The organism is Microbacterium sp. LWH12-1.2, from assembly GCF_040675825.1.
Lineage (GTDB): Bacteria > Actinomycetota > Actinomycetes > Actinomycetales > Microbacteriaceae > Microbacterium.
In genome coordinates this window covers 286,444-343,953 of sequence record NZ_JBEGIJ010000001.1, presented here as the reverse complement: position 1 = coordinate 343,953, position 57,510 = coordinate 286,444, and the positions used below count along the sequence as shown (strand labels likewise).

The 57,510-nt window shown below is 68.1% G+C and carries 51 protein-coding genes and 1 riboswitch (2 of these 52 cut by a window edge); of the genes, 34 read left to right on the top strand and 17 right to left on the bottom strand.

Annotation, left to right across the window (positions count from 1 at the left end; translation table 11 throughout):
- Together MRBLWH12_RS01535 and gdhA are read left to right on the top strand one after the other, a co-directional pair.
- Positions 1-502: the 3' end of a phosphoenolpyruvate carboxylase gene (locus MRBLWH12_RS01535; RefSeq protein ID WP_363545358.1), read on the top strand. 2,195 nt of this gene lie to the left of the window's left edge; 502 of the gene's 2,697 nt are visible here — the last part of the coding sequence; its start codon lies beyond the left edge, outside the window; it ends in the stop codon at positions 500-502.
- Between the two features lie 59 nt (positions 503-561).
- Entirely contained in the window at positions 562-1,932 is a 1,371-nt protein-coding gene (gene gdhA, locus MRBLWH12_RS01530) for an NADP-specific glutamate dehydrogenase (protein ID WP_363545355.1), read from the top strand.
- Positions 1,933-2,031: 99 nt separating this feature from the next.
- Here the strand turns inward: gdhA and MRBLWH12_RS01525 are convergent, their stop codons facing one another.
- The 3 genes from MRBLWH12_RS01525 to mfd form a co-directional block, all read right to left on the bottom strand.
- Positions 2,032-2,634 (bottom strand): gamma carbonic anhydrase family protein, encoded by a 603-nt coding sequence (locus MRBLWH12_RS01525; protein ID WP_341975469.1) that lies wholly within the window; start codon positions 2,632-2,634, stop codon positions 2,032-2,034.
- Positions 2,635-2,688: 54 nt separating this feature from the next.
- Positions 2,689-4,083, bottom strand: coding sequence for a GntP family permease (locus tag MRBLWH12_RS01520; protein WP_363545352.1), 1,395 nt, complete (start codon positions 4,081-4,083; stop codon positions 2,689-2,691).
- 82 nt (positions 4,084-4,165) lie between these two features.
- The gene (gene mfd / locus MRBLWH12_RS01515) at positions 4,166-7,741 is read right to left on the bottom strand and encodes a transcription-repair coupling factor (RefSeq protein ID WP_363545349.1); all 3,576 of its coding nucleotides are present in this window, start codon (positions 7,739-7,741) and stop codon (positions 4,166-4,168) included.
- A gap of 123 nt (positions 7,742-7,864) precedes the next feature.
- Here mfd and MRBLWH12_RS01510 point away from each other — a divergent pair, with 123 nt between their 5' ends.
- From MRBLWH12_RS01510 to MRBLWH12_RS01475, 8 genes are all read left to right on the top strand, one after another.
- The gene (locus MRBLWH12_RS01510) at positions 7,865-8,311 is read left to right on the top strand and encodes a hypothetical protein (protein WP_363545346.1); all 447 of its coding nucleotides are present in this window, start codon (positions 7,865-7,867) and stop codon (positions 8,309-8,311) included.
- Positions 8,308-8,604, top strand: coding sequence for a transcriptional regulator (locus MRBLWH12_RS01505; protein WP_363545343.1), 297 nt, complete (start codon positions 8,308-8,310; stop codon positions 8,602-8,604). Before MRBLWH12_RS01510 ends, MRBLWH12_RS01505 begins: the two co-directional genes overlap by 4 nt.
- A 129-nt stretch (positions 8,605-8,733) precedes the next feature.
- A complete protein-coding gene (locus MRBLWH12_RS01500) occupies positions 8,734-9,597 on the top strand; it encodes an Fpg/Nei family DNA glycosylase (protein ID WP_363545340.1) in 864 nt (287 codons plus the stop codon).
- Between the two features lie 55 nt (positions 9,598-9,652).
- Positions 9,653-9,797: riboswitch (FMN riboswitch) on the top strand.
- Between the two features lie 50 nt (positions 9,798-9,847).
- Positions 9,848-10,900 carry a bifunctional diaminohydroxyphosphoribosylaminopyrimidine deaminase/5-amino-6-(5-phosphoribosylamino)uracil reductase RibD gene (gene ribD / locus MRBLWH12_RS01495; protein ID WP_363545337.1) on the top strand — a complete coding sequence of 351 codons (1,053 nt, stop codon included), beginning with the start codon at positions 9,848-9,850 and terminating at the stop codon, positions 10,898-10,900.
- The gene (locus MRBLWH12_RS01490; RefSeq protein ID WP_363545335.1) at positions 10,900-11,529 is read left to right on the top strand and encodes a riboflavin synthase; all 630 of its coding nucleotides are present in this window, start codon (positions 10,900-10,902) and stop codon (positions 11,527-11,529) included. The genes ribD and MRBLWH12_RS01490 overlap by 1 nt, the downstream gene beginning before the upstream one ends.
- A complete protein-coding gene (gene ribA, locus MRBLWH12_RS01485) occupies positions 11,526-12,794 on the top strand; it encodes a GTP cyclohydrolase II (protein WP_363545332.1) in 1,269 nt (422 codons plus the stop codon). The genes MRBLWH12_RS01490 and ribA overlap by 4 nt, the downstream gene beginning before the upstream one ends.
- Positions 12,791-13,264, top strand: coding sequence for a 6,7-dimethyl-8-ribityllumazine synthase (gene ribH / locus MRBLWH12_RS01480; protein ID WP_363545330.1), 474 nt, complete (start codon positions 12,791-12,793; stop codon positions 13,262-13,264). The genes ribA and ribH overlap by 4 nt, the downstream gene beginning before the upstream one ends.
- Before the next feature lie 55 nt (positions 13,265-13,319).
- Positions 13,320-13,673 (top strand): Fe-S protein, encoded by a 354-nt coding sequence (locus tag MRBLWH12_RS01475; RefSeq protein WP_341975478.1) that lies wholly within the window; start codon positions 13,320-13,322, stop codon positions 13,671-13,673.
- Between the two features lie 3 nt (positions 13,674-13,676).
- On the opposite strand, the gene MRBLWH12_RS01470 is transcribed toward MRBLWH12_RS01475, so the two are convergent.
- The gene (locus tag MRBLWH12_RS01470) at positions 13,677-14,663 is read right to left on the bottom strand and encodes a LacI family DNA-binding transcriptional regulator (protein ID WP_341978491.1); all 987 of its coding nucleotides are present in this window, start codon (positions 14,661-14,663) and stop codon (positions 13,677-13,679) included.
- Between the two features lie 158 nt (positions 14,664-14,821).
- On the opposite strand from MRBLWH12_RS01470, the gene MRBLWH12_RS01465 reads away from it, so the two are divergent.
- From MRBLWH12_RS01465 to MRBLWH12_RS01435, 7 genes are all read left to right on the top strand, one after another.
- Entirely contained in the window at positions 14,822-15,739 is a 918-nt protein-coding gene (locus MRBLWH12_RS01465) for a carbohydrate ABC transporter permease (protein ID WP_363545327.1), read from the top strand.
- 46 nt (positions 15,740-15,785) lie between these two features.
- Positions 15,786-16,631 (top strand): carbohydrate ABC transporter permease, encoded by an 846-nt coding sequence (locus MRBLWH12_RS01460; protein ID WP_341978494.1) that lies wholly within the window; start codon positions 15,786-15,788, stop codon positions 16,629-16,631.
- Between the two features lie 66 nt (positions 16,632-16,697).
- On the top strand, positions 16,698-18,056 hold the full coding sequence (locus MRBLWH12_RS01455; RefSeq protein WP_341975480.1) for an ABC transporter substrate-binding protein: 1,359 nt from the start codon (positions 16,698-16,700) through the stop codon (positions 18,054-18,056).
- Between the two features lie 63 nt (positions 18,057-18,119).
- Positions 18,120-19,856: a glycoside hydrolase family 35 protein gene (locus MRBLWH12_RS01450; RefSeq protein WP_363545324.1), complete on the top strand. Its 1,737-nt coding sequence runs from the start codon at positions 18,120-18,122 to the stop codon at positions 19,854-19,856.
- A gap of 84 nt (positions 19,857-19,940) precedes the next feature.
- Complete coding sequence (locus MRBLWH12_RS01445) at positions 19,941-21,401, top strand: MFS transporter (protein ID WP_363545321.1); 1,461 nt, start codon at positions 19,941-19,943, stop codon at positions 21,399-21,401.
- 142 nt (positions 21,402-21,543) lie between these two features.
- Positions 21,544-21,750, top strand: a complete 207-nt coding sequence (locus MRBLWH12_RS01440; protein WP_341975483.1) for an AsnC family protein — start codon at positions 21,544-21,546, stop codon at positions 21,748-21,750.
- A 74-nt stretch (positions 21,751-21,824) separates the two neighbouring features.
- On the top strand, positions 21,825-23,711 hold the full coding sequence (locus MRBLWH12_RS01435; protein ID WP_363545318.1) for an ABC transporter ATP-binding protein: 1,887 nt from the start codon (positions 21,825-21,827) through the stop codon (positions 23,709-23,711).
- A gap of 123 nt (positions 23,712-23,834) precedes the next feature.
- On the opposite strand, the gene MRBLWH12_RS01430 is transcribed toward MRBLWH12_RS01435, so the two are convergent.
- Positions 23,835-25,697 (bottom strand): phosphoenolpyruvate carboxykinase (GTP), encoded by a 1,863-nt coding sequence (locus tag MRBLWH12_RS01430; RefSeq protein WP_363545315.1) that lies wholly within the window; start codon positions 25,695-25,697, stop codon positions 23,835-23,837.
- Between the two features lie 108 nt (positions 25,698-25,805).
- On the opposite strand from MRBLWH12_RS01430, the gene MRBLWH12_RS01425 reads away from it, so the two are divergent.
- Entirely contained in the window at positions 25,806-27,248 is a 1,443-nt protein-coding gene (locus MRBLWH12_RS01425) for a helix-turn-helix domain-containing protein (protein WP_363545312.1), read from the top strand.
- A 10-nt stretch (positions 27,249-27,258) separates the two neighbouring features.
- Here MRBLWH12_RS01425 and MRBLWH12_RS01420 read toward each other — a convergent pair whose 3' ends face one another.
- Positions 27,259-28,326 carry a winged helix DNA-binding domain-containing protein gene (locus MRBLWH12_RS01420; protein ID WP_363545310.1) on the bottom strand — a complete coding sequence of 356 codons (1,068 nt, stop codon included), beginning with the start codon at positions 28,324-28,326 and terminating at the stop codon, positions 27,259-27,261.
- A 38-nt stretch (positions 28,327-28,364) separates the two neighbouring features.
- Positions 28,365-29,813 carry a glyceraldehyde-3-phosphate dehydrogenase gene (locus tag MRBLWH12_RS01415; protein ID WP_363545307.1) on the bottom strand — a complete coding sequence of 483 codons (1,449 nt, stop codon included), beginning with the start codon at positions 29,811-29,813 and terminating at the stop codon, positions 28,365-28,367.
- Between the two features lie 166 nt (positions 29,814-29,979).
- Here MRBLWH12_RS01415 and MRBLWH12_RS01410 point away from each other — a divergent pair, with 166 nt between their 5' ends.
- Together MRBLWH12_RS01410 and MRBLWH12_RS01405 are read left to right on the top strand one after the other, a co-directional pair.
- Complete coding sequence (locus tag MRBLWH12_RS01410; protein WP_341975489.1) at positions 29,980-30,351, top strand: DMT family transporter; 372 nt, start codon at positions 29,980-29,982, stop codon at positions 30,349-30,351.
- Positions 30,348-30,671, top strand: coding sequence for a DMT family transporter (locus MRBLWH12_RS01405; RefSeq protein WP_363545303.1), 324 nt, complete (start codon positions 30,348-30,350; stop codon positions 30,669-30,671). Before MRBLWH12_RS01410 ends, MRBLWH12_RS01405 begins: the two co-directional genes overlap by 4 nt.
- Positions 30,672-30,687: 16 nt before the next feature.
- Here MRBLWH12_RS01405 and MRBLWH12_RS01400 read toward each other — a convergent pair whose 3' ends face one another.
- Together MRBLWH12_RS01400 and MRBLWH12_RS01395 are read right to left on the bottom strand one after the other, a co-directional pair.
- Positions 30,688-31,353: an SDR family oxidoreductase gene (locus tag MRBLWH12_RS01400; RefSeq protein WP_363545300.1), complete on the bottom strand. Its 666-nt coding sequence runs from the start codon at positions 31,351-31,353 to the stop codon at positions 30,688-30,690.
- Between the two features lie 26 nt (positions 31,354-31,379).
- Complete coding sequence (locus tag MRBLWH12_RS01395) at positions 31,380-31,889, bottom strand: hypothetical protein (RefSeq protein ID WP_363545297.1); 510 nt, start codon at positions 31,887-31,889, stop codon at positions 31,380-31,382.
- Between the two features lie 67 nt (positions 31,890-31,956).
- Between MRBLWH12_RS01395 and MRBLWH12_RS01390 the strand changes: the two genes are divergently transcribed.
- A complete protein-coding gene (locus MRBLWH12_RS01390) occupies positions 31,957-32,541 on the top strand; it encodes a TetR/AcrR family transcriptional regulator (RefSeq protein WP_363545295.1) in 585 nt (194 codons plus the stop codon).
- Positions 32,542-32,658: 117 nt separating this feature from the next.
- Positions 32,659-34,641, top strand: coding sequence for a primary-amine oxidase (locus MRBLWH12_RS01385; RefSeq protein WP_363545292.1), 1,983 nt, complete (start codon positions 32,659-32,661; stop codon positions 34,639-34,641).
- A 22-nt stretch (positions 34,642-34,663) separates the two neighbouring features.
- Here MRBLWH12_RS01385 and murQ read toward each other — a convergent pair whose 3' ends face one another.
- Positions 34,664-35,599 carry an N-acetylmuramic acid 6-phosphate etherase gene (gene murQ, locus MRBLWH12_RS01380; RefSeq protein WP_363545289.1) on the bottom strand — a complete coding sequence of 312 codons (936 nt, stop codon included), beginning with the start codon at positions 35,597-35,599 and terminating at the stop codon, positions 34,664-34,666.
- On the bottom strand, positions 35,589-36,488 hold the full coding sequence (locus MRBLWH12_RS01375; RefSeq protein WP_363545286.1) for an N-acetylglucosamine kinase: 900 nt from the start codon (positions 36,486-36,488) through the stop codon (positions 35,589-35,591). The genes murQ and MRBLWH12_RS01375 overlap by 11 nt, the downstream gene beginning before the upstream one ends.
- A 100-nt stretch (positions 36,489-36,588) precedes the next feature.
- Here MRBLWH12_RS01375 and MRBLWH12_RS01370 point away from each other — a divergent pair, with 100 nt between their 5' ends.
- Positions 36,589-37,989: an MFS transporter gene (locus MRBLWH12_RS01370; protein ID WP_363545283.1), complete on the top strand. Its 1,401-nt coding sequence runs from the start codon at positions 36,589-36,591 to the stop codon at positions 37,987-37,989.
- 3 nt (positions 37,990-37,992) lie between these two features.
- Here the strand turns inward: MRBLWH12_RS01370 and MRBLWH12_RS01365 are convergent, their stop codons facing one another.
- Positions 37,993-39,192 (bottom strand): DUF998 domain-containing protein, encoded by a 1,200-nt coding sequence (locus MRBLWH12_RS01365; RefSeq protein ID WP_363545280.1) that lies wholly within the window; start codon positions 39,190-39,192, stop codon positions 37,993-37,995.
- A 106-nt stretch (positions 39,193-39,298) separates the two neighbouring features.
- Here MRBLWH12_RS01365 and MRBLWH12_RS01360 point away from each other — a divergent pair, with 106 nt between their 5' ends.
- From MRBLWH12_RS01360 to MRBLWH12_RS01330, 7 genes are all read left to right on the top strand, one after another.
- On the top strand, positions 39,299-40,255 hold the full coding sequence (locus tag MRBLWH12_RS01360) for a helix-turn-helix domain-containing protein (RefSeq protein WP_341975499.1): 957 nt from the start codon (positions 39,299-39,301) through the stop codon (positions 40,253-40,255).
- A 161-nt stretch (positions 40,256-40,416) separates the two neighbouring features.
- On the top strand, positions 40,417-41,205 hold the full coding sequence (locus MRBLWH12_RS01355) for a MoaF C-terminal domain-containing protein (protein ID WP_363545277.1): 789 nt from the start codon (positions 40,417-40,419) through the stop codon (positions 41,203-41,205).
- 53 nt (positions 41,206-41,258) lie between these two features.
- A complete protein-coding gene (locus MRBLWH12_RS01350; RefSeq protein WP_363545274.1) occupies positions 41,259-42,425 on the top strand; it encodes an ABC transporter substrate-binding protein in 1,167 nt (388 codons plus the stop codon).
- 80 nt (positions 42,426-42,505) lie between these two features.
- On the top strand, positions 42,506-43,366 hold the full coding sequence (locus MRBLWH12_RS01345) for a branched-chain amino acid ABC transporter permease (RefSeq protein WP_363545272.1): 861 nt from the start codon (positions 42,506-42,508) through the stop codon (positions 43,364-43,366).
- Positions 43,353-45,125 carry an ABC transporter permease subunit gene (locus MRBLWH12_RS01340; protein WP_363545269.1) on the top strand — a complete coding sequence of 591 codons (1,773 nt, stop codon included), beginning with the start codon at positions 43,353-43,355 and terminating at the stop codon, positions 45,123-45,125. The genes MRBLWH12_RS01345 and MRBLWH12_RS01340 overlap by 14 nt, the downstream gene beginning before the upstream one ends.
- Complete coding sequence (locus tag MRBLWH12_RS01335; RefSeq protein ID WP_341975504.1) at positions 45,122-45,814, top strand: ABC transporter ATP-binding protein; 693 nt, start codon at positions 45,122-45,124, stop codon at positions 45,812-45,814. The genes MRBLWH12_RS01340 and MRBLWH12_RS01335 overlap by 4 nt, the downstream gene beginning before the upstream one ends.
- A 154-nt stretch (positions 45,815-45,968) precedes the next feature.
- A complete protein-coding gene (locus tag MRBLWH12_RS01330; RefSeq protein ID WP_363545266.1) occupies positions 45,969-46,619 on the top strand; it encodes an HAD-IA family hydrolase in 651 nt (216 codons plus the stop codon).
- A 141-nt stretch (positions 46,620-46,760) separates the two neighbouring features.
- Here MRBLWH12_RS01330 and MRBLWH12_RS01325 read toward each other — a convergent pair whose 3' ends face one another.
- Positions 46,761-47,576: an SDR family NAD(P)-dependent oxidoreductase gene (locus MRBLWH12_RS01325; protein ID WP_363545264.1), complete on the bottom strand. Its 816-nt coding sequence runs from the start codon at positions 47,574-47,576 to the stop codon at positions 46,761-46,763.
- Between the two features lie 29 nt (positions 47,577-47,605).
- Positions 47,606-48,472 (bottom strand): SDR family NAD(P)-dependent oxidoreductase, encoded by an 867-nt coding sequence (locus MRBLWH12_RS01320; protein WP_363545261.1) that lies wholly within the window; start codon positions 48,470-48,472, stop codon positions 47,606-47,608.
- A 128-nt stretch (positions 48,473-48,600) separates the two neighbouring features.
- On the opposite strand from MRBLWH12_RS01320, the gene MRBLWH12_RS01315 reads away from it, so the two are divergent.
- The 4 genes from MRBLWH12_RS01315 (at position 48,601) to MRBLWH12_RS01300 (ending at position 53,860) form a co-directional block, all read left to right on the top strand.
- Positions 48,601-50,049: an APC family permease gene (locus tag MRBLWH12_RS01315; protein ID WP_341975508.1), complete on the top strand. Its 1,449-nt coding sequence runs from the start codon at positions 48,601-48,603 to the stop codon at positions 50,047-50,049.
- Between the two features lie 44 nt (positions 50,050-50,093).
- Positions 50,094-50,933 carry a molybdenum cofactor biosynthesis F family protein gene (locus tag MRBLWH12_RS01310; RefSeq protein WP_363545258.1) on the top strand — a complete coding sequence of 280 codons (840 nt, stop codon included), beginning with the start codon at positions 50,094-50,096 and terminating at the stop codon, positions 50,931-50,933.
- Positions 50,934-50,935: 2 nt separating this feature from the next.
- On the top strand, positions 50,936-52,582 hold the full coding sequence (locus MRBLWH12_RS01305; RefSeq protein WP_363545256.1) for an amidohydrolase: 1,647 nt from the start codon (positions 50,936-50,938) through the stop codon (positions 52,580-52,582).
- A gap of 297 nt (positions 52,583-52,879) precedes the next feature.
- Positions 52,880-53,860, top strand: a complete 981-nt coding sequence (locus MRBLWH12_RS01300; protein ID WP_363545254.1) for a type IV toxin-antitoxin system AbiEi family antitoxin domain-containing protein — start codon at positions 52,880-52,882, stop codon at positions 53,858-53,860.
- Between the two features lie 209 nt (positions 53,861-54,069).
- On the opposite strand, the gene MRBLWH12_RS01295 is transcribed toward MRBLWH12_RS01300, so the two are convergent.
- From MRBLWH12_RS01295 to MRBLWH12_RS01285, 3 genes are all read right to left on the bottom strand, one after another.
- Positions 54,070-55,539: a GMC family oxidoreductase gene (locus MRBLWH12_RS01295; protein WP_363545252.1), complete on the bottom strand. Its 1,470-nt coding sequence runs from the start codon at positions 55,537-55,539 to the stop codon at positions 54,070-54,072.
- Between the two features lie 3 nt (positions 55,540-55,542).
- Entirely contained in the window at positions 55,543-56,985 is a 1,443-nt protein-coding gene (locus tag MRBLWH12_RS01290) for an aldehyde dehydrogenase family protein (RefSeq protein ID WP_363545249.1), read from the bottom strand.
- Between the two features lie 134 nt (positions 56,986-57,119).
- Positions 57,120-57,510: the 3' portion of a TetR/AcrR family transcriptional regulator gene (locus MRBLWH12_RS01285; protein WP_363545246.1), read on the bottom strand. Its footprint extends 197 nt past the window's final position; only the last 391 of its 588 coding nucleotides appear in the window; its start codon lies beyond the right edge, outside the window — the gene reads right to left on this strand; it ends in the stop codon at positions 57,120-57,122.

The following is a 57,510-nucleotide window of genomic DNA, read 5'->3' as shown; positions in this document are numbered from 1 at the left end:
CATCCCGTGGGTGTTCGCGTGGACGCAAGCCCGCATCAACCTCGCCGGCTGGTTCGGACTCGGTACCGCGCTCGAGGCCATCGGCGACGAGGCGCTGCTCGCCGAGGCGTACCGGGAGTGGCCGCTGCTGCGCACCATGGTCGACAACGTCGCCATGAGCCTGGCGAAGACCGACGAGCGCATCGCCCGCCAGTACCTCGCGCTCGGCGACCGCGACGACCTCGCCGCCCTCGTGCTGGACGAGCTCGCCCTCACCCGCGAATGGGTCATCCGGCTCACCGGCGGGGACCGTCTGCTGGAGAACAAGCCGATCCTGCAGCGCGCTGTGCAGCTGCGCAGTCCCTACGTCGACGCGTTGTCGCTGCTGCAGCTGCGTGCCCTTCGGGCGCTCCGCTCCTCGGCGGCCACAGCCCCGGAGGGCTCGGGAGCGGATGCCGAGCAGCAGCGGCTCCTGCTGCTGTCCGTCAGCGGAGTCGCGGCCGGCCTGCAGAACACCGGGTGACCGGCGCCATGCCGCGCCTCGGATAAATCCGTCATCCCCACCTTGAGAAGGCTTTCCGCGTGACCGAAACCACCCCCGCCGTTTTCCATCCGCTCGCCGCACCGGTGCAGCCCGTGTTCGAAACGGTGCTCTCCCGGAGCCCGCACGAGCCCGAATTCCATCAGGCCGTGCACGAAGTGCTGCAGTCGATCGCGCCCGTTCTCGAACACCACCCGGAGTACATCGACGGTGGGATCCTCGAGCGTCTGGTCGAACCGGAGCGTCAGATCATGTTCCGGGTGCCGTGGGTCGACGACGCCGGTCGCCTCCACGTGAACCGTGGCTACCGCATCCAGTTCTCGTCCGTGCTCGGCCCGTACAAGGGCGGCCTGCGCTTTCATCCCTCGGTGAACCTGTCGATCATCAAGTTCCTCGGGTTCGAGCAGATCTTCAAGAACGCGCTCACCGGTCAGGGCATCGGCGGCGGCAAGGGCGGCTCGGACTTCGACCCGCACGGCCGGTCGGATGCCGAGGTCATGCGCTTCTGCCAGTCGTTCATGAACGAGCTCTACCGGCACCTCGGTGAGCACACCGATGTGCCCGCAGGAGACATCGGCGTCGGCGGGCGCGAGATCGGATACCTGTTCGGTCAGTACCGCAAAGTCACCAACCGCCACGAGTCGGGAATGTTCACCGGCAAGGGCAAGGGCTGGGGTGGCGCCGAAGTACGCACCGAGGCCACCGGCTACGGCGCCGCGTTCTTCGCCCAGGAGATGCTCGCCGTGCACGGCGAATCCTTCGAGGGCAAGCGAGTGGGCGTCTCCGGCTCGGGCAACGTCGCGATCTACGCGATCGAGAAGGCCACGCAGCTCGGCGCGACCGCGGTCACGGCATCCGACTCCTCCGGTTACGTCGTCGACGATGCCGGAATCGACCTGGCACTGCTCCGCCAGCTCAAGGAGGTCGAGCGCGCCAGGATCGTGGAGTACGCGAACCGTCGACCGAGCGCCCGTTTCGTCGAGGGCGGCAGCGTCTGGGAGGTGCCCGTCGACATCGCGATCCCTTCTGCCACGCAGAACGAGGTAAGCGCGGCGGATGCCGAGGCCCTGATCGCGAACGGAGTGCGCGCCGTCTCCGAGGGTGCCAACATGCCGTGCGTACCCGACGCGGTCGACCGCTTCCAGAAGGCGGGGGTGCTGTTCGCGCCCGGCAAGGCGGCGAACGCCGGCGGGGTCGCGACCTCGGCTCTGGAGATGAGTCAGAACGCATCCCGCCAGCGCTGGAGCTTCGCTGACAGCGAGAACCGGCTGCGCGAGATCATGGGCGACATCCACGGCGCCGCGTTCGAGGCGGCCGAGCGATTCGGCGCGCCGGGCGACTACGTCGCCGGAGCCAACATCGCCGGCTTCGAGCGCGTTGCGAACGCGATGCTCGCGCAGGGCGTCATCTGAGACGCGCGCCGATCGCACGAACGCGCTTCGATCGCAGCGATCGCCGGATTTTCTGCGATCGAAGCGCTCTTCTGCGATCCGGGCGAAGAGCGGATGCCGCTACTCGGTGATCTCGCGATCGTCGGCATGGCGGGCGAGTGAGCGTCCGTACCGCTCCGTGAGCTGCACCATGACGTCGGGGGTGTCCCGGTCGACCCCGAACACGTAACCGGGGAAGTCGAGCTCGCGCTGTGCGGCGGCGATCTCCTCGTGCCGGTCCGGAGACAGCACCTGGACCGGATCCCCGACCGCCACCCAGCCGATCGGTACCACCGCGTCCTCCGGAAGCACCGTGCGCAGGTGCACGACCGCGTTGATCCGCACTTCCGCGCGGTCCCCGATGTGCGCGCCGTTGAACACCCTGGTACCGGTGGCGAGGAACACCTCGTCACCGATGACTGCTCCGGAGACGGATGCCCCGGGTCCGATGAGCACGTGATCGCCGACGTGCACGGGATTCGCCGAGCTCGCGCGCACGATCGCGTTCTCCATCACGATGACGTTCTCGCCGAGGGTGATCGGTCCGCCCTCCGCGGTGATCACGGCGCCGTGCAGCACCTGGCAGTCGGCGCCGATCGTCACGTCGCCGGAGATCACGGCGGTGGGAGCGATGACGGCGGTGTCATGGATCCGGGGCTGGGCCCCGAGGTGCTCGTACAACATGACGTCAGACTAGTCGCCCTGGTGCCGCTGCGCGCACTGCGAACCGGACGCGCCTCAGAACGCACCGGCGATCGCGAACACCCCGAGAGCGAGCACGAAGCCGATCACTGATTCGAGTGTCTGCTGCACGGTCCACGTCTTCAGCGTCGTCTTCACATCGATATCGAGCAGGCGGCTCACCAGCCAGAAACCGGAGTCGTTGACATGGCTGGCGAACACCGATCCGGCAGCGGTCGCGACCGTGATCGCCGCGATCTCCAAAGCATTGAAGCCGCCGTCGGCGACGGCCGGGGCGATCAGCCCTGCCGCTGTCACCAGCGCCACCGTGGCTGAGCCCTGCGCGACGCGGAGCACAACGGCGATGATGTACGCCGCCGCGATCACCGGGAGGCCGAGGCCGCCCAGAGCGTCCGCAAGCGCGTCGCCGATGCCCGAGGCCCGCAGCACAGCCCCGAACATGCCGCCGGCACCGGTGATCAGGATCACGGACGACACCGGGCCGAGCGCGGAATCGACGACCTTCTCAAGCAAAACGCCCTTGTCGCCGCGGGCGTACCCGAGGACGATCAGTGCGACGATCACCGTGATCGTCAACGCGATGGGCGAGCTGCCGATGATCGTCGCGATCTGGTAGATCAAGTCCTGATCGCTCACGACCCCGATCGAGCGGAGCGAGTTCATCCCGGTGTTGAAGAAGATCAGCACCATCGGCAGCAGCAGCAGCCAGATGATCGTGCCGGGCTTCGGCGGGTTCTTCGGGTCGATCTCCTCTGCCGCACCGAACAGGTCGGGAACCGGCAGCTTGTAGCGGGCGGCGACGAACTTGCCCCAGAGATAACCGGAGAGATACCAGGTCGGCAGCGCGACGAGGAGACCGACGAGCAGCACGGTGCCGAGGTTGGCGCCGTACAGCTCGGTCGCGGTGACCGGGCCAGGGTGCGGCGGCAGGAAGACGTGCATCACCGAGAAGGCGGCGATGGCCGGGAACGCGAAAAGCAGCAGGTTGCGGTCGGAGACCCGGCGTGCGATGGCGAAGATGATCGGCAGCATCATGATCACGCCGGCGTCGAAGAACATCGGGAATCCGAGGAGCAGCGAGGTGATGCCGAGAGCGAGTGGCGCCCGCTTCTCGCCGAAGATGCCGACGAACTTCTCGGCCAGCGCTGTTGCACCGCCGGAATGCTCGATCAGTCGTCCGAGCATCGCGCCCAGGGCGACCAGCAGCGCGACCGTGCCGAGGGTGCCTCCGAGCCCGTCGGTCATGGTCTTCACCACGACACTCAGCGGGATGCCGGCCACAATCGCCGTGAGCAGGGAGACGACGATCAGCGTGAGGAACGCGTGCAGTCGGAAGACGATGATCAGCAGCAGGATCAGGGCGATGGCTCCCGCGGCGATCCCGAGCAAAGGCCCGATCCCCAGCGTCTGTGTCCATTCCTCGGTAATCATGAAATCTCCGAACTCCATTGGGCGGCACATTCAGTGCCCTCAGGGTGTCAGTGCCGTCGCTTCTCGCGCAATCGACACGCCATCACTCGGCTTTGACCGGCTCCGGGAAGATCGCCGTGAACAGCTGGGCGACCCAGGCCAGCAACTCGGCATCCTCCAGTGGTTCGACCCCGACGCCGATCGACGAAGCGACCGTCGGCATCGGCACGACCAGCGCCTCTCCCCCGGCGACGAGCTTCGCCTTCGGATAGAGGCGCTGCAGGCGCACCTTCATGGAGTCCTCGAGGCGGGCGGGTGCGATCCGCAGATTCGACCCCATCACCACGACATCCGTCAGGCCCACCCGCGCGGCGCGTCGACGCAGACGCGCGACCGCGAGCAGCCCCGCGACCTCGGCCGGCGGCGTGCCGTAGCGATCGGTGAGCTCTTCGATGACGAGGTCGATCGCGTCGTCCTTCGCCGTCGCTGTGGAGGCGGCAGAGAGCTTCTGGTATGCCTCCAGGCGCAGCCGTTCGCTGTCGATGTAGTCCTCGGGAATCCGGGCATCCAGCGGCAGCTCGAGCCTCAGCTCCGCTCCGGTCTCGACCTCTTCCCCGCGGAAGGTCGCGACTGCTTCGCCGATCATCCGCAGGTACAGATCGAAGCCGACGCCCGCGATGTGCCCGGCCTGCTGAGCGCCGAGGAGGTTGCCCGCACCGCGCAGCTCGAGATCCTTCAGCGCCACCTGCATCCCCGAGCCGAGGTCGTTGTTCACCGCGATCGTCTGCAGCCGGTCGGCCGCGGTCTCGGAGAGCGGCTTCATCTCGTCATAGAGGAAGTAGGCGTAGGCCCGCTCGCGCCCTCGGCCGACGCGTCCGCGCAGCTGATGCAGCTGCGAGAGTCCGTACTTGTCGGCCCGATCGATGATGATCGTGTTCGCGTTCGAGATGTCGAGGCCGGTCTCGACGATCGTCGTGCACACGAGCACATCGAACTTCCGCTCCCAGAAATCGTCGACGACCTGCTCCAGCTGATGCTCCCCCAGTTGCCCGTGAGCGACCGCGATCCGCGCCTCGGGTACGAGTTCGGCGAGCTGCGCCGCGACCCGCTGAATCGACTGGACGCGGTTGTGCACGAAGAAGATCTGGCCCTCGCGGAGGATCTCGCGGCGGATGGCCGCCGTGATCTGCTTGTCGCTGCGTGGTCCGACGAACGAGAGGATCGGATGCCGATCCTCCGGCGGAGTCTGCAGGGTCGACATCTCGCGGATGCCCGTCACCGCCATCTCGAGCGTCCTCGGGATCGGCGTCGCACTCATGGCGAGGATGTCGACGTTGGTCTTCATCTTCTTCAGCGCGTCCTTGTGCTCGACACCGAAGCGCTGCTCCTCGTCGATGATCATCAGACCCAGATCCTTGAAGATGATCTGGTCCGTGAGGATGCGATGGGTGCCGATCACCATGTCGACCGATCCCTCGAGCAACCCCTGGAGAGTGAGCCGGGCCTCTTTGTCGGTCTGGAATCGCGACAGCGGACGCACTTTCACCGGGAACCCGGCGAAGCGCTCGGTGAACGTCTCCAGATGCTGCTTGACCAGCAGGGTCGTCGGCACGAGCATGGCGACCTGCTTGCCGTCCTGGATCGCCTTGAACGCGGCGCGCACCGCGACTTCGGTCTTTCCGAAGCCGACATCGCCGGAGAGCAGTCGATCCATCGGAATCGGCCGTTCCATGTCGGCTTTGATCTCGTCGATGGTCTGCAGCTGGTCCGGCGTCTCGGCGAACGGGAAAGCCTCCTCGAGTTCGCGCTGCCACGGGGTGTCCGGTCCGAACGCGTAGCCCTTCGCGCTCATCCGCGCCGAGTACAGCTTGACGAGCTCGACGGCGACGTCGCGGACCGCCTTGCGGGCCTTGCCCTTCGCCTGTGCCCAGTCACTGCCGCCCATCTTCGAGAGCGTCGGCGCTTCGCCACCGACGTACTTCGAGAGCAGATCGAGCTGGTCGGTGGGCACGAACAGCTTGTCGCCGGGGTAGCCGCGCTTGGAGGGCGCATATTCCAGCACGAGATAGTCGCGGATCGACTTGGTCGCGTTGCGGCCGCCGGTCGACACTTCGCGCTTCGTCATCTCGACGAAGCGTCCGATGCCGTGGGTGCCGTGCACGACGAAATCGCCGGTCTTCAGCTGCAGCGGGTCGACGACGTTCTTGCGGCGGGATGCGAGCTTCTTGACGACCCGCTGGTCGCCGCCGATCGTGCGCCCGTAGAACTCGTTGTCGGTGAGGACGGCGAGTTTCGCCTGCGGAATCTGGAATCCGGCCTCGACCGATCCCGTGACGAGCGTCGCGATCCCCGTATCCGGGAGGTCGCCCAGGTCTTCCACCACGCGCGCGGCGATGCCCCGATCCGCGAGCACGTCGCGGGCGCGATCGACGAGGCCGTGACCTGCGGCGATGACGACCACGCGCCAGCCGTCTCCGACCAGCGCCTGCACGAAATCGATCGCGCCGTCGACGTTGCCGTGGAAGGAGGGGATGACGGAGGCGTCGAGGTTCGCCGCCTCCTCGTCGCCCTCGCCCAGGCCGATGCCGAACGGGCTGAGCCGCCACCACACGCCGCCGCGCTCGCGCACGACCTCGCGCAACTGCGCGACGGTGAGGAAGTCACCGGCCCCCAGATCGATCGGAGCGGACGCTCCGGATGTCGCCGCGCTCCAGGCGGCATCGAGGAACTCGCGGTTGGTATCGCCCAGGGTGATCGCCCGCGCGGTGGAGCGTTCCGGGTCGACGATCGCCGTGGCGCTTCCGGCCGGCAGGTACTCGGCGAGCGATTTCAAGGGACCTGCGACGGCAGGCAGGAGCGATTCCATGCCCTCGACCGGGATGCCCTCGGCCATCTTCTCGAGCATGCCCGCGATCGCCGGGAAGCCGCCGATGAGCGCACGTGCTCGGTCGCGGACATCAGCGGTGAGCAGCAGTTCGCGGCTGGGCGGCAGATCGACCCCGGCGACGTCACCGGGGAGGGACCGCTGATCGGCGATCGAGAACGCCCGGATCTGATCGATCTCGTCGCCGAAGAACTCGACGCGGAAAGGATGCTCCGACGTGGGAGGGAACACATCGAGGATGCCGCCGCGGACGGCGAACTCGCCGCGTCGAGACACCATGTCGACGCGCGAGTACGCACGTTCGACGAGCTGCTCGGCAACGACGTCGAGATCGTTGCGGCGGGTCCCGACGCGGAGTTCGAGCGGGGCGATCTCACCGAGATTTCCCGCGATCGGCTGCAGAGCCGCCCGCACCGAGGCGACGACGATGAGCGGACGCTCGCCGGACCAATCGGCGATGCGACGAAGGGTCTGCAGGCGCTGCCCCACCGTGTCGGGGCTGGGGCTCAGACGCTCATGCGGCAGGGTCTCCCATGCGGGGAAGGTGAGCACATCGGCATCCGGCATATAGGCGCCGAGCGCCAGGGAAAGGCTCTCCACGCGCCGGCCGGTCGGCGCGACGACGAGCAGCGCCGCCGGATGCCCGGCATCTCGCCGCCGTTCGAGGAGGCCGGCGAGCGTCGGCGCGTCCAGGCCATCGACGAGGCCGAGGTCCGCATCGGTCTGCGCCCAGGTGAGGGCGTCACGATAAAGGGTCGCCTCTTCCAAGGCGCGCAGAATCCCCGGAACAGTCACCGCACAAGCCTAGCCGCGGCCGACGACACTGGGCCGCGATGTCGCACGCGGTACGACCGGAAGATGGCGCGCTCGTTCCCCGCACGCTTGTTTTCCATGATGGAAAGTGTGAAACTTTCCATCATGGAAACAGAAGGTCATCCCTCCGCAGGCGATCTCGGCTCGATAGCCGAGGCGCGCGCGTCGATCGTTCGGCGCATCCGCACTCCACGCTGGTACTTCTGGTTGGTCGGCGCACTCGTCGCCCTCCTCGTTCTCATCGTCGGCCTCGGAACGGGCACGTGGTGGTTCCTGCCCGCGATTCTCGGCGTGCTCGGGGCCGACCTGGCCGTGATCGGCGCGCACCGCCGAGTGACGGGCACCTCTGTGCCTGGCCGGGCATGGCCTGCGTGGCTCTGGGCGTGGGCAGCGGTACTCGCCGCCTTGCCGGTGCTCGCGGCCGCGGCACTGCACCTCGCGGAACGCCCCTCCTGGACCATCCTCCTCACCGCCCTCGCCGGAGGCATCGCCGCCGGCCTCGGCTCTGCCATCCTCAATCGCCGGTGGGAAGCGTCTCGGGTCACACCGTGACGGAGCCGCAGTTCGATGAGATCGTGCACGCGCCGCAGCGCCTGCGCATCCTCGCGATGCTCGATGCGGTCCCTGGCGAGGTCGAGTTCGCGGCGCTTCGGGATGCGCTCGGCGTCGCCGACTCTGTCGTGAGCAAGCATCTGAAGGTTCTCGCCGAGGCGGATTATGTGTCGATCCACAAGGCCGCCACGTTCGGCAGGCAACGCACATGGGTCAGACTGACCGCGCGGGGAGGTGGCGCCTACGCGGCGCACGTCGCCGCACTCCGCGCGATCGTGTCGCCGGAAAGCTGAGCGCGCAGGCGCGCCAGGACCCGGAGATCCCCGGTGGGCGAGCGACCGTGCCCAGTCCTTATGGGCGCGAGAATGCCGAGGGCGCACAGACCAGGTGACAGTGTCGGATGCCGATGACAAGATGAATCCATGCCGGAGATGCCGGAAGTCCAGGGCCTGACCGATTTCCTCGGCGAGCGCGCCGTCGGGCGCACGATCTCTCGCGCGACCGTCTCCGCGATCTCCGCGCTGAAGACCTACGATCCGCCGATCACCGCGCTGCAGAATGCCGAGATCACCGCATCCACGCGCCTGGGCAAGTTCGTCGTGCTGTCCTGTGCAGGCGACCTGCACCTCGCCTTCCACCTCGCCAAGGCCGGCTGGTTGCGCTGGTACGAGACCGTGCCCACCACGCTGATCAGGCCGGGGAAGTCGCCGATCGCGTTGCGCGTCGCGCTCGACGACGGCAGCGGCTTCGACCTCACCGAAGCCGGCACGAAGAAGTCGCTCGCCGTGTACGTGGTGCGCGACCCGCAAGACGTTCCGGGGATCGCGCGACTCGGACCCGACCCCCTCGATCCGAGCTTCACCCTCGACGTCTTCGCGGGGCTGCTCGAGGGTCGCCGGACACAGATCAAAGGACTGCTGCGAGACCAGTCGGTCATCGCCGGCATCGGCAACGCCTACTCCGACGAGATCCTGCATGCGGCTCGTATGTCGCCATACGCCAACGCCGGGAAGCTGAATGCCGAAGAGATCGAACGCCTCTTCGCAGCGATGCAGGCCACTCTGCGGGATGCGGTGGCCGAAGCATCCGGAAAACCACCGGCCGACCTCAAGGACGCCAAACGTCGAGGCATGCAGGTGCACGCCCGCAGGGGCGAGACATGTCCCGTCTGCGGAGACACCGTGCGCAGTGTGTTCTTCGCCGACCGCTCACTCGAGTACTGCCCCACGTGCCAGACCGGCGGCAAGCCTCTGGCCGACCGCCGACTGTCACGACTGCTGAAATGACCGCGATACCCGGGAATGAAATCCATTCAGACGCGTTGACTACACTCAGAGCAACAACGTGCTCCGGGGTCGGTGAGAATCCGAACCGGCGGTGACAGTCCGCGAGCGTCGAGGGAAACCGAGTCGCTGACCCGGTGAAATTCCGGGACCGACGGTGATGCGAGGGAGACCTCGCTAGTCCGGATGGGAGGCAGCACGAGGCGCCAGCGCGTCTTCTGCCACCCCCGGAGCCTCATCGAAGGACAGACGGATGGCAGTGAACGAGGCAGAACGCACGGCGATGAGTCGCGCGCTCGAACTCGCCTCCCTCGGCCCCCGCGGCGCGAACCCGCAGGTCGGCGCCGTCATCCTCTCCCCCACAGGCGAAGTCCTCGCCGAGGGCTGGCACCACGGCGCGGGCACGCCGCACGCCGAGGTCGATGCCCTCTCCCATCTCGCACCTGGTGCCGCTCACGGAGCGACCGCTGTCGTCACGCTCGAACCCTGCAACCACACCGGGCGCACCGGCCCCTGCTCCGTCGCCCTCATCGAGGCGGGCATCTCCCGCGTCGTCTACGCCGCAGCCGATCCCGGCGCCGAATCCGGCGGTGGAGCGGAGAGACTTCGCGACGCCGGTGTGTCTGTGGATGCCGGCGAGCAGGCCGAGGCCGCCCGCGATCTCATCGCCGACTGGCTGACCGCTCAGCGACTCGGACGGCCGCAGATCACGGTGAAGTGGGCGCAGAGCCTCGACGGGCGCGCCGCCGCCGATGACGGCACGAGTCAATGGATCACGGGCCCTGCCGCCCGCGCCGACGTGCACCGGCGACGTTCCGAGGCCGACGCGATCGTGGTCGGCACCGGCACGGTCATCGCCGACAACCCCGCCCTCACCGCGCGCATCGGCGAGACGCTCCACCCGCACCAGCCGGTCCCCGTCGTCATCGGCTCACGCACCACTCCGGCAGACGCCGCACTGCGCCGACACCCGCACCAGCCCCTGTTCTACGACACCAGGGATCTGCACGTCGTCGTCGCAGATCTGCATGCCCGCGGCATCCAGAAAGTGTTCATCGAGGGCGGACCGACGCTCGCCAGCGCGTTCATCGCGGCCGACCTGGTCGATCAGGTTCTCGTCTACCTCGCACCGGTGCTGCTCGGCGGCCATCGCCTCGCGCTCACCGACATCGCCGTCCCGACGATCGCCGCGGCTCGTCGCCTGACGATCGACGAGTGGTTGCCGCTCGGCGCCGACGTGCTGGCGGTCGGTCACCCGACGCCATCCTCCGGCGAGGACAAGAACGAGAACGAAGGAGCCAGCTGATGTTCACCGGAATCATCGAAGAGATCGGCGAGATCACCGCCATCGCACCGGCCGGCGACGGCTGGAGACTGACCGTTCGGGCTCCGAAGGCAGCTGCGGACGCGGTGCACGGCGAGTCGATCGCCGTCTCCGGCGTGTGCCTCACCGTCGTGGGATCGACAGCAGAGACGTTCGACACCGACGTGATGAAGCAGACGCTCGACGTCGCCGCGATCGGCGGAGCAATGGTCGGGACCCGCGTCAACATCGAGAAGGCGATGCCGGTCGGCGCGCGACTCGGCGGACACATCGTTCAAGGGCACGTCGACGGAACGGGCGTCGTGCTCGAGGTGCGCCCCGGTGCCCAGTGGAGCGTGCTGCGGATCAGCCTCCCCGCCGATCTCGCGCCGCTCGTCGTCGACAAGGGGTCGATCTCCGTCGACGGCACCTCTCTGACCGTGAGCGCGGTCAGCTCGCCCACGACGCCCGAAGCCTGGTTCGAGGTCTCCCTCATCCCGGAGACCCTCGTCGCGACCACACTCGGCTCGCGCGCGGTCGGCGACCGCGTCAATCTCGAAACCGACATCCTCGCCCGGCACGTCGAGCGCCTGCTCGCCTTCCGGTCCGCACAGGAAGGAGGCTCGCGATGAGCCTTGCCACCATCCCCGAGGCGCTCGACGCGCTGCGCGCCGGACGCCCCGTCCTCGTCGCCGACGATGAGAACCGCGAGAACGAGGGCGACGTCATCCTCTCAGCCGAACTCGCCACCCCGGAGTGGGTGGCGTGGACGGTGCGCTGGTCGTCGGGCTTCATCTGCGCGCCGATGCCCGCGGATCTCGCAGACAGCCTGAACCTGCAGCCGATGGTGGAGTCCAATGAGGACTCCCGCTCCACCGCGTACACGGTGAGTGTGGATGCCGCGGAAGGCGTGACGACCGGCATCAGCGCTTCGGATCGGGCGCACACACTGAACGTGCTCGCGAATCCGGCGTCGACGCCGACCAGCATCATCCGCCCCGGTCACGTCCTGCCGCTCCGCGCCGTCGACGGCGGCGTGCGCGAGCGCAGCGGTCACACCGAGGCCGCCGTCGAACTGATGCGTCTCGCCGGACTCCGTCCGGTCGGTGCCATCGCCGAGGTCGTCGCCGAGGACGGCAGCATGATGCGCATGCCGGGACTGATCGAGCTCGGCGAACGCGACGGCATCCCGGTGATCACGATCGAGCAGCTCATCGCGTATCTGAACGAACACGACCCGCGAGACGAGGTGGCGCACAAACGCAAGAGCCGTCGCGTCAGCCTGCGCGCCGATGCCACCGTGCCGACCACTCACGGCACGTTCCGCTTCCTCGCGTACAAGGACCGCGTGACCGGCACCGACCACATCGCCGTCGTCTCGGGCGAACCGACCGAGACGGCGCTGGTGCGCGTGCACTCCGAATGCCTGACCGGAGAGGCCTTCGGCTCCCTGAAGTGCGAGTGCGGTCCTCAGCTGGATGCCGCACTCGACGAGATCGACGAGCACGGCGGCGTCGTGATCTACATGCGCGGCCACGAGGGGCGCGGCATCGGCCTCATCAACAAGCTGCGCGCCTACAGCCTGCAGGAAGAGGGGCTCGACACCGTCGACGCCAACCTCGCCCTCGGCCTCCCCGCCGATGCGCGCGAGTACGCGGCGGCGGCCGGCATCCTCAGCGATCTGGGCATCTCGAAGGTGCGTCTGCTGACGAACAACACCGACAAGGTCACGCAGCTCCGTGAGCTCGGACTCGACGTCATCGAACAGGTCCCCCTGATCGTCGGCGTCGGCCCGAACAACCACCAGTACCTGGAGACCAAGCGCGATCGCATGGGTCACATCATCGGCGAGGCGGACCTGGCAGAGGCTCTCGCGAACGGAAAGGGCAATTCATGAGCGGCGCAGGAGCACCGGCCACCGGCAACATCGACGGACGCGGGCTGAACGTCGTCATCATCGCCGGCACCTGGCATGAGGTCATCAGCGAGGCCCTCATCGCCGGCGCCGAACGTGTGCTGAACGACGCCAAGGCATCGCACCGCCTCGTGCGCGTACCCGGTTCGTTCGAGCTGGCCGTCGCCGCACAGGCCGCCTTCGCCGGCGGAGCAGACGCCGTCGTCGCCCTCGGCGTGATCATCCGCGGTGGCACCCCGCACTTCGAGTACGTGTCTGCAGCCACGACCGACGGGCTCACCCGCGTCTCGCTGGATGCCGGCAAGCCGGTCGGTTTCGGCGTGCTGACCCTCGATGACGAGCAGCAGGGTCTCGACCGCGCCGGCCTCGAGGGCTCGAAGGAGGACAAGGGCGCTGAAGCTGCGGATGCTGCGCTGCGCACCGCCCTCGTCATCCGCGAACTGCGCGGCTGAATCTGAGGCTCGCCTATCTGGCGGCGGATGAGTCCGCTGGCGTACGGTGAGGGGCATGGAGACCCTGCGCCTGATCGTCCTGCTCGTCCACCTCATCGGCTTCGCCGTCCTCTTCGGATCGTGGGCCGTGGAGGCCTTCGGCGGCAAGCGGCAGATCACGAAGATGATGGACTACGGCCTGGCGATCGCTGGACTGGCCGGTCTGGCGTTGGCGGCTCCGTGGGGCCTCGATCATGACCTGAACTACGTCAAGATCGGCGTGAAGTTCGGCATCCTGGTCGTCGTCGGGGCACTGGTCGGCATCGGCTACGGACGTCAGAAGCGCGGCAAGGCCGTGCCCGCGGCGATGTTCTGGCTCATCGGCATCCTCACGGTGACCAACGCCGCCCTCGCTCTGCTCTGGCGTTGACCCTCAGCTCTTCCGCGGCGGCGCCGTGCTCTCCCTGACGATGAGCTCGGTGCCGACAAGGGAGGTCTGAGGGCGCTCCCCGCTGTCGAGCTCGGCGAGGAGCGTATCGACGGCCAGCGCACCGACGCGCTCGGGATGCTGCTGCACCGTCGTCAGCGGAGGCCACAGCTGCGCGGCATCCGGCAGTCCGTCGAAGCCGACCACGCTGACGTCGCCGGGGATGTCGAGTCCGATCTCGCGGAACGCACGTACGACGCCGATCGCCATCTGGTCGTTCGCGGCGAAGACCGCGGTCACACCCTCGATGTCACGCAGCTGCACCCCCGCCTGATAGCCAGACGCCGCCGTCCAGTCACCGGGGAGCGCGTCGGGCACGACCCGCCCTCGTGATTCGAGCGTCGACCGCCAGGAATCCCGGCGGCGCTCGGCGGAGTACGATTTCGTCGGCCCGGTGACATGCCACACCGTCTCATGTCCGAGGTCGAGCAGATGTTCCGTCGCCAACCGGGCGCCCTGCGCCTGATCGGTGTCGACGAACGGATGACTCGTGCCGCGGTTCGAATCGACGAGCACCACCGGCAGCCCGTTGGGGATCTCGACGTCCGCCTCATCGAGCTGATGGGCCTCGATCACGATGATGATGCCGTCGACGGCGTGCTCTTCTATTCGACGGAACGCGCCGGCCACGGTCTCCTGCGCGTTCGATTCCACGGGGATCAACGTGAGCGCGTAGCCCATCTGCGCAGCCCTGACCGCGATCGCGTCGAGCGTTCGCTGGTTGCCGTACGAGTTGAACGAGAACATGATCACGCCGATCGCCCGGAAGCGCCCGGAGCGCAGCGCCCTGGCTGCACTGTTCGGGCGGTAGCCGAGTCGCTGCATCGCATCTTCGACCCGGACGCGAGTGGCCGCGCCGACGTAGCCGCGCGCGTTGACGACCCGCGAAACGGTCTGACCGGACACCCCGGCCTCGCGCGCCACGTCCTCCATGGACGGCTCTCGACGCCGCAGCTGCGGCTCGTCCGGAGTCTCCGTTGTCACCATCGACCACCCATCCTGTGTTGACGTTGACACACTAGCATTCCATCGCGTATGTTGACGTTGACACACGGCGCACCAGGCGCCCCGATTCAGAGAAGGTCTCGTCGATGACGACTGATATCACCGCAGCCCTCGGAGCGCCCAGCCTCCGACGCCGCGAGAAGCTCGAATGGAAGGGCTGGGCATTCGTCGGGCCGTTCATGGTCGTGTTCACCCTGGTGTTCCTCACCCCGCTCGCCTACGCGCTCTACCTCAGCTTCTTCCAGGAGAAGCTGATCGGCGGCACCGCATTCGTCGGCTTCGAGAACTACGTTCGTGCCCTCACCGACCCCCAGTTCTGGGAGTCGTTCGGCCGCGTCGTGCTGTTCCTGGTCGTGCAGGTGCCGATCATGCTCGCCCTCGCGCTCGGCGCCGCGCTCGCGCTCGACAGTGCGCGACTGCGCGGAGCATCCTTCTTCCGCATCCTGATCTTCCTGCCCTATGCGGTCCCCGCCGTCGTCGCAGTCCTGATGTGGGGCTACATCTACGGCGATCAGTTCGGGCTCACCGCCAACGTCAACGACTTCCTCGGATTCGAGGCGCTCACGCCGTTCGCCAAGGAATGGATGCTGCTCTCGATCGGCAACATCGTCACCTGGGAGTTCGTGGGCTACAACATGCTCATCTTCTACTCCTCGCTGAAGACGATCCCCACCGACATGTACGAGGCGGCCTCCCTCGACGGCGCCGGCGCCTGGCGCACGATCTTCTCGATCAAGATCCCGTCGGTGCGCGGAGCGCTCGTGATCGCCACGATCTTCTCGATCATCGGCAGCTTCCAGCTCTTCAACGAGCCGAACATCCTGCGCCCGCTCGCCCCGAACGTGATCACCACGTTCTTCACGCCCAACATGTACGCGTACAACCTCTCGTTCGCCGGGCAGCAGTTCAACTACGCCGCGACCATCGCCATCATCATGGGCGTCATCACGGCCGTGATCGCCTACGTCGTGCAGCTGCGCGGCTCGAAGTCGGAGGTGCGCTGAAATGGCCATCGCCCTTGCCCGCCCCCCACGCAAGCGCCACGACGCAATGAACCCGCGCTCGTCCAAGACGCTGCTTCTCGTGATGGTCATCTACGCGCTGTACACCCTCGTGCCGCTGATCTGGTTGCTGTTCAGCGCGACCAAGACCCAGGCCGGACTCTTCAGCTCGTTCGGGCTGTGGTTCGCCGACGACTTCGCGTTCTTCGACAACCTCGCCGCGACGTTCGCCTACCGCGACGGCATCTTCCTGCGCTGGCTGGGCAACACCCTCCTGTACGTCGTCGTCGGCGCCGGCGGTGCGACACTGCTCGCGACGATGGCGGGCTACGGACTCGCCAAGTACCGCTTCCCCGGCCGCCGTGCGGTCTTCGCGATCGTGCTCGGCGCGGTCGCGGTCCCCGGTACGGCGCTGGCGGTCCCGACGTTCCTGCTCTTCAGCGAGCTCGGCCTCACGAACACCCCCTGGGCTGTCATCATCCCGTCGCTGATCAGCCCGTTCGGCCTGTATCTGATCTGGGTGTTCGCCACCGAGTCGATCCCCACCGAGCTGCTCGAGGCGGCGCGCATCGACGGCGCCGGAGAGTTCCGCACCTTCTTCACGATCTCGATGAGGCTGCTCGCTCCCGGCATCGTGACGGTCGCCCTCTTCACGGTCGTCGCGACCTGGAACAACTACTTCCTGCCCCTGATCATGCTCTCCGACCCGGCCTGGTACCCCCTGACCGTCGGTCTGAATCAGTGGAGCGCCCAGGCCATCGGTGCCGGATCCCAGCCGATCTACAACCTGGTCATCATGGGATCCCTCCTCACGATCATCCCGATCGTCATCGCGTTCCTGCTGCTGCAGCGTTTCTGGCAGTCAGGACTCACCGCGGGAAGCGTCAAGCAGTAACGCCGCTCCCCTGCACCAAGAACGGCGGCCCACCGAAGGGCCGTACCCTCCCGAAAGGACACAGCAATGAAGCACCTCCCTTCCCCCGCTGCCCGACGCGCTCTTGCAGCGCTCGCAGCGGGAACCGTAGCGGCGCTGGCGCTCGCCGGTTGCAGCGCGGGCACCGATAACGGCAACGGCAGCACCGGCGGCGACGGCTCATTCGATTCCGTCGAGGCGGCGCTCGAGACCGGCGGCGAGATCACCTACTGGTCCTGGACCCCCTCTGCGGAGGCACAGGTCAAGGCGTTCCAGAAGGAGTACCCGAACGTCAAGGTGAACCTCGTCAACGCGGGTACCAACAACGAGGAGTACACCAAGCTGCAGAACGCGATCAAGGCGGGCTCCGGCGCGCCTGACGTCGTGCAGATCGAGTACTACGCCTTCCCGCAGTTCGCGCTCACCGACGCGTTCGCCGATCTGTCGCAGTACGGCTTCGCCGACTTCGAGGACGACTACACCGCCTCCACCTGGAACTCCGTCACCGACGGCGATGCGATCTACGGTCTGCCGCAGGACTCCGGCCCCATGGCACTGTTCTACAACAAGGCCGTCTTCGACGCCGCTGGCGTCGCCGTACCGACCACCTGGGACGAGTACTACGAGGCCGCCAAGACGATCCACGCAGCCAACCCGTCCGCGTACATCACCAACGACATCGGCGACGCGGGCTTCGCGACCTCGATGATCTGGCAGGCCGGCGGACAGCCGTTCCAGACGTCGGGCACCGACGTCACGCTCGACCTGGCGGACGCCGGAACCAAGAAGTGGACCGAGAACTGGAACCGCCTCGTCGAGGAAGATCTCCTGGCTCCCTACGGCAGCTGGAGCGACGAGTGGTTCCGCGCCCTCGGCGACGGCAGCCTCGCGACCCTGGTGATCGGAGCCTGGATGCCGGGCAACCTCATCTCCGGAGCCCCCGACGGCGCCGGCGACTGGCGGGTCGCCCCGATGCCCACTTACGACGGCACCGCAGCGAGCGCTGAGAACGGTGGCGGCGGCCAGGCGGTCACGTCGCAGAGCAAGAACCCGGAGCTCGCAGCCGGCTTCCTGTGGTGGCTGAACAACTCCGAGGAGAGCATCTCGATCTTCCTCGAGAGCGGCGGCTTCCCGTCGACGACGGCCGAGCTGTCCAGCGAGGAGTTCCTCAGCGACGCACCCGAGTACTTCGGCGGCCAGAAGATCAACGAAGTTCTCGCCGGGGCTGCAGACGACGTGGTCGAGGACTGGAGCTACCTGCCCTACCAGGTCTACGCGAACAGCATCTTCGGCGACACCGTCGGTCAGTCGTACCAGAACGGCACGGACCTGAACGAGGGTCTCGCCGCCTGGCAGGATGCGCTCGCCGAATACGGCAACGCGCAGGGCTTCACCGTCAACAAGTAACCTCCGAACCGGGCGGGCGGGATTCGATCCCGCCCGCCCCACCATGATCGAAAGCACTACAACGTGACCTCCTTCTCCATCGGCGAGTCCGACTTCCTCCGTGACGGCCGGCCCCACCGCGTGATCTCCGGCGCCCTCCACTACTTCCGCGTGCACCCGGATCAGTGGCAGGACCGCATCCGCAAGGCGCGGTTGATGGGTCTCAACACGATCGAGACCTACGTCGCGTGGAACGCTCACGAGCCGCGACGAGGGGAATGGGACGCGAGCGGCTGGAACGATCTCGGCCGGTTCCTCGACCTCGTGCATGCCGAGGGCATGGATGCCATCGTGCGCCCCGGTCCCTACATCTGCGCGGAATGGCACAACGGCGGGCTGCCGACCTGGCTCACCGGAGCGGGCCGCGAGCTGCGCTCCTCCGAGCCGGCATATCTCGCCGAAGTCAGCGCTTACCTGCGCCGCGTGTATGAGATCGTCGCCCCGCGCCAGATCGATCACGGCGGACCCGTGGTGCTCGTGCAGATCGAGAACGAGTACGGAGCGTACGGTTCCGACAAGGCTTACCTCGAGGCGCTCGTCGAGGTCACCCGGGACGCCGGCATCACCGTTCCGCTCACCACAGTCGACCAGCCCATCGACCAGATGCTCAACGATGGCAGCCTTCCCGGCCTTCATCGGACCGGCTCGTTCGGCTCACGCAGCAACGAGCGCCTGGCGACCCTTCGCAGGCACCAGCCGACCGGCCCGCTGATGTGCTCCGAGTTCTGGGACGGCTGGTTCGACTGGTGGGGCGGTGTGCACCACACCACCGATGTGGCCGTCGCCGCGGAAGAGCTCGATGCTCTCCTCGCCGCCGGAGCCTCGGTGAACATCTACATGGTCCACGGCGGCACGAACTTCGGCCTCACGAACGGCGCGAATCACAAAGGCCGTTACCTTCCGCTGGCCACGTCGTACGACTACGACGCTCCCCTCGACGAGGCGGGCAACCCCACCGCGAAGTTCTTCGCGTTCCGTGACGTGATCGCGAAGTACGCCCCCGTGCCGGATGACCTGCCCGAACAGCCCGCAGCGGCACCGGTGTTCACCGTGCCGCTCACCCCATCGGGCGCGTGGACCGATGCCACGGCATCCGCTGCGCCCACCGACGCCCCGGCGACCTTCGACGACCTGAATCACCTCAGCTCCCTCATCCGCTATGACATCGATCTGCCGGACTCCGCGGGTGGCGTGCTCCGGATCGACGGCGTCCGCGACATCGGCTGGGTCAGCGTCGACGGCCAGAACGTCGGAACCCTCTCGCGGATGCGTCACGACCGGGCGATCTCGATTCCTGCCGGGCACACCCTCAGCATCCTCGTCGAGGATCAGGGTCGCGTGAACTACGGCCAGCGCCTCGGCGAGGAGAAGGGCCTGATCGGCACCCCGACTCTCGACGATGTGCCGCTGCATGGCTGGCGCGCAATGCCACTCGATGTCGCGAGCATCGCTGCCGACGTCGCCGAACGCGCAGGAGAGGCTCCCGCCGTTGCCGGAGCCAACGCATGGACGAGCGAGTTCACGCTGGAATCCTCTTCGGATCTGTTCCTGGACATCTCATGCTGGGGCAAGGGCTACGCGTTCGTGAACGGCTTCTTCCTCGGCCGCTACTGGCGCAACGGACCGCAGCGCACGATGTACGTCCCGTCGCCGGCGACGAAGGCCGGCACGAACCGGCTGGTCGTTCTCGAACTCGACCAGCTGCTCGCGCCGCGCGCTGGTTTCGTCGCGGAGCTCTCTCTGGGCGACACGGAGGAATGACGCGCGCCGGGTTCGCACAGCTGACGTTCAGGAAGGCGTAAACTCCCACGTGCTCCGCACGGAGCGACGATCGGAGGAGCACTCTTGAGCACTGCAACAGCGCCCGCGAACCCGCGCTCACGGGTCATCACGGCGAGTCTGGTCGGCACGACCATCGAGTTCTACGACTTCTACGCCTACGCGACGGCAGCCGTGCTCGTGTTCCCCGTGCTGTTCTTCCCGACCGGGAACGACACCACATCCCTTCTTGCCTCGTTCGCGGTGTTCGGCGCCGCGATGGTGGCGCGCCCGATCGGCGCGATGGTCTTCGGACATTTCGGCGACAAGTTCGGTCGCAAGGCGACGCTCGTCGCCTCCCTGCTCACGATGGGCATCGCGACTTTCATCATCGGGCTGCTCCCGACGTTCCAGCAGATCGGCTGGGTCGCAGCTCTTCTGCTGCTGATTCTGCGCCTGGCGCAGGGATTCGCGCTCGGCGGCGAATGGTCGGGCGCGGCGCTGGTCGCCACCGAGAACGCACCGAACGGCAAACGCGCCTGGTACGGCACCTTCCCCCAGCTCGGCGCACCGCTGGGATTCATCATCGCCAATGGGATCTTCCTCGCCATCAACTGGCTGCTGCCGCACGGTGAGAATCCTGCGCTGAAGTCCGAAGCCTTCCTCGCCTGGGGCTGGCGGATCCCGTTCCTCTTCTCCGCCGTCATGGTCATCATCGGCCTGTGGGTGCGTCTGAAGCTCGTGGAATCCGAGACCTTCACGAAGGCGACCGAGAAGGGCGCGATCCGCAAACTCCCGCTCGCCACCGTCTTCCGGCACCACTGGTGGCACCTCATCCTCGGCACATTCATCATGCTGGCCACGTACGTGCTGTTCTACCTGATGACGAACTTCACCCTCAGCTACGGCACCAAGGCGGCTTCGCTCGACACGGCATCCGCCGCAGCTCAAGCGGCTGCCGAAGCAGCGGGCAAGGACTTCGACGCCGCCGCGTTCGCCGATCAGTTCTATCCCGGACTCGGATTCGGCTATACCGACTTCGTGCTGATGCAGATCGTGGGTGTGGTGTTCTTCGGTATCTTCACGCTCGTCAGCGGTCCGCTCGCCGATCGGATCGGCCGCCGCAAACTCCTGCTGGGCGTCACAGGTGCGATCGTGCTCTTCGGACTCACGTTCAACTTCTTCCTGCTGCCGCAGGCGACACCGGCCCTCACCGCAACGATGACGCAGATCTTCCTCATCGTCGGCTTCCTGCTGATGGGTGCGACCTTCGGGCCGATGGGGGCCATGCTGCCCGAGCTCTTCCCCACGAACGTCCGCTACACCGGCTCAGCGATCTCCTACAACGTCTCGTCGATCCTCGGTGCCGCGGTGGCGCCGATCATCGCCGTCGCCCTGTGGGCCGCAGCCGGCGGTGAGCCGTGGCTGGTCGGCTTCTACCTGTCGGCGATGGCCGTGCTGACGTTCATCGCGCTGATCTTCGCCCCGGAGACGAAGGACATCGACTACGAGGAGGACCTCGGGCTCGCTGCCGCGGTCGAGCTGTAGCTCCCCGTTCCCTTCAAGGAGCGCAAAGGGCTGCATTTCGTCGCGAAATGCAGCCCTTTGTGCTCTTCGAAGCACGTGACGTCAACCTCTGTTGACAAAAGTTCCTGAGTCAACAAGTATTGACGCAGGAGGAGGTCCACTCATGACTTTGCAGACCGCGATCGCACAGGAAGACGGGGGCGAGCCCCTGGCCGAACTGCATCGGCTCGCCGGCGCCCGGCAGGAGATCGCGCGCAGCGAGGAAGCCCAGGTGCGCCGCGCGCGCAATGCGGGGTACTCCTGGCAGGCGATCGCGAGCGCGCTCGGCGTGACGAAACAGGCTGCGCACCGCAAGTACGGCCGAAGCTGACCACTCAGCCGACCCACAGAATCCGTCTTCACAGGAAGTACGGTCGAAGTACCCCTTCTAGATCGAGGTCCCGAATGTCCCGCACGGCGACGCCACGCCGACGCGGACGAGGCGCGCAGCAGGATGGTCCGCGCGCCACGTTCCGCCAGCTTCTCCCCTTCCTCTTCGAGCACAAGCGCACCCTCGTCGTCGTCGCGGTGCTGAGTGTGGTGGGAGCCGCGACCTCACTCGCGCAACCCCTCCTCGTCGGCCAGGTCATCGAGGCGGTGCAGTCCCAGCGCGGCCTGGGGATCCTTGTCTGGGTGCTCGTCGGGCTCGTGGTCGTCTCGTCGGTCATCTCCGGCTACCAGCACTATCTCCTGCAGCGCACCGGCACGGCCGTTGTCCTGTCGAGCCGCCGAAAGCTCATCGCCCGCATCCTGCACTTGCCGATCAGCGAGTTCGATGCCCGCCGAACGGGCGACCTCGTCTCGCGCGTCGGCACCGACACGACACTGCTCTACGCCGTGCTCACGCAGGGGCTGGCGGACGCCGTCGGCAGCGCCATCCTGTTCCTCGGCGCCCTCATCGCCATGCTCATCATCGACCCGATCCTCCTCCTGCTGATCGTGGTGGTGATCGGCGTCAGCGTCGTGGTCGTCACCGTCCTCAGCGGACGCATCCGCACTGCATCGACCGCGCAGCAGGAGAAGGTGGGCGAGCTCGCCTCCGGCGTGGAGCGCGCCGTCGGATCGATCCGCACCATCCGCGCCTCCGGTGCCACCGAGCGCGAGACCACCGCCGTGTCGGACCTCGCCACTGACGCCTACGGGCTCGGCGTGAAGATCGCGAAGATCTCGTCACTCGTCGTCCCGATCGCCGGCATCGCGCTGCAGCTGTCTCTGCTCGTGGTTCTCGGCGTGGGCGGGTTCCGTGTCGCGGCCGGCGCGATCACGATCGCTTCGCTCATCACGTTCATCATGTTCCTGTTCATGCTGGTGATGCCGCTCGCCTCCACATTCGGTGCGATCACCTCGGTGAATCAGGCCCTCGGCGCCCTCGGCCGTATTCAGGAGGTTCTGGACCTGCCGACCGAGGAACAGGACGACGCGGTGGCGGCGGCATCCATCCCCCGTTCCGGGTCCGACGTGGATGCTCCCGCTGTGGAGTTCCGCGATGTGCGATTCCAGTACCCCGAGAACGTCGTCGCCGCACGTCAGGCCGCCGCCCTCGCCGCGCACACGCTTCTCGCCGATGCCCATCTGGAGCGCGCGGATGACGCGGGCGCCCCGGCTCCGGCACGGGAAGTCCTGCGCGGCGTCTCGTTCGCCGTACCACGCGGGGCGCGCGTCGCACTCGTCGGGCCGAGCGGCGCCGGCAAGAGCACGATCCTCTCCCTCCTCGAGCGGTTCTACGATCCGACCGGCGGCTCCATCCGCCTGCACGGTCACGACGCCCGCACCTATCCGCGCGAGGAGCTGCGCGCGCACTTCGGCTACGTGGAGCAGGATGCCCCGACTCTCGCGGGCACCCTGGCCGACAATCTACGGCTCGCCGCTCCTGCGGCATCCGACGCCGACTGCGAGCGCGTACTGCACGCGGTGAACCTCGGCGACGTGCTCGAGCGGAGCCCGCTCGGCCTCGAGGCGCCCGTCGGCGAGGACGGCGTGATGCTGTCCGGCGGCGAACGTCAGCGCCTCGCCATCGCGCGGGCGCTGCTCACCGAGGCACCGATCCTGCTGCTGGATGAATCGACCTCGTCACTGGACGGCGTCAACGAACGGCGGATGCGAGAGGCCATCGACGCCGTCTCCTCCGACCGCACGCTCATCGTGATCGCGCACCGCCTGTCGACCGTCGTCGACAGCGACCTCATCATCGTGCTGCAGGACGGGGCGGTGGTGGGTCAGGGGACGCACACCGAGCTCGTCGAGTCCACACCGCTCTACCGCGACCTCGCCAGGCATCAGCTGCTGGCATGAGCGACGGCGGAACGCCAGAGACCACTCAGCCATGGGCTGTCTCCGCCATTCCGCCGTCGCTGGTTCGGCACCCTGCGGGCGCCTGGGGTGCCGGATCCCCCGAACCGGCACCTTGTCTGGGTGCTACGCCTTGGCGAGGCGGTAGCGCAGCGACGCGAGCTCGGCGCGCAGCGCGGCCGGCAGCTTGTCGCCGAAGGTGTCGAAGAACTCCTCCGTCAGGTCGGCCTCGGCGAGCCAGGCCGCCGAGTCGATCGAGAACAGCTCGTCGAGATCCGCCTGCGCGATGTCGAGTCCGTCCAGGTTGAGGTCCTCCACCCGCGGCAGTCGACCGATCGGGCTGTCCACCGCCGGCACCTCGCCCGCGACGCGGCGGATGATCCAGTCGATGACGCGCGAGTTGTCGCCGAATCCGGGCCACAGGAACCGGCCGTCGGAGCCGCGGCGGAACCAGTTGACCTGGAAGATCCGCGGCGCCCGGTCGAAGCGCAGGCTGCGGCCGACCTTGAGCCAGTGCGCGAAGTAGTCGCCCATGTTGTAGCCGCAGAACGGCAGCATCGCGAAGGGATCGCGACGCAGTTCTCCGAGCGTGCCCTCGGCCGCTGCCGTGCGCTCCGACGAGATGGTCGACCCGAGGAACACCCCGTGCGTCCAGTCGGTCGCTTCGACCACGAGCGGGACGTTGGTGGCACGACGACCACCGAAGAGGATCACGTCGAGCGGCACCGCCTGCTCCCAGTCCTCGGAGATCTGCGGGCACTGCGCGGCCGAGACGGTGAACCGCGAGTTCGGGTGCGCAGCAGGGCGACCCGATTCGGGCGTCCAGGGGTTGCCCTCCCAGTCGATGAGCTCGGCCGGTGCCTCGTCGGTGAGCCCCTCCCACCAGACATCGCCGTCCGGGCGGAGCGCGACGTTCGTGAAGAGCGTGTTGCCCCACAGCGTCTCGACAGCCGTGACGTTCGTCGACTCACCCGTGCCCGGCGCAACCCCGAAGAAGCCGGCCTCCGGGTTGATGGCCCACATCCGCCCGTCCTCACCGGGGCGGATCCAGGCGATGTCGTCGCCGAGCGTCTCCACCCGCCACCCTGGAATCGTCGGGCGCAGCATCGCCAGGTTCGTCTTGCCGCATGCCGACGGGAACGCCGCGGCGACGTGGTACGCCTTGCCCTGCGGGTCGATCACCCGGATCAGCAGCATGTGCTCGGCGAGCCAACCCTCATCCCGCGCGATCACCGAGGCGATGCGCAGGGCGAAGCACTTCTTCGCGAGGATGGCGTTTCCGCCGTAGCCCGAGCCGAACGAGTAGACCTCGAGCGTGTCCGGGAAGTGCACGATGTACTTCTCGTCGTTGCACGGCCACTCGACGTCCGCCTCGCCCTCGGCGAGCGGGGCGCCGACCGTGTGCACCGTCTTCACCCACGGCGCGCCCTCGGCGATCCGGCGGGTGACGGCATCGCCGACCCGCGTCATGATGCCGATGGATGCCACGGCGTAGGCGCTGTCGGTGATCTGAACACCGATGTGCGAGAGCGGTCCGCCGACGGGGCCCATCGAGAACGGGACGACGTACATCGTGCGGCCCCGCATCGAACCCTCGAAGAGGCCGGTCATGGTCTGACGCATCTCGGCGGGATCGGCCCAGTTGTTCGTGGGACCGGCGTCCTCCTCGCGCTCGGAGGCGATGAAGGTGCGCCCCTCGGTGCGGGCGACGTCGCTCGGGTGCGAGCGGGCGAGGTAGGACCCGGGGCGCCACTCGGGGTTGAGCTTGATGAGCTTGCCCTCGCTGACGAGACCGCGCAGGAGCCAGTCGTTCTCGGCTCGCGATCCGTCGACCCAGTGCACGTTCGCGGGCTGGGTGAGCGTGCGGATCTCCTCGACCCATGCGGCCAGCTCGGCCATTGCAGGCGTGTCATAGCTCGGTGCCGTTCCGAACGTGCGCGCGGATGCGACGGCAGAGGTGCGAGGGGTGAAGACTTCGGCGATGGCCATGACTGCTCCTTTGAAGTGTGGGGCGTTGTATCTATCTTCTTCCCACAACACGACACTTTCGGCCGATCTCGTCATTAAGAAGTGCGTTTCTTTCGCTAGACTCAAGGAATGGCGACCTCCGGCATCCACCTCACAACCCTTGGCCACCGCATCCGTCATCACCGTCTGGAGAACGGCTTCACGCTCGATGAACTCGGCGCCCTCGTCGGCGTCGCGGGGTCGCAGCTCAGCCTGATCGAGAACGGCAAGCGCGAGCCCAAGCTGTCGCTGCTGCAGGCGATCGCCCACGCCACCGGCACGGAAGTCACCGATCTGATCTCCGGCGAACCGCCGAACCGGAGGGCGGCCCTCGAGATCGAGCTCGAACGCGCACAGGAGAGCCCGGTGTTCCGGCAGCTCGGCATCGCGCCGGTGCGCGTCAGCAAGGGAATGAGCGACGAGACGATCGAATCGCTTCTGGGATTGCACCGCGAGCTGCAGCGCCGTGAACGCGAGGCGATCGCGACACCGGAAGAGGCTCGCCGGGCGAACACCGAGCTGCGCCTGCGGATGCGCGAACAGAACAACTATCTCGCCGACATCGAGAAGCTCGCCGAGAAGCACCTCCGATCGGCCGGCCACGTACAAGGAGCGCTCACGCACCGCACCGTGAACATCATGGCGCAGAAGCTCGGCTTCGAGCTGATCTACGTGAACGACCTGCCGCACTCCACGCGCTCGGTCACCGATCTCGAGAACAGCCGGATCTACCTGCCGCCCGCGTCCATCCCCGGCGGCCACGGCCTGCGCTCGATGGCCCTGCAGGCGATGGCTCACCGCCTGCTCGGGCACACTCCCCCCACCGACTATGCGGACTTCCTGCAGCAGCGGCTCGAGATCAACTACTTCGCCGCCTGCTGCCTGATGCCCGAGACGGCATCGGTCGCTTTCCTGCAACAGGCGAAGAAGGACCGCAACCTCGCCGTCGAGGACTTCCGGGACGCGTTCGGCGTCACGCATGAAGCGGCCGCCATGCGGATGACGAACCTGCTCACTCAGCACCTCGGCATGCGGCTGCATTTCCTGCGCGTCGACGCGAACGGCGCCATCACGCGCGTCTACGAGAACGACGATCTCCCCCTGCCGATGGACGTCACCGGCGCCGTGGAGGGGCAGCGCGTGTGCCGCAAGTTCCAGGCGCGCGAAGCGTTCACTCAGCAGAACCGGACGACCGAGCACCACCAGTACACCGACACTCCGTCCGGGACGTTCTGGTGCGCGACGCAGACGGGCTCATCGAGTGACGGAGAGTTCTCCGTCACCGTCGGCGTGCCCTTCGACGACGCGCGATGGTGGCGAGGCCGCGAGACCTCGGATCGGGCTGTCTCGACCTGCCCCGACGAGGCCTGCTGCCGCCGCCCTCCTGCCGAGCTCGCCGATCGCTGGAGCGGTAAGGCCTGGCCGAGCGCCCGCGTGCACACGCACATGTTCTCGCCGCTCCCCCGTGGCGCGTTCCCCGGCGTCGACGACAACGAGGTGTACACGTTCCTCGGCCGGCACGCCGACGAGTAGGCGGGTGCGCTCAGCCGCTCACGAACTCGCTGTAGCGCGCCAGAGCGGCGGCGACGGCATCCGGATCCAGTTCGGCGTCGAAGGGCTCGGCCAGCGGCGCATCGCGGTGTCGCCCCACGGCGGCCGAGTGGGTCCACGCCCCGGCGATGCGTCCGCGCGAGAGCAGGCTCGCGCGCACCATGCCGTTCTTGCCCGGACCGATAAGGGCCATGGCCGCGGCGTCGGCGACGGCTCCGCGATCGGCGTAGGAGATGTAGTACTCGTCGAACATCGGCAGGGCCCGCACCGCGTCATCGTCGACTCCGCGCGCACGGCGCGGCCGCATTGCGGAGACGAAGACGCCGTCGTCCACCTCGCTCACGCGGTACCGACCGCGTTCGACGGCCTCACGAGCGGCTCCGAGCGTCAGGCCTGACCACCAGGCGAAATCCGCAGCGGTCGCCGGCCCGTGCCCGTCGACGTAGCGGACGAAGAACTCGGCCAGCGGGTCGTCGGGCATCGCCTGGGCGTGGATGTGCTCGTCGACGAGGACGAACAGCTGCTCTCGGCCGACGGCGCCGTCGCGTGCCACGACGGGCCCCTGCACCAGGACCGCGTCGACGCACAGTGCGCCGATGATGTGCACGCCGCGCTGCCCTGCGGGGTCGATACCGAGCTCGGCGATGTCGTCGAGCAGCTGCGCCCTCGTGCGGCCGCCATCGGCCAGGCGCTCCCGGAACGCTCGCCCGACACGATCGAGCAGCTCGGCGTCGATTCCGAGTTCGCGATGCCGACCCGCCACCTGCTTGCGCTGCCGCTCGCCGGTCACCGAGAGCACCCAGCGCAGATCCGCGGCCGGAATGATGTGCAGGGTGCCGCGCATCGTCCATGAGCGCACCAGGTCACCCCGAGCGAAGGCACGGTCGACCGTCGCGAGTGTCGGAGAGCCGGTCGTGCGGATGCCGAGCGCCCAGCGACCGGCGAGGAACTCCTGGCTCTGCACGGCGAGCATGTGCGCCGCAGCATCCGTCACCGTCCGCGTTGGCGCGGTGAGGCGATGGGAGCGGAGGCGTTCGGACAGCAGTGCGCTGGGCGTCATGCCCCCATATTGCCCTGCGGCGCCGACGTCGCGCCTGCTCAGCCCTGGAGTGTGACCTCTCGGCGCGCCGGGAGCACCACCGGGTGCGAACCCGCCATGACCTCGAGAACGCGGATGACCTGGCAGGAGTACCCGAACTCGTTGTCGTACCAGACGTAGAGGATGAGCGTGTCCTCATCGGCGATCGTGGCGAGACCGTCGACGATGCCGGCGCGGTGCGAGCCGACGAAATCGGTCGACACGACCTCGGGCGACTCGACGTAGTCGATCTGCTGGCGCAGCTTCGAGTGCAGCGAGACACGACGCAGGTAGTCGTTCACCTGCTCCTTGGTCGCCGGCCGCGCGATCGTGAGGTGGAGCACGGCCAGCGACACATCGGGGGTGGGCACCCGGATCGAGCTGCCGGTCAGCTTGCCCTCGAGCTGCGGGAGCGCCTTGGCGACGGCCTTGGCGGCGCCCGTCTCGGTGATCACCATGTTCAGCACCGCCGAGCGGCCCCGCCGGTCACCCTTGTGGAAGTTGTCGATGAGGTTCTGGTCGTTCGTGAACGAGTGCACGGTCTCGACGTGCCCCTTGACGACGCCGTACGCCTCGTCGATCGCGGCGAGCACCGGTGTGATGGCGTTGGTCGTGCAGGACGCGGCAGACAGGATGCGGTCGCCAGCCTCGATGGTGTCGTCGTTGATGCCGTGCACGATGTTCTTGAGCGGGCTCTTGCCCGGGGCGGTCAGCAGCACGCGGGCCACGCCGGGCGACTGCAGGTGCTGCGAGAGCCCTGCTTCATCGCGCCAGCGCCCGGTGTTGTCGACGACGATCGCATCGCGGATGCCGTAGGCGGTGTAGTCGATGCCGGCGGGGTCGTCGGAGTAGATCACCTGGATGCGGGTGCCGTTCGCGATGATCTGCTCGGCATCCTCATCGACGGTCACGGAACCGGCGAGTTTTCCGTGCACGGAGTCGCGCTGCAGAAGCGACGCGCGCTTGACCAGGTCGTTCTCGGCGCCGCGGCGCACGACGATGGCGCGCAGACGCAGGCCGCTGCCTCCACCGGTGTGCGCGATGAGGATGCGGGCGAGGAGACGCCCGATCCGCCCGAAGCCGTACAGCACGACGTCGGTGGGGGCGGCAGGGGTCGCCCCGATCGCGGGAGCGAGCACCTCACGCAGGTACTCGGCGAGCGGGCGCTCGTCGGCGGCATGACCCTCGACGAGGCGCGCGACATCGAGCGACGACGCACCGGGCGCGAGTTCGCGGAGCGCTTCGAGTACCGCGAGGCTGTCCTGCAGGGCGAGTTGCTCATGGCCGAGCTGGGCGACGCGCTGGTGCACCTCGACAAGCCCGGTGGCCGACAGCCCGAGCAGGCGATGCCCATGCAGTGACGTCACCACATCGTGTTCTCGCTTGAGGGCTCCGACGAGCGGAATCATCCGTTCCGCCAGCTCTTCTCGTGCCGTCCAGTCGTCACGGTGTGCCGCGAAATCGTTCATCTGCATCCTTGCATGAGTGAGGGGCGCGCCGATGGGTCTCCGGCGCGCAGGTGCCGGGTGAGTTCGGGGGATGCATACCAGGGTACGCGTTGTTCATGGGTGCTTCGGGAATCTCCCGTATCCTCCGCACGTTCTCCCCCGCGAGCGCACTATCGAAAGGCAGAGCATGACCGACCGTCCCCGCCCATCGGCCTGGCCGCCGTTACTCACCGCGATCGGCCTCGAGGTGGCGGCCACTCTGTCGCTCCGAGCTGCGGAAGGCTTCACGTATCCGCTGTGGCTCATCCCCGTCGTGATCGGTTACGGCGGGTCGCTCTGGCTGCTGTCGATCGTTCTCGACCGCGGGATGCCGGTCGGCGTGGCATACGGCATCTGGTCGGCGATCGGAGTCGTGCTGACTGCGGTGCTCGGAACGGTGCTGTTCGGCGAACTGCTGGGGCCGGTGCAGATCATCGGAGTCGGAGCGATCGTGATCGGCGTGCTGCTCGTGGAGCTCGGCTCCCACAAGCGCGAGCCCGCGGTCGAGGCGGCATCGTGACCTGGCTGCTGCTCGCCATCGCGATCGCCAGTGAGGTCACGGCGACGTTGAGCCTTCGTGCGTCTGAGGGCCTGCGGCGCCGACGCTGGATCCCCGTGATCGTCGTCGGCTACCTCCTCGCGTTCACGCTCCTCGGCGCCGTTCTCGCGATGGGAATGCCCGTCGGCGTGGCCTACGGTGTCTGGGCGGCGGCCGGTGTGGCCATCACGGCCATACTCGGGAGGATGCTGTTCAAGGACCACTTCTCAGCGATGATGGCCATCGGCGTCGCGCTCATCGCCGCCGGCGTCGCCCTCATCGAGTTCGGCGGCGGACACTGAGGCTGACCGCCGAACCTCAGAACTGTGCGGAGAACGCCCCGTCGGTCTTGATCAGCTGACCGGACATCCAACGCCCCTCGTCCGACACCAGGAACTCGACGGTCGCCGCGACGTCCGCTGGGCGCCCCAGTCGGCCGAGGGGTGTCATTCCCGCGAGAGAATCGCGGGTCTCATCGTCCATCCAGCCGGTGTCGATCGGCCCCGGATTGAGCACGTTCGCAGAGATGCCGCGCGGACCGAGCTCGCGTGCCGCCGAGATCACCAGTCGATCGAGTGCGCCCTTCGATGCACCGTAGGGCAGGTTGCCCGTGACGTGATCGCTGGTGAGCGCCACGATGACACCGCCGCCTTCGTCCGCCTGGCGCGCGAAGGCCGCGATGAGCAGCAGACCCGCCCTGGCGTTGATCGCGACATGCCGGTCGAAGCTCTCGGCCGTGGTGTCCAGGATGCCGGATTCGATGTCGTGCGCATGGCTGAGGATCAGGGCTGCGATCGTGCCGTGCGCGCGGTTCACCTCGGCGATCAGCGCCTCCGGCCCGTCATGCGTCGAGAGGTCGGCGGTGACGTCGGCGTCTTCGAGATCGCTGGTGATGACGGTCCAGCCGGCGGCACGGAGGCGCGGGACGATGCCGGCTGCGATGCTGTTCGCGCGCGCAGCACCGGTGATCAATGCGAGGGGCATCCGGCCACGCTACCGGAGGCTGATGCTCAGTGCGCGAGCCACATGATCGCCACACCAGCGGTCATGACCCAGGCCTCGACGACGACGAAGCGCGAGGTGCCGCCGTGTGGACGGATCCGGTCGGCCACCGTCCACGCGGCGAGCGCGACGACGCCGAAGGCTGCGAGCACCCCCACGGCATCCGTTCCACTGTGCATCCCATGACCCGCCTCCGCGATCATCTCCCCGTGCGAGATCCCGGAGAACATGCACACGGCCATCACCAGCGACCCCAGCGCGCGATGACAGCAGGTGCGCACGACCGGGCGTCCGCGCAGCCCCACTGTGCCGAGCATGGCCGAGAGCATGAGGGCGGCCCCCGCCAGCAACGCGATGCGCGAGTCGCCGGCGGACGCCGCCGAGGCGACCATCGCGATGGCCATCACGATCACAGCCTGGCGTCCTTGCCACGGCACTGCTCGGCCGGCCGCAAGACAGCACGTGACGGCCGCGATCGCGCTGGCGATCATCAGCGCCGTCATCGTCGGGTGGTCCATGCCGTGGATTATATTGATCGTGCGCTCAAAATAGCCAGACCCTCTTCCGATGCGCCAAGATGGGCAGGTGCCCCGCGTTGTCGACCATGACGAGCGCCGCCGGCAGATCGCCGAGGCGCTGCTCGTCGTCGCCGCACGCGACGGCCATGAGAGCGTCACCTCCCGCGCGGTCGCCAAGGAACTCGGCATCGCGACGGGCTCGCTCTGGCACTATTTCGACGGCTTCGACGATGTGATCCGCGCCGCCGCGGCCGAGGTCACGCGCCGCACCGACGTGCGGATCGAGGCCGCGACCGCCGACCTCCGCGGCCTTCCCCGACTGCACGCCATCATGCGCGAGGTTCTCCCCGTCGACGAGGGCACCCGCACCGAAGCACACGTCGTGGTCGGCTTCTGGGGTCGACTCGCAACGCTCGCCTCGACGCCGGATGCCGCCGCCCCGACCCTCGCGACATGGCAGGACAGCATCCGAGAAGCTCTCGGCGAAGCCGTCACCGATGGAGCGCTCCGCGCCGACACTCCCCTCGACGCCGTGATGGCCCTCCTGCGCTCGATCACCTACGGCCAGCAGGTCGTCGAGGTCACCGAGCCTCAGAATGCCGCCGCACACCTCGCCGTGCTCGACAGCATCCTCGCTCCCTGGCGCCTCTGACCCGGCCCCCCCACTGCCCCACCTCCGCCGATTCGACGCTTGTGCGCGCGCACCGCGGGGCGTAGCATCGTCGCAACCCGTTTATTGAGCATGCGCTCGAAATAGTGAGGTACGAAGATGTCCCACCAGCCCGTCCACCTCGAGAAGATCGCAACGCCGCACCCTCTCGACCCCCTCACCGGTGCGGAGATCGCCGCCACCCGTGCGGTGCTCGAGTCTTCGGGGCTCATGGGTTCCACCGTCCGGGTGCCGATGCTCCTTCCGGACGAGCCGACCAAGCGCGAGCTGGCGGCATGGAAACCCGGCCATCCCATCGATCGGCGGGTCGACGTCACCCTCCTCGACACCGCCACCGGTGTCGCCACCGAGGTCGTCGTCTCCCTCACACGCGGCGAAGTCGTCAGTGCTCAGCGCGTACCCAACGACGCCCCGCCCTACGGACAACCGCAGTACCTCTTCGAGGAGTACGAGCGCGCCGAGGCGATCGCGAAGGCTTCCCCGGAATGGCGCGCGGCGATGAGACGCCGGGGCCTCGAAGAGCACGTCGAGCTCGCCTTCTGCGGCCCGCTCGCCCCGGGATACACCGGTCGCGCCGATGAGGTCGGCCGTCGCGTCATCCGCTCGCTGACCTTCCTCAAGTACGACGAGAACGACTCACCGTGGGCGCATCCCGTCGAAGGTCTCATCGTGCACATCGACCTGACGACGAACAGCGTCATCCGGGTCGAGGACCACGGAGATGTGCCGGTGCCCGCCGGCCACGGCAACTACTACCCCGAAGTGCAGGGCGACGCCCGCACCACCTTGAAGCCGATCGAGATCACCCAGCCCGAGGGGCCGAGCTTCACCCTCTCCGGCTCGCTCGTCGAGTGGGAGAAGTGGGCGATGCGGGTCGACTTCAACGCCCGCGAAGGACTGGTGCTGCACGACATCACGTTCGACGGACGTTCGGTGCTCAGCCGCGCGAGCGTGCCGGAGATGGTCGTCCCCTACGGCGACACAGCTCCCGGACGTTTCTGGATCAGCTACTTCGACGCCGGCGAATACCTCCTCGGCAAGAACGCCAACCACCTCGAGCTCGGCTGCGACTGCCTCGGCGTCATCCGCTACCTCGACGGCTTCGTCGCCGACGATCACGGCAACCCGGTCCGCATCCCGAACGTGATCTGCATGCACGAGGAGGACTACGGCATCCTCTGGAAGCACACCGATCTCTCCGGGCGCTCCGACGTGCGCAGATCCCGCCGCTTCGTCGTCTCGTACTTCTCCACGATCGGCAACTACGACTACGGCTTCTACTGGCATTTCTACCTCGACGGTTCGATCGAGGTCGTGGCGAAGGCCACCGGCATCGTGTTCGCTGCAGCGGGCGAACCCGGCGTACGGCAGAAGCACGCGACCGAGCTCGCTCCCGGCGTGTTCGCCCCGGTGCACCAGCACCTGTTCTGCGCCCGACTCGATGTCGCCATCGACGGCGAGGACAACCGTCTCGTCGAGGTCGACGCGCAGCGGATCCCGATGGGCGCGGACAACCCCTTCGGTAACGCGTTCACGTGGTCGGAGACGACGCTGGCGACCGAGTCCGCGGCGCAGCGCCAGGCCGATGCCTCCGTCGCTCGCGCCTGGGAGGTGCAGAGCGCCTCACGCACCAACCACGTCGGCCGCCCCACCGCGTACCACCTGATCCCGGAGCCGACCGCGTTGCTGATGGCCGACCCTGCATCATCCGTCGCGGCGCGGGCAGCCTTCGCCACGAAGCACCTCTGGGCGACGCAGCACGAGGCCGGGCAGATCTGGCCGGCGGGCCGCTACCCGAACGCGCACCAGGGCGGATCAGGACTGCCTGAATACGCAGCGGGCGACCGTTCCCTCGATGGTGAGGACATCGTGCTCTGGCACACCTTCGGCCTGACGCACTTCCCGCGGCCGGAGGACTGGCCGATCATGCCCGTCGACTACGCCGGATTCTGGTTCAAACCCTACGGCTTCCTCGACCAGAATCCTGCGCTGGACGTTCCGGAGTCATCGCAGGCGCACGGGAGACCGGATGCCGCGGGCGGTGGTTGCTGCGGCAGCGGCGCGTGCACGTGCGGCCACTGAGATCGAATCAGGCCTGCCCGCGTCAGCGGAGAGCGGCGATGGCATCGCGCAGGATGCCGTCGGCGGCCTCGAGTGCCGATGCGCCCTCTTCCGCTGATGCCCCGGTGGCGAGCACCAGGAGGGCGAGCTTGACCGACCCGCCTGCCTCGCGGAGCGTGGAGGCCGCTTCGGGGGTGCCGACACCGGCGAGGGTCGACACCGTGCGGATCGACCGCGCGTGCAGCTTCTCGTTCGTGGCGAGAAGGTCGACCATCATCCCGCGGTAGGTCTTGCCGAGCTTGATCATCGACAGGGTCGTGAGCATGTTCACCACGAGCTTCTGCGCAGTGCCCGATTTGAGCCGCGTGGATCCGGAGATGAACTCCGGGCCGGTGACGACCTCGATGGCGATGTCGGCCACGGCTCCGATGGCCGAGTCGCGGTTCGACGCGATCGCGACGGCGAGCGCGCCCTGTTCGCGAGCGAACGTCAGCCCGCTGATGACGTACGGCGTGCGCCCGGACGCCGAGATCCCCACGACCGTGTCGAGCGCTCCGATCTCCATGTCGCGCAGTGCGACGATCGCGGCATCCTCATCGTCCTCTGCATTCTCCACGGCCGAACGGATCGCGGGTTCGCCGCCGGCGATGAGCCCGACCACCATCGAGGGATCCGTACCGAAGGTGGGCGGGCACTCGCTCGCGTCCAGAACGCCCATGCGGCCCGCGGTGCCCGCGCCCATGTAGACAAGGCGTCCGCCACGCCGGAAACGATCGGTGATGCCGTCGACTGCCTGGGCGATCTCGGCGGACCGCTCGGCCACCGCGGTCGGCACCCGCTGATCCTCGGCATTCATGCGCCGCACGAGCTCTGCGGTGTCGAGCAGGTCGAGATCGCCCCGTTCGGCGTCCTGCGCCTCGGTATCGAGCTGCGAGAGCTCGTCGAGGAGCTCGGTCAGGCGGGAGGTGTCATCCGGCACGGTGCACGAACCTTTCATGGGGAAGATCGGAGCGACGGGCGAGCAGCAGCGCCCCGTCGAGAGCGTCGCCGGCCGCAGGCACGACGCGGCGACCCGCTGCACGAAGCGCGGCCTCCAGAGCCTGTCGGAACCAGCGGTGATCGGTGAGCCCGCCATGCACGACGACGTCGACGGTGCGTCCGGCTGCGGCGACGGCGGATGCCGTGAGCAGTCGCACGGCCTCGGCCGCGATGGCGGTGGCTGCGGGGTCTTCGGCGGCAGCGGCGTCCAGCACCAGCGGGGCCAGCGTCGCGAGTCGTCGAGCGACCGGTCCGTCCTGCGCGAGCCAGGAGGGGATGTCGGACGGGTCGCCGATGGGCCCACCGATGTCGGAGACGAGGCGCGTTTGCGGGCCGAGGCCCGAGGTGGCACGCAGGACGGCGCGGAGCGCCTCGCGACCGAGCCAGGAGCCGCTGCCGAAGTCGCCGATCTCCGGACCCCAACCGTCGACCAGGCGCACGTCGTCGTCGACGCCGAGCGCGGCGGCGCCGGTGCCGGCGATGAGCAGCACTCCGGTCGCTCCTTCGAGAGCTCCGATGTGCGCGGTGACGACGTCAGAGGCCACTGCGACGCGAGCGCCGGTCTCGGCAGCGAGGCGCCGCGCGAGATCTGCGGCGGCATCCGGAGCCGCCCAGGCGCCCGCCGCGCCGACACCGAGAAGATCGATCGGCGTCGGGAACTGATGCAGCAGGGGAAGGATCGCGCCGACCGCCGCGTCGACGCCGTCACGGGCAGCGAGCCCCGGCGCACCGATGCCCGTGCGGGCGACGCGTTCGGTGCCGGTACCGGAGGCGACTCTGCACTGGGACTTGCCGAGATCGACGGCGACGCCCACGGACGGATCTGGCATGAGACAAGTCTACGCATGCGATCGGGAATACCCCCGGGGGGTATGTGTTACGTTCTCCAGAGCTGCCGATCGACGGCAGCGCAGAGAGAAAGGCCGCCTCGTGTCCACGACCCAGAGCAACCCCGGAGCCGCACTCCTCCGAAGTCCCCGAAGGGGACTCGGCCTCACCCTCATCGCGGCAGCCCAGTTCGTCGTCATCATGGACACCTCGATCATCGGCGTGGCACTGTCGGACATCGGTCGCGATGCCGGATTCGGCGCGGATGGCCTGTCCTGGATCTTCAACGCCTACGTCATCGCGTTCGGCGGACTGCTGCTGCTCGGCGGACGGCTGTCCGACCTGTTCGGCGCTCGCAAGATCTTCAGCATCGGCTGGGCCGCTCTGCTGGTCGGGTCGCTCGCCGCCGGCCTCGCGACGACTCCGTGGGTGGAGATCGCCGCCCGTGGCGTCCAGGGTGCAGGCGCGGCACTCATCGCCCCCGCCGCGCTGACGCTGCTGATGACCCTCTTCGGCGGCACGCCGATGCTTCCGCGCGCATTCGCGGTGTACGGCGCCGCTGCACCCATCGGAGGCACGGCAGGCGTCTTCCTCGGTGGCCTGCTCACCGAGTACCTCGGCTGGCCGTGGGTGTTCTACATCACGGTGCCGATCGCCGTGGTGATCCTCGCCCTCACACCGCTCGCCTTCCCCGCCGGGGTTCGCGCCACCGGGAGAATCGACGTCATCGGCGCCGTCACGGGCACGGTCGGCCTCGCCCTCACCGTTTTCGGCATCGTCCGCGCCCCGGAGGCCGGCTGGCTCACCGTCGAGACGCTCGGCGCACTGGGAGGCGGCATCGTGCTGCTCGTCGGCTTCGCCGTGCGGCAGGCTCGCGCCGCTGAGCCGCTGCTCCGGCTGGGGATGCTCCGGATGCCCCAGCTGGCCGGCGCGAACATCGCGCAGCTCCTTCTCGGCGCCGCCTGGATACCGATGTGGTTCTTCCTCAACCTGTACCTGCAGAACGTGCTCGGCGCATCCGCCTTCGCCTCCGGTGCAGCGCTCGTGCCGATGACCGCACTCATCGTCGTCGGGATGACCGTGTTCGCTCCCCGGTTGGCGGCACGATTCGGCACCAGAGCGATGGTGACGAGCGGCTTCGTCCTGCTCGGGATCGGCGTCGGGATGCTCGCCCTCGCACCGGCGGACGGGTCATACGTGGCGCATGTGCTCCCCGCCTCACTGGTGGCCGCATCCGGAATGGCACTCGCCTTCGTCCCATCGCTCACGACGGCCATCGCGAGCGCTCCGCCCGCCGAGGCCGGAGTCGCATCGGGCCTCGTCAACACGAGCTACCAGATCGGCTCTGCGCTGGGTCTGGCTGCGCTGTCCGCAGTCAGTACTGCCGTCGGCGGTGCGACCGGGGAGAGCGCCGGCTACGGCGCCGCGTTCGCGGGCGCCGCCCTCATCGCCGTCGCCGGACTGATCGCCGCCGCAGCGATGCTCCGATCCGCGCGGAACTGACCGTCAGGCCGTCGACGCCACCGGACCCGCCGCCGCTCCCGCGGTGGCCGCGGGTCCGGTGGCCGTCTCGCCCGACGAGCCGGCGGGCGCGCTGATCGACCCGGCGGTGCGCAGGAAGACGATGATCCAGCTGAAGATGAGGATCGCGGCGATGAGTTCGACCGCCGTGAGGTTGTAGTAGCCGGTGGCGAAGAACACCCCGAGCAGCATGATCACCAGTACGTAGACCCAGCCGAACACCACGAACACCCGCGGGATGCTGCGCAGGAACCAGGGCAGCCCGACCACGATGACGGCGAAGGCCACGCACATTCCGGTGGCCACGGTGTTGTGCAGGGGAAGGAACTGGTCCACCGGGAAGACGCCGACGCATGCGAGGAAGATCCCGATCAGGATCAGGCCGGCGCGCAGGACGACCCTGCCCCGGCGATCGACCGGCTCCTCGACGGGCAGACCCGCCGTGGCGTAGCGCGCGATCGTCGTCACCATGACACCGGCGATGATTAGTGTCAGATTGAACGCCCGCGACGCGCTGTTCGTGCTCATCCCGAGTGCCGACAGGTTCTCCTGCCACCAGTGCACGTCGCTCGAGGCCAGCATGCTGGCGAACGCTCCGATCACCAGGAAGACCGTGAGGACCAGGGACAGCGTCATCGGCGTGAGGCCCGCTGCGCTGAGGAAGCACACGTATCCGGTGAGCGCGACGGCGACAGTGACGAGAATCGCGCCGGGGAACCCGAAGACCGGCGCGTCGGTGAATGCCTGTTCCAGCAGTTGGGCGATGCCGATCCAGCCCAGATAGGCGATCGCCGCATGCGCGAAGGCGATCGCGGCCAGGTCGTACCAGCGCAGTCGATCGCCGGGCACGCTGAATCCGTCGCGCGCGACATCCGACGGCTGATCGACGGGACGCACGGCGTAACGGCCGAGCGCGAACGCGATCACCGCAGCGATCGCACCGCCGATCGCCGCGAATGCGCCGATCGATCCGGCACCGCTGATCGCCAGGTCTCTGCCCCAGAAAGCCAGGAGGCTGATCGGAAATCCGATGGCCATGAGGCCGGCCCCGACGATCAGTGCGACGGCCTCGAGCACGGCCGCCGGAGTCTCCGGCCCGCGAGCCGCCCGTAGAAACTGCAGGAGCCGCTCCCCCTGGGTGATCATCACGCGCCCTCCGAGCGTCAACGGACTTCTGGTCGTCATCCTATGGCGATGCGATCTTCGCCGATCGCGCATCGACCAGCGGTGGTAACATCACCCTACGGATCGTATACAAAGTCGTCGTTCCACCATCCCGAGGTGTTCCATCATGATCGGTGTACCCGCTGCTCCCGCCGAATCGGTGTCGACCCTGGTCGCGCGCAACATCAGTGAGTTCCGCGCTGCCGTCTCCGAGTCGTTCGTGCCCCTGCAGGTGTCGAGCGTCGGAGCCGATCGGTTCCGCGGTGTGATCCGCGGCGCGTCCGTCGACGAGGTGCACGTGAACGACGTGCGCGCCACCTCCCACGTCGTCGAGCGCACTCCTGAACTCATCGCCCGAGGTGACCGCTCGTACTTCAAGGTCAGCCTCATGCTGGCCGGCACCGGCATGCTCATCCAGGATGACCGCGAAGCCGTGCTGCGCGTCGGCGACCTCGCCGTCTACGACACCGACCGCCCTTACTCGCTCGTGTTCGACGAGGACTTCCGGACCATGGTCGTGATGTTCCCGAAGCACCTCATCAGCCTGCCGCCCGACATGATCGGCCAGCTCACCGCGGTGCGCATCTCCGGCCAAGAGGGACTGGGCAGCATGGTCGTGCCCTATCTCACCCAGCTCGCCGGCAACCTCGACCAGCTCGCCGGCACCACCGGAGCACGCCTGGCGCACAGTGCGCTCGACCTCGTCACCACCGTCTTCACCCGCGAGCTCGGGCTCGACGAGTCCTCCGCGGATCCGCACAGGGCCCTGGTGCAGCGCATCCGCGGTTACATCGATCGCAACCTCGCCTCGACGGACCTGGGCCCCGCCTCGATCGCCGCCGCGCACTTCATCTCCACCCGACACCTGCACGGACTCTTCCAGGAGCAGGGCATGACCGTGTCGACCTGGATCCGCACCCGCCGCCTCGAGCAGTGCCGACGTGATCTCCTCGACCCGATGCTCGCGGATCGCCCCGTCGCCGCGATCGCCGCGCGCTGGGGCTTCGTCGATGCGGCGCACTTCAGCCGCGCGTTCAAGACGGCCTTCTCGGTATCTCCGAGCGAGTACCGCTCCGCGCACTGACCGCGACTTGCCCCGGAGGGCACGCCGGTTGACTGTCGGCGCGCGATGGTCGCGTTGCCCTTGAGCGGATGCCCCGGCCAGAACCAGCATGAGGCAAGTGCACCGCGACGGCGCGGCGCCCGGGGCGACGATGCTCCGCCGCACGCGACCTCAGGACGCTCATGACCGACACCTCCATCGATCCCGCACTGGACGAGTGGCGCACGTATGACGAGTTCGCGGCCGGCATCGACACCTACCGGCTGCCGAACACCTCCCTCGATGGAACGAGTCTTTCGCTCACTCTCGACGACGGTTCCGTGCTCTCCTTGATCTTCGCCTCGGATGCCGTCTCCTGGTCCGGATTCGACACGTCGGGGACCGACCCCTACGACGCTGTCGCCGTGCGCGATGACGTCCTGTTCGTGAACATCCCACTTGCCAGCCGCGAGCGCGAGGCGATCACCGTCGTCTATTCGACGACGACGCACCGAGCATCCGTCATCCGATCCCGCATCGGCGCCGAGGCGATCGAGGGAACGCCTCAGGTCGGCCAGGAGTTCTGGGCGGCGACCACGGACGCCGGCGTGGCCACCGGCGAGGCACCCGGGCCCAGCCGCGACCTCATCGGCAAGCGCAACGTCTACCGCTACAGCCCCGATCACCTCTATGAGCACGTGTACATCTCCAGCCAGCGCTATGCCTGGCAATGCCTCGAGGGCGTGCAGCGGGGCCACGGCGACATGGACCTGTCGACGGTGTGGAAGTTCGCCGACGGCCTGTACCTGTTCTGCTTCCGGGAGTTCCGGATCGCCGTCGCCAGCGTGTGGCTGCACGATCTGGGATATCAGCTGATGACGACCGGCATCTTCCTCGGCCTCAACGGCGACGGGGATGCCGAGCACTCCCGCGGCGGCGGCCACATCTATCCGCTCGGCTCCGTCGCGTATCCCGACGTCCAGCCCCTCTGAGCTGCAGGCATGGCTCACGACCCCGATCACCCGAACACGAGAGGCAGAATCACATGAACACGAGAGCAACGGGCACAGCAGCCCTGATCGCCGTCGCCACCCTCGTCCTCGCCGGCTGTGCCGGCGGAGACAGCGGAGGAGGCGAGGGCGCGCCGATCGTCGTCGGCTCCGTCAACACGCTCAGCGGCCCGGCGACGTTCCCCGAAGCATCCGAGGCGGCAGCCGCCGTGTTCGATGCCTTCAACGAGGCGGGCGGCCTCGACGGCCGCGAGATCGAGTACAAAGTGCTCGACGACAAGGGCGACCCGGCGACCGCGACGGCCTCCGCCCGCGAGATGGTCGGCAGCGACGAGGCGGTGGCGCTCGTCGGATCCGCGAGCCTCCTGGAGTGCGAGATCAACGCCAAGTACTACGAGCAGGAGGGCATCCTCTCCGTTCCCGGCATCGGAGTCGACACCGGATGCTTCGCCAGCGGCAACATCTCGCCGGTGAACGTCGGGCCCTTCAACGACATGACCCTCACGCTGCAGTACGGCTCCGAGGTCCTCGGACTCGAGGACATCTGCGTCCTGCTCGAGATCGCCGGTTCCACGCGACCCACCTATCAGGCCGCGATCGACAAGTGGACCGAGCTCACCGGAAAAGAGCCGAAGTACGTCGACGACACCGTGCCCTACGGCGCATCGGACTACACGCCGTACATCGTGAAGGCGCGCGAGCAGGGCTGCAAGGCTCTCGCCGTCAACCCGATCGAGCCCGACGCGATCGGCCAGCTCAAGGCCGCCAATGCGCAGGGCTGGGATGACGTCACGTTCCTGTACCTGACCAGCGTGTACAGCGAGAACTTCGCAGCAGCGATCGACAACGCAGCCGGTGGCATCTACGTCCCGGCCGAGTTCTACCCGTTCACCGAGGAGAACGAGATCAACAAGGAGTGGCGCGACCTGATGACCGCGAACGATATCGCGCTCACCTCGTTCAGCCAGGGCGGCTACCTCGCAGCGACGTACTTCATCGAGGTGCTCAAAGGCATCGACGGCGACATCACGCGCGAGAGCGTCAGTGAGGCGTTGAAGAACATGGACCCGATCGAGAACCCGATGGTCGGCACACCCTACGCCTTCGGCACCGACAACACCGCCGGTTGGCCGATCGTCCTGAAGTCGGGCACCAACGCCTGGGAGCAGGTCGCGGACGACTGGTTCCGCTTCGAAGACTGACCGCACCCACCCCGGTCGTCGAGCGCCGCTTCGCACGCTCGACGACCGGGCACCACCGTCCGACCAGAAAGGACAATCCCATGCTGCAAGGAGCCATTGCCGGCCTCGCCGCCGGCGGCCTCTACGCCGTTCTCGGTGTATGCCTGACGCTCATGTCGCGCCTCGTTCGGGTCGTCAACTTCGCCCAGGCCGCGACGGGCATGTTCGGCGCATTCACCGCGGTCTGGTTCGTTCAGGAAGCCGGACTGCCCATCTGGCTCGGCTCCGTGCTCGGCGTCCTCGTGGCTGGACTCCTCGCCGCGGCCATCGGCTGGATCGCCGCCACCTGGCTGTCGGAGGCGTCGACCACCACACGATCCGCGATGACCGTCGGCCCGTTGCTGCTGCTCATCTCGATGTCGTTCATCCTGTTCGGCAACAAGCCCCAGCCGTTCACGCCGATCATCGCCGGTCCCGCATTCCAGGCCGGCGGCGTCGTCGTCAGCCAGGTCACCGTCGCCACGGTCTCCATGGCCGTCATCACGGCGATCGTCGTCCGGATCATTCTCCGGCGCACCAGGGTCGGAACGCAGCTGCGCGCTCTCTCCGAGCGTCCGACGACCGCCGAGCTCCTCGGCATCCGTTCTCGCCCGTTGTCGATCGCCGTCTGGTTCGTCACCGGCATCATCAGCGCCATCGCGATCATCATCGTGGCGCCGTCTCAGTCCAGCGATGCGACCGGGCTCTCGATGCTCATCGTCCCCGCGGCGGCTGCGGCGCTCCTCGGCGGATTCCGGCGGCTCGATCTCGCCGTGATCGGTGGAGTCGTCCTCGGCGTCCTCGGCGGAGTGGTCGCCCAGATCGACGAAGTGGCGTTGGTGCGCAACTTCCTCCCGTTCCTGTTCATCGTCGTCCTGCTGCTGTGGACGCAACGCAAGGAGGTGTGGGATGCCGCTCGCTGAACGCTCCTGGTTCCGGCTCTCGTGGCCGTTCGCCGTCGGTCTCGCCGCGATCGGCGTCGGCGCGATTCTGAGCTCCGCGCTTCCCGGCTACTTCGTTTTCCTGGCGATCAGTGCGGTGATCGCAGCGATCGCGATCCTCGGTCTCGGGATCGTCACCGGTTCCGCCGGGATGATCGCCCTCTGCCAACTCACCTTCGCCGCGGTCGGCGCATGGATCGTGTCACTGCTGAACGTCATGCAGGCTCCGGGCGGGTTCATCGTCTGGCTGTTCCTCGGCGGCATCGCCGCGGGACTGGTCGGCGTGCTCGTCGGACTGCCGGCTCTGCGCCTTCGTGGGGTCAATCTCGCCGTCGTCACGCTCGGCTTCGCTGCGGCAGCCGACGTCACCCTCGTGCAGATCCAGTTTCCCGGCTCTGCCGACGGCACCGCGATCGAACGGCCGGCGCTGTTCTCCAACGACCGGGAGTTCTTCTTCCTCTCCATCGTCGTGCTCACGATCTGCGCGCTGACGGTCTTCTTCCTGCAGCGCGGCCGCTGGGGTTCGAGTTGGAAGGCCGTTGCATTCTCCGAACGCGGCACCGCGGCTGCAGGGCAGAGCGTGCAGGTCGCGAAGCTCACGGCCTTCGCTGTCTCCGCTGCTCTCGGCGGCATCGCCGGCGGACTCCTCGCCGGCCAGGTGCAGTTGCCGTTCGCGTCGAGCTTCACTCCCCTGCAGTCGCTCGCGCTCTACGTGCTCGCCGTGATGTCGGGCGCGCATCTGATCGACATGGCGATCCTCGGCGGCATCCTCTGGGTGCTGGTTCCCGAGCTGCTCAAGCGTTGGGGCGTGCCTCAGGACTGGGCGTTCGTCGTCTTCGGTGTGCTCGGAGTGCAGGCGCTCACCGGTGGCACGAACCTCGGGCAGAGCATCCGCAACCTCCTCTGGAAGCGCGCGGACCGCAAGACGGCGAAGGCGAAACTGACGGCGCTGCCGCCTGGCGCCGAACCGGATGCCGCTGCCATCACGAACACGACGACGGCCGCCGTCGACGAGGCCGCTCTCCGCGGAGAACCCGTGCTGACCGTGGAGGGGTTGACGGTGCAGTTCGGCGCGCTGAAGGCGCTCGACGACGTGTCGCTCGAGGTGCCTGCGGCGTCGATCATGGGGCTCATCGGCCCGAACGGCGCCGGCAAGTCGACCTTCGTCGATGCGATCAGCGGCTTCCTGCCGAAGCACGGCGGGCGGATTCGCCTCGACGGACGCGATCTCGCCGGGCTCTCGCCCACTCGCCGAGCGCGCCTCGGCCTGCGGCGCACGTTCCAGCAGGATCGAGTTCCGCCCGCGCTCACGGTCGGCGGCTACGTCCGGTTCGTCGCGCGGCGACGGCTCGCGGCATCCGACATCGACGAGGCCCTGGAGTTCTTCGGCTGCCCGCCTGCTCGCTCCCGCCTGTCGAGCGTGGATGTCGGAACGAGGCGCCTCGTGGAGGTGGCCGCGAACGTGCTCGCCAAGCCCCGTCTGCTCATCCTCGACGAGCCGGCCGCCGGCCTCTCGCACGGGGAGCACCTGGCGCTGGCCGCGCGACTGCGGGAGCTCCCCGCGCGATTCGGCGTCGCGCTGATCATCATCGAGCACGACCTCGACCTGGTCCGCTCGGTCTGCCCGACGCTCACGGTGCTCGACTTCGGTCGCGTGCTGGCGAGCGGCCCGCAGGCCGAGGTGCTGGCGAACCCGGACGTGGTCAAGGCCTACATGGGAGAAGCGGAGCTGCTGTCATGAGCGAACTCGTGCTGAACGACGTCACGGTCAGCCGCGGAGCCGGCGCTGTCATCTCGGACGTCTCGCTCCGCGTCACCGGCGGCGACGTGCTCGCCCTGGTCGGTCCGAACGGTGCAGGCAAGACGAGCCTGATCGAGTCGATCTCCGGTGTGACGCCGCACTCCTCCGGCTCTCTCACGCTGGATGGCGACCCGATCGACAAGCTGTCCCGGGTCGCCAGAGCACGGCGCGGCATCGTGCACATTGAGCAGGGACGGGCGGTGTTCCCCTCGCTCACCGTGCGGGAGAACATCTCGTTGACCGCGCGCACCGCCGCCGAGCTCGACGCGGCGATCGCGCAGTTCCCCGAGCTCGAGAAGCGCATCGACTCCCCCACCGGGCTGCTCTCCGGTGGGGAGCAGCAGATGGTCGTGCTGGCCCGTGCATTCGCCGCGAAACCGCGGATCCTGCTCATCGACGAGATGTCGCTGGGCCTCGCGCCCGTCGTCTTCATGCGGCTGATGCCGATCGTGAAGTCGATCGCGGATTCGGGTGTCGGCGTGCTGCTCGTCGAGCAGTTCACGCAGCTGGCGCTCAGCCTCGCCCGCGAGGCGGTGGTCGTCGCCGGCGGCGCGGTTTCCTTCCAGGGCACCTCCGAGGCGCTGCGCGCCGACCCGGAGTTGCTGCATCGCGCCTATCTCGGCGGCTGATCGGCATCCCGTGCCTGGATGCCTGCGTACCGGATGCAGGACCAAAACCCATGTGTCGGGAGACACACCGCGGGATGATCCTGCATCCGTGCGTCGGTCCTGCAAGTGGTACGGCCGGACGGATGCCGAGCCTGCCAGCGGCTAGCCTGAAGGGGTGACTCAGACCACCCACGCCCGCGCCGTCCTGCTCGATATGGACGGCACCCTCGTCGACTCGACCTCGGTCGTGGAGCGCCTCTGGCTCGCGTGGGCAGAGCCGCACGGCATCGACCCAGAGACGGTGCTCAGCGTCGTGCATGGTCGTCAGGGGCACCAGAGCATGGCGATCCTGCTGCCCGAGCGCGATCACGCGATCAACATCCACGAGAACCAGGTCATGCTGACGAACGAGTCGAGCGACGTCGAAGGGGTGGTGGCGATCGCCGGGGCCGAGGCGCTGCTGAAGGCCGTCGAGGGGCTTCCGCATTCGATCGTCACTTCCGCTGACGTCGCGCTCATGAACGCGCGAATGGCCGCTGCCGGTCTCACCGTCCCGCAGCTGGCCGTCACGGCGGAGAACGTAACGGCATCCAAGCCCGACCCAGAAGGGTTCCTCCGCGGCGCGGAGCTGCTCGGCATCGAACCCGCCGACTGCGTCGTCTTCGAGGATTCGGGTGCCGGGATCCAGGCCGGACTCGCAGCGGGGATGCGAGTGATCGGCGTCGGGAGGCACGCGGCTGCGCACAACCCCACGTACGTCGTCGACGATCTCACCCAGGTCGCCGTCGTCCGCGCGGACGACGGGTTCGAGCTCACGATCGGCTGAGGTCCGCCGCTCCGCGCCTACCGATCGCACGCCGCACGTAGAACTGCACGAACTTCGCACGAATCTCACAGATCTCTGCGAAGTTCGCGCTGTTCTACGACGTTTCGCCCGTGCGCTCTCGCATTCCGGGGGTAGGGCGCGCTACATCCCGGCGTGATCGAACGCGATGGTCGGAACGTCGACGACGTGCGAGCCGCCGTCCGCCACGATGACAGCACCGGTGATGTACGACGACTCCCCCGAACCGAGGAAGCGCACGACCGAGGCGATCTCGCTCGGATGCGCCGGACGACGAAGCGGCACGTCGGCGGTCACCGTCGCGTAGGCCTCCTCGCGCGAGCCGAGGTCGGCGTGCGAGGCGAACTCATCCATCTCGTCATCCGCCATCGGCGTCTGCACCCATCCGGGGCAGATCGCGTTCACACGCACGCCGTGGCGTCCATAGTCACGTGCCAGCGACCGGGTGAGCCCGATCAGCGCGTGTTTGCCGACCGTGTAGCCCGCGACCGATGGGCCGGCGAAGAGCCCGGCGAGCGAGGACACGATCACGATCTGACCCTTCGCCTCGATCAGGGCGAGCAGCGCCTCGCGCGCCATCGTGAACGCCGTCGTCAGGTTCGCCCGCAGAGAGGCTTCCCACCCCGCGTCATCCGTGTCGCCCACGGACGAGAACCCGTGTCCGCCCGCGTTGGCGACGAGCACGTCGAGGCGTCCGAATTTCGACAGCACCTCGGCGACCGCAGCCTTCGCCGAGTCGGTATCGGCTGCATCGGCGACGACCGGATGCGCCCCGACGGCCTGCTCCACCTCACGCAGCGGCTCGATGCGGCGTCCGACGACGACGACGTGCGCGCCCTCGGCCGCGTAGCGCTCCGCGATGGCCGCTCCGATGCCGGTGCCGCCGCCGGTGATGACGACGACGCGTCCGGCGACCGTCGATCCGATCGAGCTTGTCATTCGCTTCTCCTGACTCTTGTGTGTAGGTGTTAGGCGGGAAATCCCGAACGCGCGGTGTATCCGAAGTCGCTGAGGATCGTGGTGCCGTTGATCGCCCTGCTGCGCGGCGACACCAGGTACGACACGTGCGCAGCGACCTCGTCCGCGGTCTGCACCGGGAAGCTGGCATCGCCGAAACCGTCATCGGCTCCCAGATCGCCACGGCTCATCGGGGTGTCCACGATCGAGGGCGCCACCGTGTTGACGCGGATCCCGTCTCCGGCGAGATCCACCGAGAGCGCCCTGGCGAACTGCACGAGCGCGGCCTTCGATGCGCAGTACGGCACCATTCCCGGTGAGGCGACGAGGGCCGAGTCGCTCGAGACGAGGACGACGGATGCTGCCGCCGACGCGCGCAGGGCCGGGAGCGCGTGCTTGAGAACGAGGAACGCGCCCGTGACGTTCACCGCGAAGACCGTCTCCCACTGTGCGAGGCTGGTCTGCTCGATGCCGGATCCGACCGGGCCCGAGACGCCGGCGCAGCAGACGACGGCATCCAGGCCGTGGAGCTCTGCGACCGCCGTGGCGACGGCACCGCGCACCTCGGCCTCATCCGTGACGTCGGCGGAGACGATCACGGAACCCGGACACGCGTCGCCCGTCACTTTGACGCCCGCGGAGTCGAGGTCCAGCAGGGCGACTCTCACGCCTTCCGCGGCGAGCGCCAGCGCCACCGCGCGGCCGATCCCGCTCGCTGCCCCCGTGACCAGCGCCGTTCTCCCGTCCAACTGCAGATCCATCTCACCCTCCGTCTGCCCCGTCGGTATCGAGCAGCGCCATCGGATGACGGCGGCGTCCTCCCCGTCATCCTGCTCCTGCGTCGCCGCCAGGCGAACGCCGCTCCGCTGTCCGTGCACGCTCACACCATCGTCTTTCGCTCAGAGGCAAGCGCAGAGGTCGGCACGCGAGCAGACTCGCCCTAACGAGAATCCCTCGTCGTCCGCACTGTGCGTGAACACAGGCGACAGCCAGCAAAGGAGCCGACGTGGCAGATACGACCGCAGTACCGCAGGAGCACACCGCCCTGCGCCCTGGCGCCCTCGGCGTCGCAGGGATCGTCTTCCTGGTGCTGGCGGCGGTCGCGCCGCTCACCGGCATCGTCGTCGTCGCGTCCATCGCCATCGCGCTCGGCAACGGCGGCGGCACCCCGATGTCGTTCTTCATCGTCGCGGCGATCCTGCTGCTGTTCGCCGTCGGCTACGCGCAGATGTCGAAGCAGCTGGTCAACGCCGGCGGCTTCTACGCCTTCGTCGTCAAGGGCCTCGGCCGTACCGGCGGCCTCATCGCCGGACTCATCGCGACGCTCGGTTATAACTTCTTCGTCGTCGGCACCATCGGCACCAGCGGCTTCTTCATGCAGGCGATCATCCGCGATCTGACCGGATTCGACATGCACTGGATCGTCTGGGGGCTGCTCTCGATCGTGGTGTGCTTCGCGCTCGCCAGGATCGGCGTCGATTTCTCCTCGAAAGTCCTCGGCGTCTGCCTTGTGCTCGAAGTCCTCATGCTCGTCGTGTTCGACATCTCTGTGCTCGTGCAGACCGGCTACGACGTCGCCGCGTTCAGCCCGGAAGCGGTGTTCTCCGGTTCCCTCCCGATCGGCCTGCTGCTCGCAGCCACCGGATTCCTCGGCTTCGAGGCGACCGCGCTGTTCAGCGAGGAGGCGAAGCAGCCGCTGCGGACGATCCCCCGCGCGACCTACACCTCGATCATCGCGATCGGCGTGATCCTCGGCGTCACCACCTGGGCCGTCGTCAGCGCCACCGGCGTCGCGCAGGCGCAGAGCACCGCGCTGGAGCACCTGCCCACCGGCGACCTCATCTTCTCGCTCTCCGCGCAGTATCTCGGCGGACCTCTCACGACGGTCATGATGGTGCTGCTGCTGGTCAGTCTGTTCGCGGCGATGCTCGCGTTCCACAACTCGGCCACCCGCTACCTGTACTCGCTCGGTCGCGCGCGCATCCTGCCGCACGCACTCGCGCGCACCCGTCGCAACGGCGCACCGGCGATCGCAGGGATCGTGCAGGCCGGATTCGCAGCGCTCGTCGCGGTGATCTTCGCGATCGCGGGAGCCGACCCGATCCTCACCCTCGTCCCCGCAATGCTCGGCTTCGGAACGCTCAGCGTGCTGATCCTGCAGGGCCTCGCCGCGATCTCGATCGTCGTCTACTTCCGGCGCCGTCAGGATCCGCGTTGGTGGAGCACGTTCATCGCGCCGGGCATCGGATTCCTCGGCATCGCCGCCATCTCGATCCTCGCGGTCGTCAACTTCGACATCGTCGCGGGCTCCAGTGAGCCGGCGATCCGGATGATGCCGCTGCTGCTCGTGCTCGCCATCATCGGCGGAATCGCCTACGGCGCGTATCTGAAGCGCACGAAGCCCGTCGTCTACGACGAGCTCGCCACCGACCTGGAGAAGTTCAGCGATCGCTGAACTCCCCTCGACCACCCCCATCACCACGAAGGAAAGCACGCACCATGACCGATGACGTCAACCTCTCCGACACGTCCACCTGGCTGCCGCTCGACGGCCTCGCTCCCGGCTTCGACGCCAGCAAGGCCGAGCTCAGCAACGACCTGGACGGTCGCACGTTCACGGTCGTCGACGATCGCGGAACCCGCATCACCCACACGTTCGGCCCCGGCACCGTGAGCTGGAGCTACGAGCCCGGCGAGGGCGACGAGACGGCCGCGGCATCCGACACCGACGACTGCGAGGTCATCGAGGTCGACCAGGACCTGTATTACGCGCAGTTCCACCACAAATACCTGCCGAACGAGGCCGTCACGCTGATCCTCGATCTCCGCAGCGGCCACGCGCTCTCCGTGATCTCGATCCTCGGTCAAGCGGCCCCCGGCCGGACCGCCGTGCAGATGGCGTTCGCGTCCAGTCTCATCGAGGGCATCGAGCCGAACGGCGAGGCGCCCGCTCCGACGACCGAGCTGATCGGCCGCCGTGTGCTCTGGGTGTACTCCAGCACGCACGCCTACGAGCACGTCTACCTCTCCCCGCACTGGTACACCTGGCAGTGCCTGGCCGGACCCGAACAGGGCCTCGCCGACACCGACGCGAACACGGTCTGGCGCATCCGTCCCGGCATCTACGTCTTCACCTGGCGCGAGAAGGTCATCCCCTGCGGCTCGGTCACGATCGCCGACCACCGCGATCAGAAGGCGATCCGGTCGCACGGTGTGCTCTTCGGCTGGGACGAGACCGGTACGACTCCGACGCACTTCACGTTCGGTGCGCACGGCCGTCTGATCTCGCACACGACGCACCCGGTCGAGTTCGACCCGGCCCGCCCGCTGGCGCGCTGAACATGGTTGTGCACGCCGACCTCATCATCACCGGCGCCAGGGTGCGGACGGTCGATCCCGCACGCCCGCTCGCCGAGGCGATCGCCATCCGGGACGGGCGCATCCTCGCCGTGGGAACGGCAGCGGAGGCAGCGGTGTTCCGCGGTCGTGGCACCGAGGTGCGCGATCTCGGTGGCGCCACCGTCTACCCGGGTTTCGTCGACGTGCACAACCACCACGCCACCGCAGGCGTGACCGATCTCTTCGAGTTGTCGTTCGGAACCGCACTGGGGCTCGACGAGATCCTCGACCGCGTCGCCGCGCATGCGCGATCGCTGCCGACGGATGCCTGGATCACCGGCGGCTCCTGGGCCAGCACCCTCATGGACGAGTTGAACAGCTCTGCCGTGCGGAGGCGCCTCGACGAGGCATCCGGCGGACGCCCGGTGATGCTGTCCGACGACAGCCATCACAACCGCTGGGTCAACGCGGCCGCGCTGCGCCTGGCCGGGATCTCCAAGGATGCGATCCCCGCTGAGGGCGTCACGCTCGTGGATCCGCGCGATGGCGAACCCACCGGCATCCTGCTCGAGGCCGCTGGTATCCCGGTCGCGCAGGCGCACGCGCGGGCCGGAGGTCTCACGCCCGAGCAACACCGGCGGGCATCGCAGCGCGGCGTCGAGCTGTTGAACGGCTTCGGGGTGACGGCGTTCCAGGATGCTGCCGTCTCGTTGGAGATCCTTGCGGCGCTGCAGTCGCTCGATCAGGCCGGCGAGCTGAACGCCTGGGTGGTGTCCAGCCTCACCGTCAACGACGAGATCTTCGGCTACGACACCGTCGGCGAATCGCTGGTCTCGCGCGGCGAGGAGTTCCGCACCGCGCACCACCGGCCGGACTTCGTGAAGATCTTCCTCGACGGTGTGCCGCCGGCGCGGACGGCGCTGTTCATCGATCCGTATCTTCCGGACGACGTGCACGGCGCGCACTTCCACGGCACGACGACGATGGACTTCGACGAGCTGTACGGCTGGCTCCGCAACGTCGCCGAACGCGGCCTCGGCGCCAAAGTGCACGCCACGGGAGACGGATCGGCGCGACTTCTGCTCGACGTCGTGGAACGTCTGCGCGCGGAGCACTTCACCGAGACCGCGTTCCAGATCGCGCACGGCCAGTTCCTCGCCGACTCGGACATCGAGCGGCTGGCCGCGCTCCGGGTCGCCGCCGATATCTCGCCGTTCATCTGGTACCCCGGTGTCATTCCGCAGGCGTTGGCCGAGGTGCTCGGTGATCGGGCGGAGCACTCGCAACCCAACCGTTCGATCATCGACGCCGGCGGCCTCGTCGCAGGCGGCTCCGACTGGCCGGTGAGCGAATCTCCGAACCCGCTCGAGGGGATGCAGGGGCTCGTCACCCGCGCTGATCCGCTCGGACGCGCTCCGGGGACACTGTGGCCGGAACAGGCGGTCACCGCAGAAGAGGCGCTGGAGATCTTCACGATCAACGCGGCGACGGCGATGGGACTCGGCGACGAGACCGGGTCGCTGACACCGGGCAAGTCGGCCGACTTCGTCGTGCTCGACCGGGATGCCGTCGCGGGCCCCGCGAATGAGATCTTCCACACCCGGGTGCTGTCGACCTGGTTCGCCGGGCGTGAGGTCTACGCCGGCTGAGTGTTGCGGAGCCGGCTGAGTGTTGCGGACCCCGGGTGTGACGGGCACCCCCGGTTGCGAGACCCCCGGTTGTTGACGCCGCGGATGCGGGACCCCCTGTTATTGACGAGACCCCCTGTTGTTGACGTGAGTACCTGGGGGTCTCGTCGGCAAACGGGGGTATAGAGGTGGGCCTCAAGCGGGAGGGCCGCGGCGTCGGACCGGACTCGTCCTGCACATCTCACGCATCCGCTCGAGTTGTTCGCATCGATGGGATTCCCCTCTCGAACGACGCAGGTGGCGGTCCAGGATGAGCGGATGGCGACGCTCACGACCCCACAAGCCAGGAAGCTGCTGCGCTCGCGCCTGCAGCTTCTCGAGGCAGGCGTCACCGATCGACAGATGCGGGCGTCCGTCGAATCGGGGGCCCTGAAGCGGGTGCGACGCGGCTGGTACGTGCGGGCCAGCGACTGGAAGAAGCTGTGGAACGAGGGAAAGCACCTCGTGGAGGTGCTCGCCGCTCACCTCAATGCTGCGCCGCCTGGCCCGGTTTTCTCGGGCGTATCGGCGGCAGTTTTGCACGGGTTTCCGCTGTATCAGACGGCGCCGAGCGAAGTGCACGCCGTCATCGATGGCCGCCGTCACAGTAGGCTCCGTGCTGGAATCCGCTGGCACGATGCCCACGTTCCTGCGCGGGACGTCACAGTAATCGACGGCATCCGCTGCACGAGCCGCGATCGCACCGTCCTCGACGTGACCGCGACCGTGAGCACCGAGGCCGCGGTCGCAGCCGCGGATGCCGCACTCCGGGGCATCGCCGTCCCCGACGGCCGGACGATGGATGCCGCGATCACTGCGCAATGGCGAGGTGAGCTGGTCTGCCGGGCGAAGAGCACGACGACCCGCGGCATCCGTCAGACCCGGTGGGTGATCGAGTTCGCGGACGGCCGCGCACAGCTGCCCGGAGAGAGCGTCAGCCGCCTGCAGTTGCATCGCCTCGGCTTCACGGCGGTGGAGCTGCAGACGCGGGTCGTCGGACCGGACTCCGAGGACTACTGGCTGGATTTCGCGTTTCCCGGGTCGCGGAGTTTCGGCGAGTTCGACGGACTGGGGAAGTACACGGACCCCGAACTCATGGGAGGGCGCACGATCGAGGAGATCGTCCTCGCAGAGAAGCGTCGAGAGGATGCGGTCCGCGGCGTCACCGGCTGGGGACTCGGACGCTGGGAGTCGGCGCACATTGCGACACCGCAGCTCCTCGGAAGGAGACTGAGCGCCTTCGGCATCCGCCCTCCGTGACCCCGGGGCCTGAACAAACACTCCCGGTTCTCGCCGAGGCCCCCGGTTGTTGACGTCGATAAGCGGGGGTGTCGTCAACAACCGGGGGCGATACCCGTGACACCGTCAACAGGCGGGGGCGTCAACAGCAGAGGGCATCAACAGACGGGGGTGGCAGCCGCGACGTTGGCGACTGTAGCGGTCACGACGCGCACAGGAGGGGCCGCCGCTCACCCCTCCAGCAGGAAGCGCGCTCCGCGCTCGGCGATCATCGCCGCGGGGGCGTTGGTGTTCCCTGTGGGCACGCGCGGCATCACAGACGCGTCGATCACCCACAGCCCTTCGACCCCGCGCACGCGCAGCTGCGGGTCGGCGACGGCCTCGGCATCCGAGCCCATCCGGCAGGTGCCGACCTGGTGGTGGTAGGTGATCACCGTGCGGCGCACCCAGTCCTCCGTCTCGGTATCCGGAACGTCGGGTCCCGGGTATGCCTCGACAGCACCCCACTCATCAGCCAGCGCAGGTCGCGCGCCGATCGACCGGCACTGCCGGACGGACGCCGCGAGCGCGGCGACATCCCGCTCATCGGCGAGGGCCGCCAGGTCGATGTTCGGAAGATCCGCGAGTCCGGGTCCCGACAGCGTCAACGAGCCGCGGCTGTGCGGCGTCACCAGCCCGGCCATCAGGGTGAATCCGTCGCCGCCGCGCGGCTCCAGTTCGCCCCACATCGGCACCGAGAAATGGATCGGCTGCGTGTCGGGTTCGGCGAGATCATCCTGGCTGCGCCAGAACAGGTGGCTCTGCGTGACCGAGATGCCGGGCTGCGGCGGTCCGATCGGGCGTTGCGTGGTGAAGATCACCGGCGAGAGCAGGTGGTCGTGGAGATTCCTGCCGACACCGGGCGCATCCTGGACGACCGGGATCCCCAAAGCCGTCAGTTCCTCGGCCGGCCCAATGCCCGACCTCAGCAGAATGACCGGCGAGCCGATCGCGCCTGCCGCGAGAACGACCGTGTCCGCGCGCAGCTCCTCGGCGTCGGCGTCCTCCCCCAGTCGCACGCCCACGGCCCTGCCGTCTTCGACGATCACCGAATGCACCTCGCGCCCGGTGACGATCGATATCTTCTCGGCGACAGGCTGCGCATAGGCCATCCAGGTGTTCACGCGGCGGCCGTCGCGCATCGTCACCTTCTGCTGCGAGACTCCGTCGAGCGTGCCGCCGTTGTAGTCGCGATTGTGCGGCAGCCCTTCCTGAACGGCGGCGTCGATGATGGATTCCTGGATCGGGGACAGCGGATAGTCGTCCGTCACCGGCAGCAGATCGTTCTCGATGGCCTCGAATACCGGCTCGACCTCGGCCCACCCCCAGCCGGTCGCGCCGTCACGCTCCCAGCCGTCGTAGTCGGATGCGGCACCGCGAACCCAGATCATGGCGTTCAGCGCATGCGATCCCCCGGTCACCTTGCCGCGAGGCAGGTGCAGACGACGCCCTGCGGCGTGCTCCTGCGGCGTCGTGTAGAAGTCCCAGTCCTCGGTGCTGTGCCAGAGCTCGCCGGCCCGGGAGGGATCGTGGATGGCCGGGTTCGTGTCGTAGCCGCCGGCCTCGACGAGCGTGACCTGCACCCCGGCATCCACCAGTCGTCGAGCGACGATCGATCCCGAGGTTCCCGCGCCGACGACGATGGCAGAGCGCAACACCATCCCTCAGCCCTTCTTCCGGCCGGGACCGCTCACGACCTGGGTGACGGCGACGGACTTCAGTCCCTCGACGCCGAACTCGAGCCCGTAACCGGAGCTCTTCACGCCTCCGAACGGCACCATCGGATGCAGCCCGCCATGCGAGTTGATCCACACGGTCCCCGACTGCATCCGGCTCGCCGCCTCCCGTGCGGCGTCCGGATCGCTCGACCACACGGAGGCGCCGAGACCGACGTCGACCCCGTTGGCCCAGCCGAATGCCTCATCGACGTCGGAGTACCGGATGACCGGGAGTGCCGGTCCGAACTGCTCCTCCTGCACGAGCGCCGCGTCATTGCCGATGTCGGCGACGATCGTCGGCCGGTAGAAGAGCTCGCCGAGCTCCGGCGCCGCCTCGCCGCCGGTGACGACACGGCCACCGCGCGCCTTCGCGTCCTCCACGAGTCGGCTGACGATGTCGAACTGGGCCTTGTTCTGCAGCGGCCCGAGCACGTTGTTCTCATCGAGTCCGTTGCCGATCGGAACGGATGCCGCGATCTCCGCGAGTGCATCCACGACGTCGTCATAGACCGAGTCGTGCACGTACAGGCGCTTCAGCGCCGCACAGGTCTGTCCGGTGTTGATGAAGGCGCCCCAGAAGAGATCCTGCGCGATGGTCTTCGCGTCCGTGCCGGGGAGGACGATGCCGGCGTCGTTGCCGCCGAGCTCGAGGGTGAGCCTGGCGAGGTTTCCGGCCGAGCTCTCGATGATCTTGCGTCCGGTGGCGGTGGAACCGGTGAACATCACCTTGGCGATGTCGGGGTGCGAGGCGAGGCGCGCGCCGACCTCGCGATCGCCCGAGATGCCGACGAGCACATCAGGTGGGAGCACCTCGTTCATCACGGCGAGCAGGGCGAGCGCGCTCAGGGGCGTGTACTCGCTGGGCTTCGCGACGACCGTGTTCCCCATCCGCAGCGAGGGGCCGATCTGCCACGTCGTGATCATCATCGGCCAGTTCCAGGGGCCGATGGCGGCCACGACTCCGGCCGCCTTATAGACGAGTTCCGCGTGCAGCGTCTCGTCGTCGACGATCACCTGCGGCTCGAGCACCGTGGCCGCGTTCGTGCGCAGCCATGCGGAGCAGGCGCCGACCTCGAAACGGGCGTTCGGGCCGTTGAGGGGTTTCCCCTGCTCGCGCGACAGGAGGTACGCGAGCCCCTCGGCGTTCGCGTCGATCGCATCGGCGGCAGCGAGCAGAAGCTCGATGCGCTTCTCGTGTCCGAGCGCCTCCCAGGCGGGCTGAGCGGCTTTCGCGCGGGCCACGGCGTCGTCGAGTTCGGCGACGGAATGCACCGGCGCCCGACCGATCGTCTCGCGCGTGGCGGCATCCGGGATGTCGCGGCCGGAGCCCTGCGGTGCCTGGATGCGGTCGAGCAGCGCTGCGGCTGCGGATGCTGCGGAATCGGACATCGGTGACTCTCCTTCGAGCGAGACGCGTGCCGACGGTGAGGACGCCGGCTCTGTATCCATTGTCGATCCGGTCTTCTCCGCGCACTTGTCGCGGAGCGCTACGGAGATGTCCGAGTGCGAAGGGATACGCCGGCTCAGCGCGTGCGCAATCCGTCCAGCGCGATGGTGAGGACGTCACGCGCGAGCGCTTCCGCACCCTCCGGTCCGGTCGGGCGGTACCACTCGACAAGCGAGTTCACCATGCCGAACAGCAGTCTCGTGGCGACGGACGCGTCGACGTCGTCGCGCACCGCCCCCTCGGCCTGCGCAGCCTGGACGATCGCCGCGACGTCCTGGTCGAAGGCGCGCCGCCGGTCGAGCGCGCGGCGTTCGACATCGCTGTTGCCTCGAACCCGGAGCAGGAGGGTGACGGCCGGAAGCTGTTCAATGAGAACGCGCACGGCTCCCTGCAGCACCTCGGCGAGACGGTCGCCCGCCGCCACGGCCCGCGCCTGACGCAGCACGCCTTCGAGTCCGTCGAGCGCG

Coding starts and splice junctions, on each gene's coding strand:
- MRBLWH12_RS01340 (WP_363545269.1), top strand. CDS start 43,353: ATGCCGCTCGCTGAACGCTCCTGGTTCCGGCTCTCGTGGCCGTTCGCC.
- MRBLWH12_RS01435 (WP_363545318.1), top strand. CDS start 21,825: ATGTCCCGCACGGCGACGCCACGCCGACGCGGACGAGGCGCGCAGCAG.
- MRBLWH12_RS01325 (WP_363545264.1), bottom strand. CDS start 47,576: ATGACAAGCTCGATCGGATCGACGGTCGCCGGACGCGTCGTCGTCATC.
- MRBLWH12_RS01430 (WP_363545315.1), bottom strand. CDS start 25,697: ATGGCCATCGCCGAAGTCTTCACCCCTCGCACCTCTGCCGTCGCATCC.
- MRBLWH12_RS01385 (WP_363545292.1), top strand. CDS start 32,659: ATGTCCCACCAGCCCGTCCACCTCGAGAAGATCGCAACGCCGCACCCT.
- MRBLWH12_RS01305 (WP_363545256.1), top strand. CDS start 50,936: ATGGTTGTGCACGCCGACCTCATCATCACCGGCGCCAGGGTGCGGACG.
- MRBLWH12_RS01415 (WP_363545307.1), bottom strand. CDS start 29,813: ATGAACGATTTCGCGGCACACCGTGACGACTGGACGGCACGAGAAGAG.
- MRBLWH12_RS01345 (WP_363545272.1), top strand. CDS start 42,506: ATGCTGCAAGGAGCCATTGCCGGCCTCGCCGCCGGCGGCCTCTACGCC.
- ribA (WP_363545332.1), top strand. CDS start 11,526: ATGAGCCTTGCCACCATCCCCGAGGCGCTCGACGCGCTGCGCGCCGGA.
- MRBLWH12_RS01500 (WP_363545340.1), top strand. CDS start 8,734: ATGCCGGAGATGCCGGAAGTCCAGGGCCTGACCGATTTCCTCGGCGAG.
- MRBLWH12_RS01395 (WP_363545297.1), bottom strand. CDS start 31,889: ATGGACCACCCGACGATGACGGCGCTGATGATCGCCAGCGCGATCGCG.
- MRBLWH12_RS01310 (WP_363545258.1), top strand. CDS start 50,094: ATGACCGATGACGTCAACCTCTCCGACACGTCCACCTGGCTGCCGCTC.
- MRBLWH12_RS01290 (WP_363545249.1), bottom strand. CDS start 56,985: ATGTCCGATTCCGCAGCATCCGCAGCCGCAGCGCTGCTCGACCGCATC.
- MRBLWH12_RS01490 (WP_363545335.1), top strand. CDS start 10,900: ATGTTCACCGGAATCATCGAAGAGATCGGCGAGATCACCGCCATCGCA.
- MRBLWH12_RS01440 (WP_341975483.1), top strand. CDS start 21,544: ATGACTTTGCAGACCGCGATCGCACAGGAAGACGGGGGCGAGCCCCTG.
- MRBLWH12_RS01295 (WP_363545252.1), bottom strand. CDS start 55,539: ATGGTGTTGCGCTCTGCCATCGTCGTCGGCGCGGGAACCTCGGGATCG.
- MRBLWH12_RS01460 (WP_341978494.1), top strand. CDS start 15,786: ATGAACCCGCGCTCGTCCAAGACGCTGCTTCTCGTGATGGTCATCTAC.
- MRBLWH12_RS01470 (WP_341978491.1), bottom strand. CDS start 14,663: ATGGAGGACGTGGCGCGCGAGGCCGGGGTGTCCGGTCAGACCGTTTCG.
- MRBLWH12_RS01425 (WP_363545312.1), top strand. CDS start 25,806: ATGGCGACCTCCGGCATCCACCTCACAACCCTTGGCCACCGCATCCGT.
- MRBLWH12_RS01335 (WP_341975504.1), top strand. CDS start 45,122: ATGAGCGAACTCGTGCTGAACGACGTCACGGTCAGCCGCGGAGCCGGC.
- MRBLWH12_RS01360 (WP_341975499.1), top strand. CDS start 39,299: ATGATCGGTGTACCCGCTGCTCCCGCCGAATCGGTGTCGACCCTGGTC.
- MRBLWH12_RS01410 (WP_341975489.1), top strand. CDS start 29,980: ATGACCGACCGTCCCCGCCCATCGGCCTGGCCGCCGTTACTCACCGCG.
- MRBLWH12_RS01465 (WP_363545327.1), top strand. CDS start 14,822: ATGACGACTGATATCACCGCAGCCCTCGGAGCGCCCAGCCTCCGACGC.
- MRBLWH12_RS01520 (WP_363545352.1), bottom strand. CDS start 4,083: ATGATTACCGAGGAATGGACACAGACGCTGGGGATCGGGCCTTTGCTC.
- MRBLWH12_RS01300 (WP_363545254.1), top strand. CDS start 52,880: ATGGCGACGCTCACGACCCCACAAGCCAGGAAGCTGCTGCGCTCGCGC.
- MRBLWH12_RS01355 (WP_363545277.1), top strand. CDS start 40,417: ATGACCGACACCTCCATCGATCCCGCACTGGACGAGTGGCGCACGTAT.
- MRBLWH12_RS01375 (WP_363545286.1), bottom strand. CDS start 36,488: ATGCCAGATCCGTCCGTGGGCGTCGCCGTCGATCTCGGCAAGTCCCAG.
- MRBLWH12_RS01510 (WP_363545346.1), top strand. CDS start 7,865: ATGGAAACAGAAGGTCATCCCTCCGCAGGCGATCTCGGCTCGATAGCC.
- MRBLWH12_RS01365 (WP_363545280.1), bottom strand. CDS start 39,192: ATGACGACCAGAAGTCCGTTGACGCTCGGAGGGCGCGTGATGATCACC.
- MRBLWH12_RS01455 (WP_341975480.1), top strand. CDS start 16,698: ATGAAGCACCTCCCTTCCCCCGCTGCCCGACGCGCTCTTGCAGCGCTC.
- ribH (WP_363545330.1), top strand. CDS start 12,791: ATGAGCGGCGCAGGAGCACCGGCCACCGGCAACATCGACGGACGCGGG.
- ribD (WP_363545337.1), top strand. CDS start 9,848: ATGGCAGTGAACGAGGCAGAACGCACGGCGATGAGTCGCGCGCTCGAA.
- MRBLWH12_RS01525 (WP_341975469.1), bottom strand. CDS start 2,634: ATGTTGTACGAGCACCTCGGGGCCCAGCCCCGGATCCATGACACCGCC.
- MRBLWH12_RS01400 (WP_363545300.1), bottom strand. CDS start 31,353: ATGCCCCTCGCATTGATCACCGGTGCTGCGCGCGCGAACAGCATCGCA.
- MRBLWH12_RS01420 (WP_363545310.1), bottom strand. CDS start 28,326: ATGACGCCCAGCGCACTGCTGTCCGAACGCCTCCGCTCCCATCGCCTC.
- MRBLWH12_RS01350 (WP_363545274.1), top strand. CDS start 41,259: ATGAACACGAGAGCAACGGGCACAGCAGCCCTGATCGCCGTCGCCACC.
- MRBLWH12_RS01475 (WP_341975478.1), top strand. CDS start 13,320: ATGGAGACCCTGCGCCTGATCGTCCTGCTCGTCCACCTCATCGGCTTC.